Raw genomic sequence first — 57,671 nt, forward strand, 5'->3', positions numbered from 1 at the left:
ATAAGGCGCATAGTCTATGAATCTAGTTGGTCGGATCGCGATGGTACTGCTGGTCGGCTACGGTCCTGGACTAGCTGCTGAAGACTGGGTTGGCGTGACATGCCAAGGAACCTACGAAAAGCATCTGCAGGGGATCTGCCGAGACGACTCCAGCATCTACTGGAGTTTCACGACACAGTTGGTCAAGACCGACCGCCGAGGCCAGGTGCTGACAATGGTATCGGTGGCTGATCATCACGGTGATTTATGCTACTTGGATGGAAAGGTGTATGTAGCCGTCAATCTCGGTAAATTCAACGACGCCAACGGCATGGCGAATTCGTGGGTGTATGTTTACGAAGCTGACTCGTTGCGCGAGATCGCCAGGCACGAAATACAGCAGGTTTATCATGGCGCGGGAGGCATCGCGTCTCGCGACGGCCACTTCTTTGTCGTGGGAGGTTTGCCCGCAGGAATCGAAGAGAATTATGTTTATGAATTCGACGCCAAGTTTCAATTCTTGAAACGGCACATCGTGCCCAGCGGTCAGACTCTGCTGGGGATTCAAACTGCCACTTGGGCAGAGAACCGTTGGTGGCTTGGCTGCTACGGTAATCCTAAGATTCTGTTGGTGGCAGATGCGGAGTTCAACCTGCTGGGACGCTACGAGTTCGACTGCTCTTTGGGGCTGGTGGGACTGGGAGACGGTCGCTTGCTGGCTGCCAGCGGCCAGTGTCGGCCAGCTAGAAATTGTACCGGGAGCCTAACGCTGGCCGTGCCCGACGAGCAATCTGGACTAAAGTATGTGACGGATTCGAATTAGGCGAATCCTACCGCTGGCCTTGCTTTTCACCAGCCAGGTGAACTCACTGGGGTTAGATAATGCCACCCCCGGTGGGCGTTGACTGCGGGGGTTATGCGATGACGGGTTTAAAACGCCGAGCAGTCCGCGCTGTTGACCACAGGCCGTCTTGAGAGCGCAAAGTATGATACCGGAATCCGCCAACGCCCGAGCTGAAAATTGGCGCGACCTAACAGCAATCCTTCGTCAACCTGAACTAGTTCATCTACCAGCAACCGAGTGGGATCGAAGAAGCGGTTGCCGCCGAGCGTATAGTCCAGCTCTAGTCCCTGGCGACAGACTATCGCAAAATTGCCCTGCGTGCGGCGCAGGCCAGTGCTGGGGTCATAGATCGGTTGCCAGCCTTGGCAGGTCAAACACTCCAGCGGTACTTGATGCACCAGCAGATTGGTTCCCTGGCCAACCAAACAGCCGCCATCTGGAACTGCTTGACCATCACCGGGACACATCTGAAATTCTTTGATGAACAGCGTCGATCCAATCAGCGTCAGCCCCAAGCCGCGATTGATACCCACCCATTGTCCCTGAATTGTATCTGGGGCCGGTGCTGGGCAATTCTCAATCAGTCGTTTCAATTCCGATTTCGGTAAACTGGCCAAGCGAACATTGTTCAGAGGACTGCCGGTCGCCGCTTGAGCAGCCAGTGGATCCTGGTTCCAGCGCACATAGGATTTGCGCACTTGCTGGCGACTGGCACGAGTTGAGACATCTTTTTGAAGAGAACTGCAGCCCGACAAGTGGCACGCCACCAGCGCCGACACGATGGCTAGCCGGCTTCGTACCGTCCACTTCCTGTCCACAGCGATGTTACCATTCATGTCCGCTTCCTCAACGTCAGCCCCTGAAATTGGTCGGACCTCCAGCCTGTCCGTCGCTACCAATTCCAGAGTCACAGTCGTCGATTCTACCATTCCCGCCAGATTGGAACGAAAAGTCGTTAGGGACGATGATATTAGAGAAGCGTATGAGGCTGATCAAAGCAATCAACTTCAACGCTAGCATTGTCACTCAGTGCGCAGGTAACATTTCAATCGTGTGGGAAGTCGGCTACGGTTGTAAGGCGAGCGGCAGTCGACAATATGCCGTAGTCACCGTCGCTGGACCGTAGCACAATCTCTGCCGCTCGCTTTATTACATCCGATTGCTGTAACGTATCTGAAACTGAATTCTGTGCCACGATTGAAATCGGCCAAGCCAGGCAACGACACGATGGCTCAACTACCATTGTCAACAAAGCGGTCATCATCCTGGTCCAAGCTACTGGATACTGTCGTGAACTGGATGAAGTGGCCGGCGGCAGTGTTGGCTGCTGTTGCCACACCACTGATGATTTGGGCACTTGTGCGGCTGGCTCAGAGAATCGCTGTAGGGCCAACGTTGAGCCTGATACCGTTTGGGGCCGGTATCGTAGCCATGGTGGTCGTTTGGCGTCGCTGGATGGGTGGCCGGTTAGGTAATTACTTGATCACACTTGAGCACGAGTTAACTCATGCTCTGTTCGCGTGGCTGACATTGCATCGCTTGACCGGATTTCGGGCCACACTGCGCAGGGGGGGGCAAGTTCAGTTCCAGGGGCATGGCAATTGGTTGATCACCGCAGCTCCATATTTTTTTCCGACAGCGGCCATCGCACTGTTTCTGCTGGCGTATCTCTTGCCGCTGTCTATTCTGCCCTGGCACAGTTTTCTGTTGGGCGTTGCCTTGGCATATCACGTGATCAGCACACGCTACGAGACGCATGGGGGCCAGACGGACTTGCAGTTGTTGGGTAGCAGCTTCTGCTGGATGTTTTTGCCCACAGCCAACATCGCGGTGGTTGGTCTGTTGATTTCCTTTGCCCACAGCGGCAGCCAAGGAGTTGCTGCCTGGTGGAGCAGCCTGTGCGAGCTGCTTCAATACCTTTGCTGAGCAATTTCGATTATTCTATAGGTTGACTAGTCGAGGCACTGTAGCCCAGTTCCACACGTTATTGATACGGAATCGCCGTGAGTCATCGCCTGCTCTGCGGATTTCTAATATGGGTCGCCGCTGCGCCGAATTCGTTCGGGCAGACTGCGGCAGCCCAATCCGATCCCGACTGGGTTGCGCATTATCAAGCGCAGGTGCAACCTCTGCTGAAGACCAAGTGCTTTGCTTGTCATAGTGGGCTAAAACAACAGGCCGGGTTACGACTGGATAGCCGAGCCTACATGCAGACAGGTGGCGATAGCGGCTCGGCTATCGAAGGCGCTGAAGCTAGTCTGCTCATGCAGCGGGTGACAGCGCAGGACGATACACGCATGCCGCCACCCACGGAGGGTTCAGCGCTGACCTCCGACGAAATCGCCAAATTAGCCGGTTGGCTGCGCGCTGGTGCAGTGGCACCTGCCGACGAAGTTCCGCTCATTCCCGAACAACATTGGGCGTTTCAACCAATCGACACGGACAGCGCGCTGGCCAAGGCAGCAGACGCGGGGGCCGTTGCCCAGCAGGCTGGACAGTCGACGCATCCAATCGACGCGTTGGTCAGCAAACAACGCCTCGCGCGAACGCTGCCAGCGGCTCGGCCGGTGGAACGCCATCGGCTGCTGCGCCGCCTATACTTGGACTTGATCGGGCTGTTGCCAACGCCAGAACAAGTGGCTGATGCCCGGCCCGTTGAAGAAATCGTCGATGAACTGCTGGCAACTCCTCTGTATGGTCAACGCTGGGGTCGGCACTGGATGGATATTTGGCGTTACACCGATTGGTATGGCCTGGGCGATCAATTGCGCAACAGTCAAAAGCATTTATGGCACTGGCGGGATTGGATCGTCGATTCGCTGAACGCCGACAAGGGCTACGACCGGATGATTTTGGAGATGCTGGCCGGCGACGAGTTGGCTCCAGAGGATCAGCAAGCCATTGCCGGCACCGGCTTTTTGGCGCGCAACTACTACTTGTTCAATCGAACGACTTGGCTAGACGATACGATCGAGCATACTGGCAAAGCCTTCCTGGGACTGACGCTCAACTGCTGCAAATGCCACGATCACAAATACGATCCACTGACGCAGCAAGATTACTATAACTTCCGTGCCATTTTCGAACCGCATCAAGTGCGACTGGATCCGCTGCCGGGCACCGCAGATTTGGAGCTGGATGGTTTGCCGCGAGTCTTTGACGATCATCTGGATGCCAAAACGTATCTGCATCGGCGCGGCGATCCGGCGCAGCCCGATTCAGAGACATCCATCCAGCCTCAAATTCCAGCGCACTTCGGGTCTGCTCAGCTGACCATTCGGTCCGTCGACCTGCCGCTGGCTGCCTATGCACCGGGAACTCGACAGGAGGTGCGCCATACGCACATGCTGGCTGCTCGGGCTCGCCGACAACAGGCCGAGCAACAAGTGGCACAGGCTCGGGCGGCGCTGGCTGAGCAAGCTAGCGATTCGCCTGAAGCAGTTCAGCAAGCCAGCGCAGTGACCATCGCCGCAGCCCGATTGGCGGTTTGCGATCAGGCGCTGATTTCCCTGCAAGCGACCATCGCCGCCGATGATGTGCGCTTTGGATTAATCGCAAGCGATTCAAATGCCCTTCGTCAAGCGGCTCGCGAACAGTTGCGGCTACAGTTAGCCGAAGCTCAGTTGCAATTGCTGGAAGCGGGCGACAAAGAGGATCAAAAGAAGGCTGCCAGCCACAAGATCGAGCAGCTTCAGCAGCAACTGGCCGATGAGCAATCGCTTGAGCAGCACTTCTTAAGTCTGAAAGTGTCGCGCAAGGCACTGGAGACTCCCGAACACACGGACCGCGATTATCCGGCGGACTATTCCCCAATCAGCACCGGTCGGAGGTTAGCACTAGCACGCTGGATAGCCTCTCCTGAAAACCCCTTAACGGCGCGTGTGGCGGTCAACCACATCTGGCTGCGACACTTCGGTCAACCGCTGGTCGAGAATGTGTTTGATTTTGGACTACGGACTCAGCCACCAGCCCAGCTTGAACTACTGGACTACTTGTCCGCCCAGTTCATGCAGTCCGGGTGGAGTGTGAAGAGCTTGCATCGCTTGCTGGTAACGTCGCAGCTGTATGCTTTAGGGGACGAGCATTACAGCCGCGACTCGGCGGCGCAAACTGCGGATTCGAGCAACATATATTGGTGGCGCGGCAATGTGCGGCGCATGGAGGCTCAAGTTGTTCGTGACAACCTATTGTACCTGGCTGGTCAGCTTGATACGTCGCTGGGTGGGCCACCGCAGCCGCTGGGACCGGACAGCCGCCGTCGCAGTTTGTATCTCAAGCATTCGCTGGATGATCGTGATCTATTCTTGTCTATGTTTGACGATGCCGACTTGCTGCAGTGTTATCGCCGTTCAGAAAGCATTGTTCCACAACAGGCCTTAGCACTAGCCAACAGTCGCTTATCGATGGAGATGTCGGTGCATATCGCCAAGCAGATCACCGATAGATTAGAAACGTCTGAAGTTCGTTTAGCGGATTCTAGTGAGTATGAGTTTGGTGATAACGCGCCGAACCATTGTCTGGCGACGGTAGCTGCGGACGCCAGCCAGCAGTTTGTGGATCGAGCGTTCTGGACGATACTTGGTCGGCCAGCCAGCAGTGGGGAAGCTCAGTTAGCTCTGCAATTCATCCAGGCATTCTGCCATCAGTCCGATGGCGAATCGTCGAGCGACGCTGTTCAACGGGCTCAGATCAGGCTGGTGCATAGCCTGTTGAATCACAACGACTTTATCGCCATTCGCTAGGTATTGCGATGAAACACAAGCTGCCAAACATCAATCGTCGGCAATTTTTGAGCCGATCAAGCGCGGGGTTCGGAGCCCTCAGTTGCGGTGCTCTAGCGCTCCAGTCGCTGCTGCGTCAGGAGTCGTTGGGTGCCGAGGCGGCTAACTGGATTCCACCCGACGGCAGGCCACATTTTGCTCCGCAAGCCAAGAGCGTGATTTGGCTGTTCATGCGTGGCGGCGTGAGCCACATGGAGAGTTTCGATCCCAAGCCGGCTCTGAATCAGTATGCGGGCCAGTCGATTACCGAAACACCGTTTGCCTATGTTCAGGAACCGGAGCGCAGGAAGAAAGTTCGGGTGGTCGTGGTGAACGATGCAAATGGACAACAACGTAATAAAATCTATCCGCTGCAAGTCGGCTATCGACGCTATGGACAAAGCGGCATCGAAGTCAGCGATTGGTTCCCAAACATAGGCGGGATGATCGATGACATCGCCGTCATCCGCTCGATGTGGACCACCGATGACAACCACGGAGCCCAAGTGCAGTTTCATTCGGGTCGGCACATGCTCGATCCGCGCGTGCCAACCTTAGGTGCCTGGGTAACCTGGGGACTAGGCACACTAAACGAGAATTTGCCGCAGTTCATCGCCATGGGCCCGCGATTCTTCGATCGGCGCGATGGGCATTATTTGGGACCGACCTATGATTCGATAGGCCTTAAAATTGACCCCCAGAATCCGCTGGATTTCGCACGACCAGAAATCGAAATTGGCCAGGATGAGCAACGACTTAGCTTTCAATTGGTGCATCAGCTCAATCAGCTGACCGCTCAACAGTACCCGAACGATCAGGCTTTGGCCGCGCGAATCAAGTCCTACGAGTTGGCCTTTCGGATGCAGACATCCGTGCCAGACATCATCCATTTTGATAATGAATCCGAAGAGACCAAACGCCTGTATGGATTTGATCAACCGGAAACCCGGCCATTTGGTGAACAGCTGCTAGCTGCGCGTCGGTTTGTCGAGCAAGGCGTGCGGTTTATTCAAATTCAACATGGTGACGGTGCTGCCGGAGCCTGGGATCAACATTCGGCGCTCAAATCCGAGCACGCGAAATTGGCCAAGCAAGTCGATCGACCCATCGCCGGATTACTTCAGGATCTCAAGCGCCGCGGCCTGCTAGATCAGACCATCGTACTGTTTGCCACCGAATTTGGTCGTACGCCGGGCTCACAAGGCGCTGATGGTCGCGATCATCATCCGTACGGATTCAGCGTCTGGATGGCTGGCGGTGGCATCCGAGGTGGTGTCGTGCATGGAGCCACCGATGAGATCGGTTTTCACGCCGTCGAACATCCACACTATGTGACCGATATTCACGCGACAATTCTGCAACAATTAGGGCTCCATCCACATCGCTTAGAAATACCCAGTCACAAACGACTCGAATCCGACTTTGGTCAGGTCATTGACCAGATCATCGTGTAATCGAAGGCCAGTTTATTCCACCTTGAATAACTTGGCGTCCAATTTGATTTCCCCCACATCGTTCAAGCCGGGTTTTAAGTCCAGCTCCCAACGATTGCCACGAGTCAGTTTGACAGTCTTGCCATCGACTTTGATTTCAGCAATCGCGCCGCTCGCTTCGTGCCACAATCGAAACACGGCTCCGCTGCCGACAGGCAAACTGCCGATCTCCAGGATGCCCTCCTCATTGGTAACGCCAACATACGGGTGCTGCTTGACAATCACGAACGCCTTCATCCAGGGATGAACGTTGCAGACGACGGGCATGGCTGTTGGCTCAATCAGATTGGGCTTGAGCACATAATCTTTGCTTTGGCCGGCAGGTACCAGGAAATTGGTCGCCGGATTGTTGAAAAACTGAAAATTTGCGTTGTGACCCGTGTTGTCGCTGTTCTTGACGCTGATCGTTTGTCCCGATCGAGCCACAATGACTTTGGGCTCAAACATGCATTTGACGTTGTCCAGCACGTGACTGGCTTCCGGGGCCTTGAGCATATCAGCAGGAACTTTGAGCTTGCTCTTTTCCTCATCGAAAATGACAGCAAAATTCTTCAGGGCCCCGCCAGGGCCGACGATCAATGCGTCGCTGACAATTGGATTCTCAGCGCAAAATGCGTCGTTAATGTTGTCCAGCTTTTTCGCGACAGGCACTTGGCCATCCACAACGATCTTCAGCCGCAGCGTGGCAGTATCCTGCCCCACGGCCCAGGGCCCAGAGGCTTGTAATAGGCAGCAGGCAATGCAGGCCGCCAGCAGTTTGGCAAGCGCACGATAGATCAGGGTGTTGGTCATCATTATTCTCCAAGCAGCGCGGCGGGTTACGGATGAAGCCCCTCATCGCGCATCGGTCAGACGGGGTAATGTAGGCGGTAAGTTATGGTGAGCGTCCGCCCATTATACACACTAGATTTCGAGACTCTAAGGCATGGAGTGGCAATTTCGGAAACATCCTCTAGCTCGACGCCACAGACACGCAGAAACCACGCTGCTATACTGGCGACTTTTCCTTCCAGAGATAGTCCATCTAGCCAAGTGGCCTGGTGAAATGCGTGATGATTGGCGGAAACGCTACCCGTTTGCCTCGCAGTATTTTGAGATTCCGCGCAGCGAGACCACCACGGACTGGGTAAGAATGCACTTTGTCCAGCAGGGGCAAGGCGAGCAGACAGTGCTGTGCGTGCACGGCAACCCTACATGGTCGTTCACGTTTCGCGAAGTCTTGAATCAAGTTAGCGATCAAGCGCGAGTGATTGCTGTGGACCATATAGGTTGCGGACTCAGTCACAAGCCGCAGAAATACAACTACTGTTTACAGCAGCATATCGGAAATTTGGCGCGGTTTATCGAAGAGCTTGATTTGCGGCGGATTACCCTGTTGGTTCACGATTGGGGGGGAGCCATCGGCATAGGGGCGGCGCTGAAAGTCCCTAGTCGGATCGAACGATTGGTGCTGCTGAATACCGGCATTTTTCCGCCCCCTTATGTTCCGTGGAGGATTGCCGTCTGTCGTACACCTTGGTTGGGCGAATTCGCCATGCGGAAGTTGAACGTTTTTGCGCGTGCTGCACTGACCATGACGCTCAACCGCCTGCCGCGATTGGCACCTGATGTGGCGGCTGGGCTGATCGCGCCCTATCAGGATTGGGATTCGCGGATTGCCGTCGCCCGATTTGTTCAGGATATCCCTCGCCACAAGAACCAGGCAACTTGGCAAGTGCTCTCGCGAATCGAAGAGAGTGTGAGCATGTTTGCCAGTTGCCCAACCAGAATTATTTGGGGTGTTCGGGATTGGTGCTTTCGATTGGAGTGCCTAGAGCGTTTGCAATCGCTGTTTCCTCAGGCCAAGGTGCACCGCTTGGAGGACGTTGGGCATTATGTAATGGAAGAGGCTCCGGCCGAGGTGATCGCTCAGCTCCGCGAATGTTTGTCCGAATGAACGATGTGCTGTATAGGTCAAGCATGAGTCCATTGGATCAAGCCTGGCCGGTTGGCCAAGCGGTGCGACTGGCCTGCGCTCTAGAGGCCACCGCGCCCAAAGTCGGCAATGTTCATCCTCAGGCCAGCTTCGCCGATATGCACTGGGGACATTTTATTGCCAGCACGCAGGCGATAGGGCCCACGTTTGATGCGGCCGGTCAATTGTCCGTTGGGCAAATGGTGCTGGGCGCAGCTTCAGTCACTCGGCAACGCGTTGGCTGCAATACCAATTTGGGCACTCTGTTGCTGTTAGCGCCGCTGGCCAGTGCCACAGCCCGGCTTCGTGACCAGCCAGCAGCGCTGACGCTCGATGCGCTTAGACAATCTGTCGCCAGTGTCTTAGAAGAGTTGACGCCTGCTGATAGTCGCGATGTTTACGCTGCCATTGCAGTGGCTCAGCCTGGAGGACTCGGCCAAGTTGACAGCCACGATGTGCAAGGACCGGCCCCCAGCGATTTGCGTTCAGCGATGCAGCAAGTTTCCGGCGTCGATGCCGTTGCCCGGCAATACGTTACCAACATGGAAGATATTTTCGAGCGACTGCTGCCTTGGCTAAGAGAAGAGTTGTCCCAGGCGTATGATCCATTGCAAGCAATTGTGCGACTGCAAATCCGCTGGCTGGCCTCTGAGCCGGATGGACTGATTGTTCGCAAGCTTGGCATGGACCATGCGCAGAGCATTCAGCAGCAGGCGGCGGCTGTCTGGCATATCATTCAATCGCTTCCTACGACCAGCGCCCAGCCGCTTAACCTGCATCCGGCGGTGTGCGAGCTGGACCGTGGTCTGCGAGCGGACGGCAATCGACGCAATCCGGGCACAACTGCCGATTTGATTGCTGCCACACTGTTTTGCCAATTGGTTTGCAGCCAGTGATTCCGCTATAATCGGCCACCGACAGTCCGTAGTGAACTCGTTTTGAATTGCGCTGCACGTGAGAAGTACGCTGTTTTTTATTCCGCATGAAGTCCTGGGCGTGCCGCTATTCGGATGGGGCTGGCTACTAGGGCTGGTGATAGTGGCCGCAATAACGTCGGCCATCGTGCAGCATCGCGCCGGACGAAGTAGCGGCGAGTTGCTCGCCGGACTGAGTGTATGGTTGTTGGCTGGCGCGGTGGTAGCCATGGTCTTGCCGTCGGTCGAGCAGCGCTGGCCGGACGGCACGCCCATCGGCCTGCCAATACGCGGCTACGGGACCATGTTACTGCTGGGAATGTTGGCTGGCTTGGCTATTACCAACATCCGGGGGCGGCGATTGGGCATCAGCCCCGACACGGTCCTGGGATTAGCGGTGTGGGCGGTGCTGGGCGGCATCATTGGAGCGCGCATATTCTTCGTCGTTCAAAAGCGAGAATCATTTACCGGCCACGGAACTCAATTGCTAGTCGAAATGCTGAAATTCACTGAAGGTGGATTGGTTATCTATGGCGGCATGATCGGCGGTTTATTGGCAATCCTCGTTTATTGCTATCGGCATGGATTGCCGCTGCTGCCAACCAGCGATCTGATTGTGCCCGGTTTCTTGATTGGATTAGCTTGCGGCAGAATTGGCTGTTTACTGCACGGTTGTTGCTTTGGTGGAATCTGCGAAGATAGACTACCAAGCATTCAATTCCCCGCAGGCAGTCTGCCCTATCAGGCACAACTGGACAGCGGTCAGCTCTTGGGCTTGCAGCTCCGCGATCACAAGCTGCCGGCAATTATTCAAGCGGTTCGGCCAGCCAGTCCAGCCCAGTCCGTTGGCATCCAACCGGGCGACGAGCTTCGCCGAATTGAGCTCAGGCCAATTCATGCGGACTTATCCAGCAAGGCCTCCGGCCCGCCCCTATCGGTCGATCTCGTGTTGGACAGTGGCCGTAGAACGATATCGCCTGACGACTTGCCAGATCGAAGCCTACCGGTTCACCCAGCACAGATTTACGCGGCCATCAACGCACTGTTGTTAAGCTGCTTGACATGGCTAATGCAGCCCTGGGTACGCCGCGATGGAATGGTGTTTTGCGGAGCAGTTATTTTGTACTCGCTTTCACGGCTCATGGAGGAATGGATTCGCAGCGATGAATCCGGGCAGTTCGGTTCGCAGTTGACCATCGCGCAGTGGATATCGATTGCCGGAGGCTGCGCTGCGATCATGGGCCTGATCTACCTGCTGCGGCAACCACCCAGGCGCGTTTGGGCGTGGTCCTAAACGAACTTGGCTGGCGCGGGCCGGGGCAATGCGGAAGAGATCTGGATGCTTCTGCCACTTCGCTCGCCAGTCGCTAGGCTGCTTTGGCGATAGGTAGTTCCAGCTTGCGAGAATCGACTATTACCAATGGTCCGCCACTGTGTTGGCTCGCGATGACCGTGGACTGGCTGTGCGCTAGGCGATTGAGCCACCCGCCAATGGGGCCTGTTGCGGGATGCTGCAAGTCGATGCCGCCGTCGATGAGAATCAAGTCAGAGGGTCCAAACTTGTGGGCTACCCGTGGGATCGCCATCTGCAATGTACCGGGAATTAGCGACGCCTTAAAACCCAACGCAGTCGCGCGCTGATGGGCCTGTTTGAGCGTCAAGTGAGGTCGATCAGCGGCCGAGGACTCGAATTCATCCACACCAATGTATCGCAACGGCTCCTGTGGACTGACTGGATTGACGAGCCGCGCTAACCTGGCCATCCGCGCGCCGTTGCCGACACCAATTTCCAGCACAGAGCCAACGGTGTGCTGGATGAGAAACCGAAACAACACTCGCTCTTCAACAGGTTTCGCCCATCGGCTCCAATAAATTCGCTGCCACCAGCTCTGCCGGCTCATGTTCGTTCGTACCTGAGTAAATGGACAACACTTTCCAATTCAACGTTGCGACCGTGACTAGTCACTGCTTTTATTCGGCAGTTCCAGCCGGTAGGTTCAGCGGTTACGCGGACGGAGCGCCAAATTGCCTGTCTTACGCCAGCGGCTGAAATGTAGCTATATTGTCAGCCGCCATTGGTGCGCTTTAGATAGGTCAAGCTAGCATTCGGCGCATTTGACAGCATGCGCTCAAGGATCGCTCTGAGCGCCCTCGGCGATGGCGAAGATTCGATTGCGATTAGCAATAAACAGCGTTTCATTGGCCACAACCGGGCTGGTGTAGATGGCACTTTCCATGTTGATTTCCGCCAAAGGCTCTGATTGCGGTTCTTTGCTCAATCGAAAGATGGCAACTTCGCCATCTTCATCGGTGATGTAGACTTTGTCATTGACGATCAGCGGCGAGGCCCAAGAGGCCGCCAGCAACTCGTAGGTCCAATATGCCTGTCCGGTCTTGGCATCGACGCAGTGAAACACTCCGCTAAAGTCAGCAATGAACAGCAGATCATCTTTAATCGCCGCAGTGCCACACGTGCGGTGCATGGTCTTTTCAAACACCTCCGGATCGCTGCCCATGTAATGCCACACGACCGCCGAGTTGGGATTGGGGCGTTCGAAATCGCCATCCTTGGCAACCAAGGCTTGCAAACGACGGTGGGGAATCGGCGTCTGTGGGTCTTTGCTGTTGAATACCAAACTTAGACTGACATCACCGCGTCGCGTCGGGTCGATGCACCACAGGTGGCCTTGTCCCTCGCCATGTTCGGGATCCTCGCCGACAGCCACGTACACCAATCCATCGTAGACCACCGGAGTACCGATCACGTGATTGCGGGTGGCTCGATTGAGCATGTACAACGAGTCCTTCGGATTGCAATCGAACTTCCACAACAACTTCGATTTGCCACCCTCGCCTTCGAGGGCAAAACTATAAACCCAGCCGTCTCCGGCACCAAAAATAGCTTGGTCGACTCCACCCAAATTGGCAAACGCTGGCGATGACCATTGCCCGTGCAGCACGTTCTCGCCCGGAGAATCGTCCGTCCATATGATCTCGCCAGTACTGCGTTTGCACACCAAGAAACTGGGTGCCGATGGTTGCGGTAACTCCTTGTGACCTTCGTCGACGCCATTACTGGTGCAGACCAGCAGATAGTCGCCATAGGCGGTGACCGAGCAACTGCACATATTGTGTTGCGAGACTCGCAGTTCTTTCATCATGTCAATTTTCCAGATGACGTCCGCTTCCGCTTTTTCATCTACCTGCGGTCGCTGGTCTGGTTTGATGGAAGTGATCTCGTCCTGCACCGGACCGTCGTTTTCCTCATCCCAAAAGCCTTCGGTATCCAAGCAGACAACTTCACCACGACTGGTCACGTACCACAGACGATCCCCGTCCACTAATGGTGCCGAGCAGATGCCTTGGTTGGGCCAGTCATGGACACGCCCGGTTGGCAGTTTTTCGCTAGAATGTTGCCAGAGGAATTTTCCATCGGCTTCGTTAAAGCACAGCAAGACTCCCAAATCCACTTTGTTAGGGTAACGCGGCAAATAGCCGGCACCATTGTTGGTACCAACATAGACCTTGCCGTTGGCCACAACCGGGTTGCCGTAGGTTTCAGAGCCCAGCGGCATCGACCAGCGGATGTTCTGGCCGGTCTCAATGTCCCATTGGGTAGGAATGCCAACCGAGGCGACCACATTATTTCGATAGGGCGTGCCGCCCCATTGTGGCCAGTCCTTGGGACCAACTCGCAGCTGTGCGATCATCTTGCTGTTCTCGGCCAGCACATCATAGAATTGGGCGCGTAATGTGGTAGCACTCAACAGGACGCTTACAGCCAGCATGCTGCGCAGGCCGAAGTATACAACGGTTGCAGAAGGAAATCGCATTCTCAAGTTACCTTTGATCAGATGTATTCGTTTAATTGATTGAGACAAAATGCGCCGTTGCTCGGCTGTACCTACGAATTCGGTTCAACGCGCACATTGTCGATGTAGAACTCGGCGTCACTGGCATTGCCAAACATCCCAGGGCTGCCCATGGTATTGGGAGTCGCATCGGTCGCCTCGATGGTCCATGCCTGCGGCTCGGGGTGTCCACGCTGCCACACCTTGCCGCGCAGCACAGCTTGACCAGATTCATTGGCCGCCTGGAATTTCATGCTGTACCAAGTGTTGGTAGACCACTCGAACGGAATCGTCTTGGCAAACCTCAACTCCAACCGCGATGTCCAGGATCGAATTTGCAGCTCCTGCTTGTTGGTCATGTCCAACGTATAGCGTTGAGCAATCAAGCCCATGCTAGGCCGCTTCTCATTCCGTTCAGTTGCATAAAAATCGGCCATGACAGTGTAGTTCGACAAATTGGTCCAACCCATCCATGACTGGCTGCGCGTGCCTTTGGGAATCGTCGTGATTTTGACCAAAGTCTGTTGACCATCAAACTCTTTGGGTTGATGACGATACGAAGCACCAATCCAAGTAGGCGGCACCTTTTGGTCGTCGAAGTCGAAACGCCACGGTAAAGGTGGAATCAGTCGCGCACGAGCTACGGAAGTCAGCTCACCGACTTTGGCGGTAATCGTCGCTACTTGATGAGCGGCCCCAGTGGGCGCTGAATAGGTTAAGCCCTTGATCGTCCCCGGGCCAGCGACTGAAAGCTGCGCAGGCACCACTTTGAGGAACTGGCCGCGACTATTGTAGCCGCGCACCTGCAAGTCGATCGACTTGCCTGGCTCCAACATTATCTCCACTGGTGACAACTGGATGTGGGCCAACTTCTGATCGTCGGCAGCATCTCGTTCTGGCTCGCCGGCGGGAATGGGATCGGCCGAAGGTTGATGGTCCTTGGCACCGATGCAGTATAGCGCCGTGGTCGTGGGAATATAGACTCGACCGTGTGAGGCGATGGGCGAACCGAAAATTTCTTCGCCATTGAGCCGCACCAATTGCAGCAACTCCAGGCCTTTTTCAGTCAACTTGTAGATGTGAACGCGGCCGGTATTCTCGGCGACATACAGCTTGCCATCAGCCAACAGCGGACTGCCAAAGATGATGCGGCCAACTTTGAGACTCTGCAAGACTTTGCCTTGCTTGGCATCCACGACTAGCAACGTGCCGCCATCTTCCACGATGTATAAACGACCATCCGCATAGACGGGAGAGCTGCGGCCTACCGCTTTGCCCGGCAATTTCCACAGCAGCTGCTCTTCGGCAATCTTGCCCTCAGTTCTGCCATCAAAGGCAAATATCGCGCCCAGCGTAGTCGTGTCGCTGGCATTCTGTTCCGCGTGGCTGCTATAGACGATGCCATCGACGACCAGCGGTGATGTGTTCAACCCACGCGTGGAGGCATCGTACGTCCACACCACCTTGCCAGTGCGCGGCTGAACGGCGTAGATGGAACCATCACCACCGCCAAATACCATGACTTGCTGTCCGTTCAAGACAGCGAATGAAGGGCTACTGTACGTCGTGTCTTCCGGTCTTAGGCGGGTGCTAAGCATCCAAACCGCTTGGCCGGAATTTTTGTCGAAGGCTACAAAGCGATGAGCAGGCACAGCGTATTCACCCCAACCGGTCATGACTCCGCTGATGATGACTAGGTCTTCGAACACCACCGGGAAATTGGTTCGACCACCATACGTGCTCAGCATCCCGTACTGTTCGCTCATCGAATGTTCCCACAGTACTTTACCGTCTTTTCCATCCAGGCACTGGAAATGACTACCTAAACCTAACACGTACACCTTGCCCGTCTGCGGATCGCCACACACGCTGGACCAGCCAACGCGCTCGGCCGGCGCATCGGATAGGAAAACGTTGTGAATGCTCTCCCAAATCAGTTCGCCGGTGGCGGCGTCGGCGCAGATCACTTTTTCGCCTTCCCGAGTCGTTTCCGGAAAGGCTCGACACACCGTAAATAACTTGCCGTGCATCACAATCGGCGTCGCCCGCGTGGCGTATTCTTCTTTGCGCCACAACAGATTTTCACCGGACGGTGACCAAGATTCTGGCAGATTCTTCTCGCGCGAAGTGCCGCTGTATTCCGGACCGCGCCAGTTGGGCCAATCCAGCGGGTCGACGGCCAAGGACCAGCCCATGCACATCAAGTAAACCGCCACCGAACAGGCATATTTCAGAACGCTGGCCACCGGTCGGCGATCGTCATGCCGCGATGGCCGGCCAGCGAAAGGGAAATGTGATAGGAGTGAAAGCTGGAACATGGAAGGGCTACCTGACTGCAGAGAAACGTCACAGAGCTAAGCCCCCCCATTCTAGTCCAAACTCCCAGTCTGAACCACAGGCAAATCCAATCTGGCAGTGGCCAGTAAGCTTCCGCGCCCATGTGCCGCAGGATAATCAAGCACTCGTGTCCAGCCGTGGTGGTATTGCTTCAAACCATAGAAGGAATGCATATTCAGAGCCTTTCCTAGCCAGCAGCCTAGCCACACGTCATGCCACTGTCAAAGTCTCAGACAAGGGCACAGGCGGTTAGCACAACATGCGGCAACTAGCGTGATAACCCACGGATGAATGCTGCCTGCACAGGGCATTTCGGGATGCCCTGCGGTGGAGCTACAATGAACAAATCGTCATAGCAACAAGATCACGCTTGAGGTCAATATCTGTCATGCACTACTTTCGAGCTTCCGCTTCGGACATCGAGCAATTTGCGAAGCAAGGGTACATCCTGGTCCGGCAGCTTTTCAGCGCGCCGGAAACCGAGTTGATAGTTGGTTATGCCAAACAGGATCGACAGTTGGTATCTCAAGCCACGGTTCGCAGCGACGCGCAGGGGGGGCAAACCAAGTTGACATTGAGTAACGATGTGGGCGATGATCTGTATGCTGCCGTCGTGCGCTGTGAGCGCGTGGTCGAAAACATGCAGCGGTTGCTGGGCGATGAGGTCTATCATTATCATCACAAAATGATGCTCAAGGAACCGCTGGTGGGAGGCGCTTGGGAGTGGCATCAGGATTACGGATACTGGTACGACTTCGGCTGCCTGTATCCCACGATGGCCAGTTGTTTCATCGCTGTGGATGCCTGTACGCCTGCTAACGGTTGTCTGCAAGTCATTCCTGGGTCCCACCTGCTGGGCAGAATGAACCACATGAAAGTCGGTGGCCAGACCGGTGCCGACCCCGAACGCGTCGAAGCTGTCTTACAGCGACTGCCAGTGGTCCATGTAGAAATGCAACCGGGCGATGGGCTCTTTTTTCACGGTAATCTGCTGCATCGTTCCGATCAAAATACCAGCCCGCAGCCCCGCTGGTCGCTGATCTGTTGTTACAACACGCGCAGCAACGATCCCTACAAGCCATCGCGACACCCCGCCTACAGTCCGCTCCAGCGCCTGAATGACCAAGATTTTATCTCCACCGCGCAAGCCTATTTGGCAGCGCGCTGACGCCGATGGCAAGCACCCTTGGTGTTGATCTACTCCGACTACGTTTTCTGTCTGCCGTATGATAGGCAATACCTTCCAGACCTTTGCCAGATACAACACTGCACGTCGTGGAATTTCTTAGGCACACCTCGGTGCACCAAGGCTTTGCGAATGCCGACTCGTGGGATTAGAATTCTACCGGAAGCTAAGCCAGACTTTGCGGGACGCTGACATGGCAAGGAATTCGCACTCGACTCGCGCCCATGGTGGTGTTGCTGGAATTGCTATTGCGCTGATGCACATACGACTCATGGAGCACGGAGCCACTCCATTGATAACCATGACGCTGAAACTCGCAATGTAATTCCATTGGTGGATTCTGTTTCATGAAAGCCTAACGCAACTCCCGGCTTAACGATCAATTAGCATTCACCAAAAGTGCGGAAGAACCGTTTTAACCTGCAAACTGACACGCTTCGTGATCGATCAGATCCGACGCGTTGGCCAAGACCCTGGCATTGTTCGCGACACGTTGGCCCAGAGTCGCGTCCAAACTTAGACGACCGTAGAACGACTCAAGAAAGAAAAGAACGCGTTGGAGCGGGCTATCCCTGGCCTCTACGAGCGATTGAACCAAGCGATCGCCGATGGAGCAAGTGAATCGGCATTTGCCTTCATTCAAGACGAGATTCGCGACAAAGAACAACGAGTATCCGAGGTCGTCGACGAGATGACTGGGGTATCGACTTTGTTGATTGACGAATCGGACGTCCGCGATGCACTCAGTCGGTTCCCAGAAGTTTGGGCCGCGTTGTCGCCCGTCGAGAGAGCCAAAGCCATATACCAAATCGTCGACTCAATTCAGTACGACGGTTACAGCAAGGAGCTTTCGATTTCCTACCACCCCATCGGAATCAAAACATTCAACCAAGAGCAACAAAGTAGAGAAGGAGCCGGCACATGCTGACCGCCACGCACAAACTGGATTTCAAGTCCGGTAAGCGAACCGCCAAGACCATAGTTGAAGCCGGATCTCAGCCGGAGCAGCCCACACCGGTTCGCTTACCTCGCATAACTAAGATGATGGCCCACGCCATCCGGCTTGATCACCTCTTAAGAACCGGCCAAGTTAAAGACCAGGCCGAACTAGCTCGCATCGGCCACTTTAGCCGCGCCAGGCTAACCCAGATCATCGATCAGAATTTGCTTGCACCACAAATCTAAGAACAGATTCTCACGGTTGACGAACACAAAGCGAAGTTGATTAAGGTTCCTGAACGAGAATTTCGGCGAATAGCGTCCGCGCCGAACTGGAATGAACAGCGAATACGATGGTTGAACATTCTTCATGGTGCTAGCTGATCTCAACTCAAATCACCAGTACTAAGTTCCTTCACTCTGCGATAGCATTCGAGTGATCACTAAAGCAGCCCCTATCTTCTATTAACGTTTCTACTTTTCTAGCTCGCTCTGAGCTCCTGCTGTAGCATTCTCGTGGCTGACGCGATCGAAATTCCCCTTCGTTGCCATATCCCAAAACTCGCGCCCAAACTCATCCCTGACAACCGCCGATCGCATGACGTCGGTCGCTCCATCGGCAATTCGAAGTCCGTTGAGATCCCGAAGACGGTCGCCAATGTCAACCAAATCGGAAAAACCTTCGCCTCCAAACGCTCTGGCTGCAGCGTCGACTGCTTTCAGAGCGATCTCTACGCCCTCAGCCTTTAGACCATTGATTAGCGGTTCGGCCTCGGAATACTTGCCTTCATCAAGAAGCTTTGCGGCGCGTATTGCCAATGAATGCGCCATTTTCAACTCAGTTGTGTGCTGACCCATTGGCTGTTGCAAATGGGTAAACCTACCAATTGGACCGCCGAACACGATACGTGCCTTCAAGCGTTCTGCCATCTGGGCCAAGGCGCCTTCAGCAGTCCCTATTGCTGTGGCTGTTTGCATGAGACGCCAGTAAAGAAAGTGCTTTGAGAAAACGTCGTAACCTTTTCCATCCACACCGACCAAAGAGCTTTCCGGTGCGAACACGTCCTTCATCGTGAGACCACCATACGAATTGCCCGTAAGACCATGAGCTCCAAAGGACTCAATGGTTAGTCCATTAGCTTCAATTGGCAAAACGAAGATATTGAGTTTCCCTCGCTTGTTTTCTGGACTCTTGGTTATCACGATTACGTCGGTAGCTTGTTCAAGTCGTGCATTGAATCTCTTTTCACCATTGAGAATGTACCCGCCATCGACCTTCCTTGAAGTCGATTCCATCGATGTGAAGTCTGACCCATAGTTGGGTTCGGTTATGGTGATCGCGAAATAGCGTTCGCCTCTCACAACACCTCGAAGCAAGTCAGCAGCTTGAGGTGATTTGGAGTTTGCAAGAATCCGACCATGTGCCCCACCAACCACATCGCGGAGATTGAGGTCATGGCGACCTGCATGTCGAAACACTTCCAGCATTTGTTCGACCGACCAACCATGGCCGCCAATGTCGCTAGGCAAATCAAGCGCAGGTAGACCGAAGTCGGCTGTTTGTTTCCGCCAGTCTCGTGGTGAACGAAGTAGTCCTTGCTTTTTCAGTTCTTGGGCAGTCTCGTCAATCCGCTGTAGAACATTCGCCATGGACAAAGGTCCAACAGCGGATTTGTTCCTCTCAACTCGTATCGTGAAAATGGTGTTTACTTCATTGATATATGGTCGCTGGAATTCAGCGGGGTATCGAAGGAAAAATCTGCCGCATCCTGGACGCCCAGCTTCGAGAGTAAATTGCTTTTCTTTGTTAGGGGAGGTTGGATCGACAACAAATATTTGGTTGCCATCCATCCGCTTCAGGAGCACGAAGTGTCGTCCAAGAAAGTTGCCGTTTGGCTCCGTTACGGAAAAGCTGAGTATCTTGATTTCATCACTTAGAGCCTTAAGGTCCGGCGTACCGTCACTGGCCCAGACGTTGGCATCGGCTGCGTAAGGTGAATTCGGTGCGGACTGAACGCGAATTGAGAGCTTTGCGTTCGACACGTATTTTTCATAGAACAAAAGCAAGTCGACAAACTGCTTGTTGCTAACTCTGCCGTCGAGCAGTTTGGGATGATTTCGAAAAGCTTCCAAAGCGACTTTGTGTGGATGGGGGTGCCTTTCGCCTCCTGTCATGCATCGGAACGCCTGCATCGCGATGACACCCGCTGCACTTGGACAAGCTCCGCCGCCGCTCGCTTCGATCAAAGAGTCGAGTTCATTCTGAACAACAACAAACACATCACCATGCTCTGCCTGCTTCGCTTGTAGTGAACTAAGAATCTCGTCGGAGCTTGAGATATACGCGGATGCGGAATTGGTCCGCTCTTGCCCATTAATTGTTACTGGCAAATTCCAGCAACAAAGCACCAAAGTAAACACAACCTGGATGCAATAGTATCTTCGACCTATCATCAAACGTCTCCTTTTCGTTGGGTGTAAAAGCAGAAACTGGCCGAGACACTTCAAATCAAGACTTCGCCGCAAAGCTGTACCATTCGCTTTCGAGCGCGATGGACTTTTGATTTGAGTTGGCCAACGCAAAGTTGCAATCGATCTGCAGCTTCGATGTAGCTTTCATCCGCGGCCAGCAAGCTAAAAATCTGCCGCTCAATCAAAGCGAGCAGCGGCAAACAAGTCTCCAAAGAGTCAGCGCAATCTACTTGGCGATGTTGGTTCGCTGGCGAGGTGGTTGGGACGGAATCGAATACAGACCTGAGTATTTGCTGCCGTTTGCGGTGCTTCTTAGTACGATTATCTCGAGGCGTGCCGAACTTCTGCCGGCTATCCCGTTCAAGAACGGAAGTTTTAAGAGTTTCGCTTAGTGCTTCTTCGAGACCCCAGTATCGACAATCGATTCGTCGCGATTTCGCGAGTAGGTCTTGAGTAGCTGCAAAATTAGCCCACGACGGCTCGAGTGGTTCAGAGACCATAATTGACTCCAATGATTGTGCCCACCGCTGTTGGCGAGCTGAAGTAAATAAATTGTGAGCCGTAAAAAAAACACGAGCCTAGCGAGGGACGCAAGACGCTGTGCTTGCGAACCTCGACTTGAGTTAATTTACGGAGTCACGGCCAACATTCTATGCAACTCCCATCCAAAAGGCAAATGCCAGGGGCCACTAGGAATTTGGAGGGCTATTTGCTTTGCAGTTGCACCGACAGGTTTTCGGACCATTGCCGGCGAAGCGTCTCAAATACGCGGGCATGTTCGCTGCTTGATGCCCCACCGATCATCTGGCTTTGAGTTCTACCAAGAGACAGAAGCATAGCCTGAATTCCGACCAAGGCTTCGCGGCATATTGCGGAAACATCGGCAGTTATCTCAAGTCCATCGTCACTCATTTCGGTTGCGGCATCTGTCGTGCTTGCTAGTTCGCTTAGCGGTTGCCAAACCTTTGTGAAGAACGGGTGCGCCGTGTTGACTGTTAAAATTACTTTGCCGAATTTGAAGTCGCAGTGGTAAAAAGGCCAGTATTCATCATGCGTTGTTCGCGTGAAATATTTGGACTGCTTAATGCGTTCGAATGCCTGTTCATCAGTTTCGTCTTCTCGCTTCAAGGATACAGCTAAACCACGAAGATTTTGCTCGAGGGCCTCTTGTTCCTCTGCTGGAATCTCGGGAAGGGGTTTTGCCTGGAATGCTTCAGCCTCATTCGCACGACGGTCGCCTTCAGTAATCTTCCCTGACCTCAGTGACGAGCGCTTTGCCTGCGCTTGTTGGATAGCGCTTCGCACACCAGAAACGGTTTCAAGGAACTCTGGATGCTTAAGAATTTCTTCGGCGACGTACTCCTTGAGTCGAGCACCTTGCTTGTTCGCAGCAACGCCGAATCCTTCGTCAGCCTCACCCGAGAAATTGACTTCAACACGAAGCCAATGACTGATGTGGTGCTTCTTAATCTTGAGCTTTGGCTCCCAGCCGATTTCGACCTCGCGGTCATTTCGCATAAACGAGACTGCGTAGTCATCGAATACGTGCAAATCATTCTTTAGGACCTTCCGAGGCAATGAACCCCAGTCGTCATAGGGAAGCGCAAAGACCTTCACATGTATTGTTGTAGTCGTTGTTGATCCCTCTGAAATTGGGACTTCAATCGGCCAGCTTCCGACCAGTTTACTTCTTGTCTCGGTGAGCCCTTCAATTCGAGTATGACGGGCGTTCTTCATCCAATAGGTTGGATCGAACGCCTGCACTAACCGATTATTAACGTAAAGTCGCAGCCCCTTATCGATGAATCGACGATAGATACGTCCCATTTCCTTTGTCGCGTGATCGACCAATGTTTGGGCTTTTTTGAATGTGAGGCGATCACACTCAGGCATGAATATTATTGTGCCTGAACTGCCCAAGGCTTCGGGCAATTCACTGTCGAATTCTGCAAGCAGATCTTGTGACGATTGTGGATTCTTCGGGAAGTCCATGGGGTGACACAGGATATCATTGATCTCGGAGGGCAGAACGTCATGCAGTGTCGGATCGGGCAATTCAATCAGATTGCTTTTGTTGCTGCCGATCTCATTGACATCCAGTGTCATGTTGTAGTAGCCATACTTTTCCTGCCAAGAATAGATTTCCAACACTGGACTCATACTGAGTGCGGCTGTCTTCATCCCCATGCCGAACCGACCGATGCCGGATCGGTTGTCATAGGTCATTGACCCGCCGAATGAACTCGCAACCTTCAATACGTGCGGAGCCATCCCATTACCATTATCCAGCACAAGACATGCGATCTTATACTCGCCACGCTTTCCGGCTTGATGGAAGTAGACCCTTACCTCTGTTGCGCCTGCCTGAATCGCGTTGTCTACATGCTCGCAAAGGGCGGATGTCGTGCTGTTGTAACCGACATCGCGTAGCGAATTGACTAGAGTCTGCCCGAGAAACAGAGGTACTTTCGAGCCATCTTTCAAGACACGCGTTAAAACCGTCTTACCGCCACGCGGTGCATTCTCGCCCCATTTCGGGCTGAAGTCTGAGCCTCGAGTAAATGAAGCCTCGGTGTCCGGTGAAACATCGTCGTTGGAATCAAAATCGTTCATTACATTTCCTTTTCGCTGTGGGGGTCGCTATTGACCCCAGGGATTCGAATGGGCCGCTTCAGGCCTCTAATAGTATTAGTGCCTGAGGCCGCAGAAAGTTGCATTCACCTCATCGCTTTTTTGAGATTTCTGGTGGATGAGCGAACAGACCAAGAGTTGCGAAACGCCCGCCGTTCACGGCTGCTACCCAATTGAAGTCGTCGGTGTCGTCCTATCTCCAGCGCTTCGTCAATTGTGCCAGACCGCAACTGGTTTGTTTCGCCGCGACAGACCGGAATACCCACTGTTAAACAGGACTTCTCTGTCAAACAGAGAATCTGAGAGTTGCAGACGAGTTTGTGCGGTGCGGTCGCTGAATTGCGATTTTGGGGCGAAGCGCGAGCACACTCTGAGTGGTAGCCGGCAGGGCACGATTTGCCAAAACCCTTGGAAAACAACCCCAAAAGCCGAGAGCTTTCACTCTCGGCTTTCTGTGTTAACTGGTTAACAGGCTCTTTCCGAGCCAAAAATTTCAGCTCCCCGAGCGCAACCCTCTTCGTAACAATACTCTCTGCGCTCGAAATTCGTAAAGCCTTGCAACGCAAGGACTTACGAAGTTCGAGACCCGTTTGGTCTGTTTCTTCACGAAGAGGTTCTAACTATGGGTTAACATCCTCTCCGGGTATGATAACGACGACTCACTTTCGCAACAATAGGAAAAAGCGGCTTGTTCGCCATTCGCCGTTCCATCATTCACCGCCTGTCTGCACCAGCCCGTTGACGAGCCGACCCGATCAATGCGACGAACTGCATTGCGTTTCTTTCCACAGTTGGGAAGCAAAGCTCGTTCGCAAGCAGCCCGATTCGCGTGCATGTTTCGGCTCCTACACTCTCGTCACCGGGGAGCCAACTGGCATGGATCGAGTGAAACGATGCTAATGAACTAACTGGCACTCGATAGATACTCGGTCGCCGGCTCGCTGCTCCCAAAACACGAAAACTGGCGATTCATTGCCGTCACCAACTGCGACGATTGGATCTCGAGCGTTTTCAGCAATAGTTGTCGAGTTGGGAGTTCCAAGCTTCGCCAGCCGAACTTGGCCATCGCGTTTGGTGAGCCAAACGACATAAGTCCCACTCGGGTTGCTTGCGATCCAAGGTTGTTCACCGTTTTCCAACATGGTATCCGACTTGGCTTTTCCAATGGACGTGAAGACAGTGTTGCCACGACGCCAAGCGGTAACAACTTCGCCATTCGGTGCGATCGCCAACATGCCGCCGTCCATTGGGCAAGCATTTAAGCTCCAATGTTGGATTCCAAGTCGTTCTCCGAGGCCGAATGTCTCGCCTTTATTGTTTGAAGAAACCAGATACATATCACGATTCCCCTTCAATGAGTTTCGAAACAAGACATGCACGGAATCGCCTTCGGTCGCTACCGATGGATGGCAGCACTCACAAATACTTCCATCGGGAGATTGGTAGACCAACTGATTCTTGCTCCAACTGGCCCCTTGATCGATCGATTTAGATGCGAAGAGCTGAGTCCGCTTCGCACGAAGGTCAAGCCAAACGCACCACAATGTTCCATCGTCACTGGCTGTCATTGCGTGCAGGCCCTCCCGCGCCGAGGCCTCAATGTCGTTGACCTTCACTGGGCCAAGCCAGCTCTTTCCGCCGTCCAGTGAGCGGTACGCCAAAACGTCTCCATCAGCACCTTTGCCCTGCGGACCTCCAATCGCAGTGATGACAAAAGCGTCGCCGGCATGAGCAATCCGAGGACCTCTTCGCATTCCAAGAGACATGTTAGGTACCTGAAAGGCGACGAGCGGTGAGGGCTTTTCATCAACTCCAGTTCTGCAGTAATAAACGTCAGCTCCAACGCCGAATGTGACATGGGCGACACCCCTCGAGTCAACACACGCTTGGGGTTGTTTCGGTGATCTCTCGCCGCTCCCCGAGATGATGGTGAATGGTTCGGAACCAGAGACGAACGCGGGAAGCAACATCAGAAGAGCTGTCAAAGCAGTCTTAAACATTCGGTGAACTCACTTGGTCTGACACGGGTAGCCCAGAGCCAAAAAGGTAAAAAAGTGCAGGAGTGACGATTTGGTCTAGAACGGTTGATGCAATCATGCCGCCAAACAACACAATGGAAAGCGGGTAAAGGATCTCCTTGCCAGGTTCGCCGTACCCGAACAACAAAGGAAGCAGTCCTACAAAGCTGGTCATGGCTGTCATCATTACGGGCGCGAGGCGTTCAAGGCTGCCGCGAATGATCATTTCCTTTCCAAATGGCATTCCATCAACTTCCATCAAGTGTTGATAATGCGAGATCATCATGATGCCGTTGCGACTAACAATGCCTATGAGCGTGATGAATCCAACCCAGTGCGCCAAAGATAAATGGGTCGCCTGAATCCAGATACCTGGCCAGAGATACCAAGCTTGGCCCACGAACTCAGAAGCTTCAGGTCTATTCACAATCAGGAGCGCAACAATCGCGCCTAGCGCTGCTAATGGCACGTTCACAATCACCTGGAGTGCAGAACGCTGCGAGCCAAGTGCTTTCATCAGCAGCAGGTAGACGCCGACGATACTCAGCAGTGCAAATCCCCATAATCTGTACGTGGCCTGCTGCTGTGCTTCGAATTGTCCACTGTAGTCGAGATAGTACTCACCTGGCAGCTCATGAAGAGATTGTTCAACCGGCTGGAGTGCTAGTTTGATATCGCGTACGACACTTGCCAAGTCGCGCCCCTGGACATTGCAGAAAACGGCAACTCGGCGTTGAACGTTTTCACGATTGAGTACATTGGGGCCGGTCGTATCCAAGATTTCGGCTACTTGCGAAAGTGCGACCTTAGCTCCGGAAGGCGTCTCAAGAATGGTTTCTTCTATGACGTTTGGATCTTTGCGCGCCTCCTCGTCATACCAGACCACTAAGCCGAAGTACTTATCCTCTTCGATAACCTGTGAAACAATTCTGCCTTTGAAAGCCGTCTCCAATACTTCCGCCACGTCACCCGGTGTAAGACCGTATCGTGAAGCCTCGTCACGCTTGACTCGCATCTGCAGTTGCGAAATCTCAATCTGTGGCTCAATCTGCAGGTCGACGACCCCGTCAATCTCTTGCATCCGAGCCTGAATATCGTATGCCGCGGTGCGAAGCTCACGCAGATCAGGACCAAATACCTTCACCGCGATCTGAGCGCGAATGCCGGACATCATGTGATCTAAACGATGGGAGATCGGCTGGCCGATGTTGACGGCCGCACCCGGAATGCTTGAAATCCGATCGCGCAGGTCCGCAATCACCGACTCCTGCGCTCGCCCCTGGTATTCAAAGCTCCAAAGATGCGCGATCGGAATCGCTCGCAGGACAGCATTGTGCCATCCCACTTTCTCGGTCTTATGTTGAGCGAATCGCACTTCGAATTCCGTGTTGTTCACACCTTCTGCATGCTCATCCAACTCGGCACGTCCGGTCCGGCGGGCAACCGAGAGAACCTCTGGCACTTCAAGCAGGATATCTTCAACGCGGCCAGCAATTCTCTGGCTCTCGCCTAGGGAAGTTCCTGGTTCAAGTCGTAGATTGATTGTCGCTGTTCCTTCATTGAATGGCGGCAAGAACTCACCGCCCATCCAAGGAAGGGTCATGCAACTGAGCAGCACTAATACGCTTACTCCAGCGAGGACTGTCCTTGGACGACTAAGCGTCCATCGCAGCAATCGTTCGTCCCAGTACTTCAACCATCGCATGATTAAAGGTTCGCGTCTGTCGGCTAAGAACGGCGCGCGAGGCAGCAATACACTGGCCAGTACAGGTGTAAAGGTTAAGGCGACCACCAACGAACATAGTAAGGCGACGATGTAGGCAATACCCAGCGGTGCGAACAACCGCCCCTCGATTCCGGACATCATGAACAGCGGCAACACAACCAACACGACGATGAGAGTTGCGTAGACGATCGAGTTGCGAATCTCGCTCGATGCTGAGAAGATAACATCCAAGGCAGGCTTCTGAGCTTCAGTTGGCAACTGCTTGTTTTCGCGAAGTCGACGATAAATGTTTTCAACGTCAACGATCGAATCGTCGACCAGGTCGCCGATGGCAACCGCGATCCCGCCAAGTGTCATCGTGTTTATGGTGATACCGAAAAGGTAAAAGACGATGACGGTTAGTAATATTGACAGCGGCATGGATGACAATGAGCTGATGCTTGTACGAAAGTTGCCCATCAAAAGAAACAGAATCACGATGACCCAGATAGCGCCGTCGCGTACTGCTTCACTGACGTTGTCAACCGCCGCTTCAATGAAGTGGCTCTGGCGAAAGATTTCGGATTCAAGCTTTACGTCCGCTGGCAACTCACGCTGAACCGAAGCCAGCACATCGATTATTCTTCGGTCAAGCTTAATCGTGTCCGCGTCGGGCTGCTTTTGCACGGTAAGCATTACCGCCATACCGCCTCTCAACTCGCGGTACGGCCTAGCATGTGGTTGTCCAGCGAGATCTCTATCGCTAGCTGCTTCGTGCTCGCCATCGTTCATCTGCGCATATTCCGCAGCTCGATCGACGGCGAAATTTGCATCTGGCTCAATCTTCACGACCGCAGAAGCGTCGCCGCGCTTTATCGGTCCGCCCAGTTTGACATCGGCCACATCGCCGATTCGTATGGGTACTTGCTCACGCCAAAGAATAGGAGTTGCGGCGACCTCCTCGAGAGTTAGCGACTGGCCTTGGATACGAAGTAGCGATTCTTTTTCGCCGCGATCCATCACACCACCACCCGCAAGCACATTGGCTTTTGCGGTGGCGTCCGTTAGCTGTGCAAGGGTTACATTGCGAGCCGCCAACCTCGAAGGGGAGGTGAGGACTTGATATTGCTTAAGAATTCCGCCCATTACGGAAACCTGCGATACGCCTTCAACGGCAAGGAGTCGATTGCGCACCGTGAACTCGCCCAGCGTGCGCAGCTCCATCGCTTTCGCGTCCGCCTCAAACTTCGAGCTCGGTTCAATATCGCTACGAAGCGCGAGCAACATGATTTCACCCATGATGGATGAAATAGGCGCGAGCGTCGGGTTGGTACCCGCCGGCAGTTTTGATTGAGCTAGCTGTAACTTCTCATTCACGATCTGTCGATCAATGAAGATGTCGGTTCCCCAGTCAAACTCAACCCAAATGATCGATAGACCAATGGCCGACGATGAGCGAACGCGTTTGACGCCGGTCGCTCCGTTTAAGAGTAATTCGATCGGTCGCGTCACGAGCACTTCGACTTCTTCCGGAGCCAGGCCCGGTGCTTCGGTCATAATCGTCACCGTGGGACGATTAAGGTCGGGAAACACATCGACGGGCATAGTCCGAAGCAAAGATGCTCCGACTAGCATTACGAGCAGTGAGGCAATCGCAACGATCGCCCGGTTGTGCAATGAGAAACGAATGATGCTGTCGAGCAAGGATGCTACCTCAATGATGCAAAGGCCGTCTGTAACTCACGACCACCAACGGTTACGACCAACTCACCCGCTTCGATACCGTCAACAATTTCCGTGTACGCACCGTCAGAGCGACCAATTTTTAGTCGGCGTCGATCGACGTATCCATCGTCCTTTTGAACAAAGCTGAAATAGTGCATCCCCTCGCGAAGGATGGCGGATGAGGGGATCGCAAGAGTCGATGTCGGACTTCCGATCGGCAAGACGACCGTGATCAATGCGCCTGAGCGAAGTTGCGGGACACTGGAGTTAGACTTTGGAGTAAGCCATATCCTCTGTGTGCGGGTCGACTCGTTTACGGTTGGACTGATTCGTGAAACGACGACTGGAAAGCTAATGTCAGGATCGGCAAGTATCGTGGCGATGCCATTCACTTCTCCATTTAGAGAATGGGTCTCGGGCGATCGTACATGCGCCTCAATCCATACGGACTCGAGATTGTGAATTTCGACAAGAGGCTGGCTCGCGGAAACGGTTTCGCCTAATGTGACTACGGACGAGGTAATGCGCCCTGCTATGTTGGAGCGAAGTGGAAGATAGTTGAGGATTCGCCGTTCTTTAACGATTGATTCTATTTCGCTTTCAAGTAATCCCAACGTAGAAAGCTGCCGCCTTAGGCTTTCGGCCCGCGCCTTTAACTGGTCCGCTTCCGAGCGCGTTTCCAATACGATGCGTAGTGAAACCGCATCGCCTTTGACGCCGTCAAGCCGATCAGCGCGACGAAGCGAGAGATCGGCGTCAAGCGACGTGCTGATCAGGTCGAGCTGGAGCTTGTGAAATTCAGGCGAAGCAATCTCCAATAATATTTCACCGGCCTCGACGTATCGTCCCGGATTTAGTTTGTGCGAATAGACCGTTCCGTCTAGTTGAGAGGAAAGTACGCTTCGGTTCTCGGGGGGCAACGTCACGGACGCTGTTAGCTGCGTAGTCGAAGCAACTTCGCGGTGACTCGCTGGCTCGGACCGTATCCCTAAACGTTGCTGGTCACTGCTATAGAGCTTTAGGACGCCAAGAAAGAACAAGCTCGACAACTCGTGACCTCCCTTTACTACCACTCGGTCACCAGGATAAATGTCGCCTTGGAGCACTTCGACCATCGGCTCGCTTTGCTTATGCGCTTCCAGAGTACGCTTACCTAACTGGATGGTTTTCTTCCGGTACTCTGCGGATGTCCGAGTCGATGCCTCTTCAACAAATACATAATTCTGCAGCCCGTCGCTGTATACTGCCCGCTGCGGAACGGTGAGTTTCTCATCTTGCTCTGACGTATAAATCGTGCCCCGACCAACAAGTCCAGGAATGATCGTTTGGTTTGCGAGTGTCATCCACGCTGAACTGACTTGAGTTTGGGAATCTAAACCAGCATCCATGCGATCGATAATGCCTTCTACCGAGATCGACGACGCAGGGAACTCGACCTTCACTCGGTTGCCTACTTTGGCCTTGAAAATATCCTTTTCCAAGAGTTGAAGCCGAACCCAAACTTCATCGGTATTAACAACTTCAAATAGGTGTTCCAACGCCTCCACGTACTTGCCCTCTGCCAGGTCCGAGTGAAGGATCTGGCCAGCGATAGGCGACCGAATGGGATAGTTCAACGAACCAGATGCGCTGTTTTGGAAGACATCGGAAGAAACGCCAAGAGTACGGGCGCGAATTCGGGCGACTTCCACTCGGTTCTGACTCTGCTCAACTGCGTTTTCGATTTCCAGCAATCGTTGCATCGGCACAGCGCCGGCCAACGCAGTTGGTCTTGTCATGTCAAGCAGACGCTGATTAAGGCTTACGTCATTAACTGCTTGCTGATAATCCAGTTTGAGCAGTTCCAATTCGCGGCTACTCAACTCGGCAATGATCTGGTCCTTTTTCACAAAGTCCCCAGGACGCGATAGTAGTTTGGCGATGCGACCAGAGATCTGCGCCGAGCCGAACGCCTTTGCTTGCCACGGTGTAACGGCCTCCGCATAGACCGTCAACGTGGAAGCAACGGTGCCTACCAGAAGTTCTTCCGCTTGAAGTCCAATGGCATTCCGCGCTTGCGCTGACAATGTCAGTTGACCATTCTGTGTATCAACTTGAACACCCTTGGTGGGAAGCGGTTGATGTCCCTCGTGGCCGCTAGCCGCCGACGTAGCCAGGGCAAGCATTAACACTGCGATGAATCGAGCTTGTGATGGAAGATTCATAACCTACTTCTTGATGAAACTATCTGGATCAGGCAGCGGGTCCGTTGACTCTTTTGCGGAAGCCAAAAATTCGTCGACGCACGGAGGGCAGCAGAACTCGTAAGGCTTACCATCGATAATCCACGTAAATTTGGAATTCGCTTTTGTTCCCGAGATAGGACACAGCATGTCGCCGACTTCTGGCTTCATGTCATGTTCCGACTTCATCCCTTTGAACTTTTGCGAAGCCGTCATATTGCCATTGGCTTCGATGTCCGCAACGGTGTACCGACCGCCCGGTGTCAAATACAACTCTCGTTCTGCTTCGTTAGCGACCTTAGCCGGCATGTCGGACGATTCATCATGGCTCTCCTGCCCAGAGACAAAACCCAGACGAAATCGCTCGCCATCGATTCGAATGTTTGGAATGGTTACATCCAGCTTGCGCCCCACCAGCTCCTGTGGCAGTTGCCCCATGAAAAGCGAAGTCTTCCCAGGGCTGTCGCCGTCCTGTGGAGATGCCTCAAACGAGATTGGTTTGGAATCCGCGTCCCCTTCGGCTTTGACAAACCCTTTCAACGTCTGGCTTTCCACGTCGATAACTCGACTCTCATCCTTGCCAAGCGTGTAAAGCCGAACAGCACCTGCTGAATCGATGACCGCTTCCACGTGATAACTGTCTCTCCCCAGCGAAATCATGATGCCGCCGTGAGCACCCGGGATATGACCATGTTCACTGTCAGCGTCGCCGGCAATTGAGTTCGTTGCAGATCTCTCATCGCTTGCAACGCCAGCCTTTTCACCCTCAACGCGTGGTGCAGTCTGATCTGCGGTCTCGTCCGATTGCGACGGATTACAGCCACTAAGGAAGACCAGAGTGGTCACCGCTAGGGGCAGAATAAACAAACAACACAAGTTCCATCTTTTCATTTCTAAACACCTTCAGTTGAAACAGTAGAATCGGACGGTTACTTCTTGAGCGACGCTTCGTAAAGGTCATCAAGCTTGGACAAGAACTTGGCTGGTTCGGCCTTCATCTTCTTTACACATGGCGGGCAACAGACGTATACAAAGTGCCCATCGACAATACCGTGCTTCGAATCGGCAGAGATTTCATTGTCCGTCATCACCAAGCAGTGTCCTTGGGCTTTGGCGAAGTTGGTTCGGATCTTTTCAATGTGCTTAACATCCGGCTTCGACTCGAGGCATGCTTCACAACAGACATAAAGCACCTCTCTGGTTTCTGAATTCGTCATCTTGACCGGCTCGGCATGGTCAGTGAGTGACTCGCCCGACACTGGACATATGGCTTGCACAGCAATTCGCAGACGCTCGCGACGTTGCTCAGACGTTTCGTCTTTTGCTGTTTGCGCATAACTTGATGCTGCCGCAGTGAAAACGAAAAGGAGAGCGAGAATACTGTTCTTGATCATGGTTTGGTCCTCTATGGAACAAGGGAGTTGGAAAGGGATAGCGAATTCATCGAAGTGGAACTTACAACTTCAGAGACGCTACCCAGTGATTCACTTCAGTCAGATCATCTGCGCCGACGATCGTCATTTGCCGATCTTGGTTTCTCCAGCTAACGGCTAGTTGCCCGGCTGACTCAATAATCTTGCAAGGCATGCCCGCGCACTGCGTCTCAATTGACGGGGAGTCGCCAAACCAGACAGGTTGCTCATCTCGGTGCTCAAAGACGATCAGTGATGTGCCGTCGCTTCGCTCACAAATGGTTGCCGAGCATTTGCAGCATGGCATGTTCAAAACGTGTGTTGACACACGAGTGAAACCTTCGGGAACACCTTTGAATAATGCCGGCTGATAGCCAAGATATTTCGTAGCTTCTTCGGTATTTAGTTCGCGGCCGTCGTACTTCTCGCTCAGTTTGGACAAGGCGAGCTGAGGTTCCGTTCTGGCTGAGCGGAATACCTCGGCAAAATCAACGGCCATTGCAGCATGATCGTGCAACGCATTAGCGGTGTCGTGATTGTCGGGCGCAGCATAGTGCAGTGCCGAAACCAGGATAAGAACACCAGCAGCCGCGGCCACAATAGAAGTGCCATAACGCTTGGCCCAAGCCCTCCAATGGGATTCTGTCGAAGCAAGTGTCACAACAGGCGTTTCGAGTTTGAGAGAAACTTGTTCCCATACTGCTTCCGTATCGACTATCCGCTCCGAACGTCGCATCAATACGCCCATCGAGCGGTATTCAGACATCAGCCCACGGCATGCATCGCATTGCTCAACATGCTCCTCCAGTTGGAGACATGCCGCGGCGTCGAGTTCTTCGTCGATGTACGCAGACAAGTGTTCTTCAACAATATCGCAATTCATTCTTATGCCTCCCAGCCCAAGTGGATCAGAGAAGTCCTTAATTCGTTTCTAGCCTTGTTTAGTCGTGAACCAACGGTACCTTCGGGTATGCCCAGAACGCTTGCGATCGCTGAGTATCCAAGCCCTTCGACTTCTTTCATGTGTAAAATCGCTCGCTGCTCACCCGTGATTTGTTGCATAGCCAACTCAAGCACCTCAATATCTTCGTCTGCTTGAATCTTTTCATTAACATCGAAAGACACTTCTCCAGCCTCCGCGACTTTTTGAATGCGCTGTTCTTCTCGTTTCATTTTTCGCAGGTACTGCAAGCTTTGATTCACAGCCATTCGGTGCGCCCATGTTTCGAGCGTCGATTCGAAACGAAACTGACTAAGCCTCGAAAACAAGTGTATGACGAAGTCCTGCATTACGTCGTCAGCATGACTATCGCCAACAATCTTTCGAATGACTCGATAGCACCTAGCTGCCAATAGTTCGTAAATGTGCTTTTGTGACTCTCGATGCCCGTTGCTGGCACGACTAATCCACAGCGTCAATTCTTCTTTAGTCAGCGGTGATGCACGATCCTCCGCTTTTCCATTCATCTCATTGGATGACTCTGTTGGTATCATTCTTCACTCCTTCCCGCCGAAAAGAGAAAACTGCCCGAAGCCTTCGGAAGCTTCGAGCAGGACTCAATCTCAGACCGTACTTGTCGATCTAGCGAGGGCAGCAAGGTTGATCTACCGCACAGCAGTAAGCATTTTTCATGCAGCAGGAAGGTTCGCTAACGGAGGCCTCAGACGCTGCATTCGTGCTTTGCTGACTTCCATTTACCGAGTAGGAAACTGCGGAAAGAGCGAGAGCGCCCAAAACAGCGAGTTTTGTCAACATGATTCACCTATTTTGTTTTTGTATAAGAAACTAAAAAGCCAGTGGTGTGTGCCTGACGTTAAGCACACAGCCAGTCAACGATCCCGAAGCTATCGGTTTGTCGGTCTTCTCATTTCTTCCAAACACAGGCGATCGACTGCCAGGAACAACCCTCGAAGGGAATTGGAACTTCATGTCTTTGAAACACAATCCGTTGCGCACGAGGGATGACGTCCCAAGTCGTTAGGGCAGTCGTGAAATACTGCACAGCAATGGACAGAGATCGAGGTTCGTGCTGAGCAGTAGCGCTAGAAATAGCTTTCGCGCATTGGCATTTGTTGTTCCCCGCAACGCTGGAACTTCGAAGTCCCTCGGAATTCACACTTCTCGCACCGGATGCTTGGGCAGCAGCACATTTGGGGCACTTTGGCGAAGGGAATGCGTTCGGCACCGCGTGATCAGCGCTGGCTGGCGTAGCCACTTGCGCAGTCGCCAGACTTGCAATGATCGTTCGCGAGAGGCAGCAACACGAAACTCCGCCAAAGATTTGACTGTACGCAACCGCGAACAGCAAAACGACATGGAGGGTAAGTGATGACATGACTCGTGCTTTTGCTTCAAATTTCGATGCTTACGTGCTTTGGATGGACCTCAAGCCGCGTTCCTTCACGGAATTTCCAGTTTTTTTCCGATTTTGGCTCCGCGAGTCGAAGTGCTGGTAGATTTCCCTGCGAACAGGCCCATTCTACCTGAAGAATCGTTGCCGTGCCGGCATCCAACCTAGCGATACGGCCACTTCACCTCTACGCCAATAAGGGACGCAAAAATGAACCAAGTACCACGTAAACAGGCCTTCCAGATCACTGGCATGACCTGCGGCCACTGTAAATCAGCGGTTGAGTCAGCCATCCGAGCCACCGAGGGCGTAACCGCTGCCCAGGTTGATTTGAAAGCAGGAAAAGCAGTTGTCGAGGGGCAATTCGTCGACAAATCAATCGTGGCTTCCGTCGAAGAAGCCGGCTATGAAGCAGTAGCCTCTCATTAGCAACCTCTAGCCAAGTGGTGGGCCTCTCAGACGAGGAGATGGATAATGATGAATGCTGAGCAGACGGTCGAGATTGGCGTCAAGGGCATGACCTGCGCTGCATGTGTCCGACGCGTCGAAAATGGACTGCGCAAGATCCCATCAGTGACCAGCGCTTCAGTCAACCTCGCGACGGAGCGTGCGGCGGTCGAGTTCGACCATTTCCCACAAGCTGGCGAACTCGAAACGATCCAACTTGCGATTACAAAGCTGGGTTATGAGCCCGTTGAGCTCTCCACGGTGCGAAACTCGGGTTCGATTGAGGACAACGATTTAGAAGCTCAGCGATTGTGGCATTTGTTCGTCGGAGCAGCGATCTTTGCACTACCGATCGTTGTGCTTGCGATGGCTCCCATGTTGTTCGACGGAGTCATGAGTTTGATGATGTCCTGGTTGTCGATGGAGCAGTGGAATTGGGTCATGTTCGGCTTGGCCATTCCTGTTCAATTCTGGTTTGGCGGACGCTTCCTTCGACTAGGCGCAAAGAGCCTCTTTTCAACATCTCCCGATATGAATTCGCTGATTCTTCTGGGGACGATGGCCGCTTTCCTCTACAGCACTGTTGTCACGGTTTTTCCCCAGTGGATTCCTCCGCAATCGCGTCATGTCTACTTTGAAGCGTCGGCAGTAGTGATCACGCTAATCTTGTTAGGCAAATTCCTTGAAACGAAGTCTAGGCATCAAGCGTCTGACGCAATGAAGGTACTTCTAAAACTGGTACCGAAAATGGCCACAGTTATACGCAACGGTGAAGCGGTAACCATTCCTGCGGAGGCTGTTGTCCTTAATGATGTTGTTGAAGTCCGTCCTGGATCTGCCATCGCAGTGGACGGTGTGGTCGTTAGTGGCTCTACCTATATCGATGAGAGCATGGTGACTGGTGAGAGCGTACCAGTGGCCAAGGAAACGGGGGACGAAGTGGTGGCAGGTACGATCAACGGCAGTGGAAGTATTCAGTTTCGAGCCACTGCCATCGGAGCCGACACGACTTTAGCGAAGATCGTGGCGTTCGTTGAATCTGCGCAGGCTTCGAAGCCGCGCATTCAAGGCATTGCTGATCGAGTCGTCGCGTACTTTGTACCCGTGGTGTTGTTGATCGCATTGCTTACTGCCCTCGCATGGCTTTTCGTAATGCCCGGCGGCTCAATCGATCAAGCACTCATCCATGCGGTCGCTGTACTCATTATTGCTTGCCCATGTGCAATGGGACTCGCGGTTCCTACGAGTGTGATGGTGGGTACGGGCAAGGCGGCGCAACAAGGGATTCTGTTTCGCTCGACGGATGCGATCGAGTCTTTGAGCCAAGTTGCATTGATCGCTTTTGATAAAACCGGAACGCTGACGGTTGGAAAACCGCACCTCTCGCTATTCCACGTATTGCCACCGTTCTCGAGTGACGACTTGCTGGCCCAACTGGCTCTCGTAGAACAGCGATCGGAGCACCCTTTGGCCACGGCTATTGTGGATGCCGCTGCCAAAGGGCCCAAGTCGCCTCTTACCGTAACCAGCTTCAACGCCATTGCAGGCGCGGGAGTTGAAGCCGAATTATCCAACGGTCACGCGATAATCATCGGCTCGGAAAAGATGATGCGAGAACGCCGCATCGATACATCGTCGTTAGATGCACAAGTGGCTGATGCAATGTCCGAGGGAAGCGGATACTTCTTTGCGGCGGTCAATGGTTCGCTCGCCGCGATCATGATCGTGTCAGATCCCATCAAACCGTCGACACCAAGTGCAGTGGAGCATCTAAAACAATCGGGCTACGAAGTGGCGCTCATCTCAGGGGACAATGAGCGAACCGCATTATCGATTGCAGATCGCTGCGGGATACCAGCAACGATGGTATATGCGGAAGTGCGTCCGAATGACAAGGCAGACGTGGTATACACGCTCAAGCGAGACGGACGACGTGTGGCTTTCGTGGGCGATGGCTTGAACGATGCTCCTGCGTTAACAATTGCTGATGTCGGCATCGCGATGGGCACAGGAACAGACCTTGCGATCGAGAGCGCAGATGTGATTGCGATGTCTGGCGACATTCAGAACATTCCGCGTGCGATAAGCTTGTCGAAGGCCGTGATGTTGAACATCAAGCAGAATCTGGGCTGGGCATTTGGCTACAACGTTTTGCTTATTCCCATTGCAACCGGCCTGCTTAAACCCATCACAGGTCTGAGTCTGTCACCGATAGCGGCAGGTCTGGCGATGAGTCTCTCTAGCTTCTTTGTCGTGACAAACGCATTGCGATTAAGGTCGTGGCGATGAATTTGGTTTCGGGCCGCGCCTGAAGCGCGGCCCGAAACAACAGACTCATTATTTCACTTCCCGGTTGTTGCTATGCAATCATTTTTGAGCTTGCTTGAGCATGTCGCGACATTCCTTCGCGCACTCTCGGCAGGATTTAGCACAAGCGGCCATATGTTCATCATCGGGAAATTTTTCACACGCAGCCGCACACTCTTCACAACACTTGGCGCAGCATTCGAGCATGGGCTTAGCTAAGGGGCTGTTGCGCGCGCACAGTGTCGCACATGTTTTGCAGCACTCGGCGCAGTCAGCGCACATTCTTGCAGTTGCTTGATGCTCCTTTTTCCCTTCGGAAAGCATTTTTAGGCAATGATCAAAACAGCTATCGCACTCGATCTGGCAAGCGGCACAGACTTCGGCGCATTTTTTCATTTTCGAATCCTCATGTTGGTCAGCAAATGCCGTGAGCGGAACAATCGCAGATAGGGCGAACGCGGCAACAAGTGAAAAGTGGGACATGACAAACCTCGCATTGAATGGACTTAACGCAGCATCGAAACGGTCGATACCTTTTTCCGCCGCTGCCGCAGCACTCATGCCGGAATACGGCGTTTCTTGGACATAGAGCAAGTATGCCAAAAAATCGAAAAAGCTGTGAAGGCAATTCGCTTGAGCTTCATCTAAGCACTCACTCAAGATTTAGCGAGCATTCTGCAAACGACTTGCGCAGTGGCGAATCTGATTGATCGCCAATCGAGCAAGTTGAGTGCACAGTGTTCGCAAATAATCCAAAGTTCGCTGAAGAAAGTGTCTGCCAAATGCATCCAAACTCAAGGTTGCGGAAGTGGTTTCATGCAACGCGAGGTCCAATAGTGAAATACGAGGTTGAAAAATGAAGTCAGTAGCTATGTTTTTGATGTTGGTTCTTTTTGCGGTTAGTCTTGCAATTGCGGCGAGTGTCGCAAGCAACCCGACCACTGATGTGTCACAATCATGCGTTTGCTCCAGTTGCTGTACCGACGGCGGCTGCTGCTGTGAAACCGGGATTTGCAGCTGCGCACAGTGCACATGCGAATGCTGCACAAGCGATTCCAATGCCTGTGAGGCCACTTGTTGCGGAGGCAAAGAATCTAGCTCAGCCGCGAGCACGCTCACACAGGGTGTCGAGAGTGGTACGTGCCCAATGTGCCCATCCGAGAAGGGACTGAAAAAGGTCGTCTCAGGTGCCAAGTAGATTGTCAACAATACTAACCCGTTTGTTAAACCGGCAGGTTGTCAAAGAGTGTTGGTTGTCTTTAACGACCAACACTCAATGCGAGGCTAGCTTCGCATTGGCCTGAAATGTTAATTAGGAAGCATTGAACAAAAATTTGTCTCGACGATCGGGGAGGAATCGTTATATCCACAAACGAAGAAGGAATTGAGCGCGTTGCCATGCGTTATGAGACATTGGTGATAACGGATGCAGCATTCACGCTCGCTCCGCGAAAAATCGATAGGCTTGTGTATTCACTACTTCGACGCGTAGGTATTGCCGACTTCAGCCTGCTCATGTGTTCCAACGTCGAACACTTAGCTGCATCCGGACAAAAGTTACCCGACGGGATTGAACTAATTGAACTATCGGTCGAGAGCTTCGATATTCTTTCACAGTGCAACCCGCTCCTCCAGTGCGAAGCTTTTCAATATCTCGATCGTAAAAGATTTCGTTGCTATGCATTAATGGCCAGCGAAGCGATTGTTGCATATGCCTGGGTTGGCACGGGCGATATTCCAGCCGCGCATAACTCCAGCGGACATGTATGGACAGGTCTTCCGTTATTTCTGGATCCTGAGACCGCTTATCTTTTCGCCGCATTCGTAAAACCTGAGCATCGTGGAAAGCGGTTATATCAAGTGCTCATTAGTCAGGCAGCAGAGATTCTTAGGGCGGACGGAGTCCTGCGAATTGCTTTAACGACTGACGCCAACAATGCACGAGCGATTCAGGCTGTAAAACGGATGGGATTCGAAGTTTGTGGAGTAACAACGTTTTGTGCGTTTGTTGGCTGGAGAAGAGCTTACTACTGCGTTTCGTCAAGCTTCGAGCCGAGTAAAGTTGGACAATACGTGGGTGACCCCCGCACTCGCTAGCAAACCGGCCTTCGTCAATCCGAGATCCCGACACGCATTCAACATTACTTCGACATTCATGCTCCGAATCAGTTTTATTTCTGAAGGTGAGTCGCGAGCGAAGCATCAAACTTGTATGTGTGGACCGAATGGCGGCTCACGACCTCACAGAAGTCGACATCTTTGTATTTACGATGTCGCAAGTCATGTTCTTGAAAGGAACTACGATGAGTATCGAAAGTTTTGGAAAATTTGCGGCTTCGATCGCACTGGTAGCGGGTCTCGCACTTGCCTTTCCGCAAGTGACACAAGCCCAATCACGGATCAATGACAAGGTATCGAGAAACAATGGGGCGGGCTTTTGGGCCAACCAGCGAACTTCTCGCAACATCCAACATGCCAGAGACTATTCAACTGGAATCCAGCGGTATGCAACTCAATCGCCGATGATTCAAACGCAGGTGACGCAAGCCGAATCCCAGATGCTTGGTCAGCAATTGCAGGCCATTCAGCGTGATTTGGTAATTGTTCGTGACGAACACGCAACTAACCCGAAGGTTGTCGCGCAAGTCAAGAAGATCGAAACGCAACTCGGCCAAGCGAACGCAGTCCAGAAGTCGCTTCATGAAGAATGCTGCAAATCATCACCAGATGGAAAAATGTGCGCAGAGATGTGCAGCAAGATCCAAGTATCGCTAGATGAAATGAAGAAGGAGCACGACAAGCTGCTAAAGGAGCTCGGTCACGAAGATGCCGCACACCATGCGGCAGGTGGACATGAGCCTCTCGATCATGAAACGCCGGCACCAAAGCCTGGGAAGTAAAGTTTTTATCGCCCGTGTTCACCTTGAACAATCGTTAGTAGGCAGTTCGCCTTTTGCGAGCTGCCTTTGGCGTATCATCGCTGGAATCTTTCTATTCAGTCGGTTCCTCTACGCTTCTTTTATTCGCGACTATGACTGACGAAGAGCGTGCACGATTGAAATTGTTGAAGCTTGGATTGCTGGAGGTAAACCAGAGATCACGCCAACACAAAGGGAAATTGCTGATCCGGAAAACGCCTGTGCTACGGACGGTCGGAAGGCAATAGTCGCTCCCTCAGCTCCGATCGCAAAACCACCGAGACTCAGCGCGAGCATCGCAAGCAACGTTCCGGTTACGCCTCCCACCAAGCATAAGAGTGTGCTTTCGGTGAGAACCAGACGCATGGTGGTTAGAGGACGCACGCCGATGGTCTGCAACACTGCGTATTCCTTGATGCGATCCTGGACACTCATGACCGTTGTAGTAGCCACAAGCGATAACACCAGACCGACACACGCGTAGCCGAGCCAGTGGGCAAACCCGATGAGGTCGACAAGATCCGAAAGTGTGCTCGCTTGAAACGCTCCTTTACGACGCGTTTTGGTTGCCACGGCACCAGCTCGCAACTTGGAGTCGATTTCACTTGCCACGCGATCGGGATCGGCATCGTCGGTCAATTGGACCTCGTGCTGAGTAACCAGTCCGGCTGCGTTGAGGCCGCGGGCATACTGCAGAAAAGCGAGACTCGTATAAATAAGGTTTTCTTCGGAAGGCACCGTCGACGAAAAAAGCCCTGCTATCCGCACCGAAATGTCACCGATCGAAAACTGGTCGCCGACTTTTAAGCCTCGACGATTCGCAACATTGCGCCCGACAATGGCTGCATCGCGTTGTGATTGAAACTGTTGCCAGCTACCGCTTACAAGCGTGAGTGGTCGCGACTTTTGGATCTGGATGGGGTCGGCACCGTTGAACACCACGATGTCCAAGCTTGCTCGACAGTTATTCGTCCACACTTGGATAGGCATGACATCGCGCACCCCATTAATCTCACGGATCTTCGTTGCATAATCCTCTGGCAAGCGGCTGGTGGTTGGGCAAAAGCGATTTTCCTGAAACACAATCAAGCTGCGATCCGCATCGGAACCCGTCGTCAGCCGATGAAGCCCTTCTTGAACAGAGCCAACGAAACAAAAGACGAACATCGCTACCGCTGCACCCGATACCGTCAGCAGCGTTCGAGTACGGTGTCGCCACAATGTTTTCAAGACATAACCAATCATCGAGCTGCTCCTTCTGCGCGTGCCAGAAACTTGCCCCGATCGAGGACTAATTGCTTGGTTGCAATGGCCGCGACGTTGCTATCGTGCGTGACCATCAACATCGTGATATTGAGTTCACGATTGAGTCTCTGCAGAAGTATCTGAACTTGGTCGCTGGTTTCTGCGTCCAGACTCCCAGTCGGTTCATCCGCCACGACAACTTTCGGATGAGCCACTATTGCACGAGCAATGCCCACGCGTTGTTCTTGTCCACCGGAAAGCTGGCGGGGATAGTGGTTTGCTCGATCGCTCAAGCCGACCGCCTCTAGAGCCAGTTCAACTCGTTGCCTTCGTTGCGCGGAGGATAACTTCAACAGCAGCGTTGGTAGTTCAACATTCTCATAAGCGGTCAACACAGGAATGAGATTGTGTGTCTGAAATATGTACCCAAGGTTGGCAGCTCTCCAATCAGCAAGCTGCGTGCGAGACAACTTGGTCACATCTGTCCCATCGACAGTAATTGTTCCCGCATCGGGCCGGTCAATTCCGCTCACCAAGTTAAGCAGCGTGCTTTTGCCGGTACCGCTGGGACCCATTAAGGAGATGAACTCGCCTTCCTCAATGTCCATGCTGATGTTGTCAAGTGGCGTGATGGTCTCTTCGCCCTTGCTAAAGCTCTTGCTTACACCACGAAGTTCTACGAGTGCCATCTATTTCATTCCTATAATTGGATCGTCGCTTGTTACATGCACCCTCGCACCATCTCGCAATCCATCTCTTCCTGAAGCGATCAACTTATCTGTAACTCGGAGACCTGATTTGATTGCGATGAGGTCATCGGCCGCTTTACCACCTAATTCCACCGTGCGTTTTCTCGCCGTTGAATTCTCATCAACTATCCATAGAAACGATTGTGAATCGCTGGCCTGCACGAAAGACTCTGGAACGAATATGCGCTCGGCCTCTCCCATTGAATCGGACGATACGTCGCTTTTCGGAGCCAGAAAAGCGGCTGTGACGAGCATCTCGGGGCTCACGGATAGTGGTGGGTTAAGCAACTCAACCTTGACCTCCAATGTATTTTTCTGAATGTTCGCCGAGCTGGTGATCTGCAGCACTTGACCGTGGATTACATCGGCAGAAGAGGCGGTCTCAATGTTGACTTGTTGGCCCGGTATGACCATCGGAACGTCCTCAAGTCGCACATCAACTCGCACCTGAAGTTTTTGTGGATCATACATTTCGACGACCGTACTTGAGCTTTGTCCAGCCGTAGTTTCGAGGCCCATGACTCGCGATCCAGGAGATGCGACCACTCTTAGAATGCGACCCTGCATCGGAGCGCGTACTGTGCTCCGCTCGAGGGCAAGTTCCGCTTGGCGTACTTGCAGCTTAGCTTCATTTCGATAAGCCTCCGCCGATTGAACCTTCGCTTCTGCTTCTTGCAGTTGCCGAGTTTCCTCTACCAGCAACTCCAATTGCCGTTCAAGAGCGTGAACGACTTCCTCGAGCGCACTGACCTCGCGTTCCAGATTAGGTTCGCGTTGTTTCAACTCTTGCAAGTTTGCTGTTGCCATCGCATGCTCGTTTTCGGCTTTCGCGATCGTGTTATCTGAGATCGCCCCCTTGGCTGATTGCTTTCCTGCCATACTTCCGAGCGTGTATTTAACGCTCGATTCGGCAGACTTGATAAGGAAGGGCAGTTTGGCTAACTCTGTTTTTGATTTCGTCAAATTGCTCATTGCATCGGCCAGTTGAATTCTCAAGTGCACGGGATTGTCGAAGCGAATGCGCGCTGCGGAAAGCTCCGCCTTCGCGCGATTAAGTTCACCCTCGCGGATTGCTAGAGCATTCTTCGCTTGCTCAAGTACCAATTCCGCATCGATGGAAACCAATCGTGCGATCGGCTCCCCTTTCTGCACTGTTTGCCCGCCTACGACCATTAGCTCCTCGATAACTCCGTGAGTCATCGCGGCTACGCTAATGGCGGTTGGACGAGGCTCGATCCAGCCTGGCGCTTGGAATAGCGTTGTACCTGCTTGCTGAAGCTCAGCTCGCTTTACAATCACCGGAACGACCGTCACTGAGCGGGCTGGCATGAAGCGAGAGCCCGCTGCAGCGAAAAGTAGCATCGCAAAGCCCAACAAAACGCCGACAGGTAATGCATACCGCGACAACCATCGCTTCTTGTGTTGAAGTGATGGCGCTTTGGTTGCGCTGATTGTCGGCGTACGATCTAGCGCCAGGCTACTAATATCTAGTTGTTCTTTTGCCATGATCATTTACCTGGCCGAACAAACACTTGGTTAGCGGCAATGGTAAGGTTGCCTTGTTCATCGCGTTTGGCTTTACCTTTGACAACCACCGTCGATAGTTCTTTGACCTTGAGTAGGTCGCGAGCACTTGACGCAACTGGTTTGCCTGTCTCGTCAACGAGTTTGATCGTGGCGATATTTTCCTTAACGGCTTCCGTCTGACAGCAATAGTCCCAAGGAGTTGGGCAACCTTCATCGTCCGCACAGTAAGGTACTTTCGGATCGACAATCGTGAATGCTGCCAGTCCTTCGACAAACGGCTTGCTTGATCCTCCAATTAGACCAACAAGGGTGACTTCTTGGCCGTCTTCGCTCTTTGCTCGCGCTTCACCTACGGGCATGGCTCCCGTGGGCTCGCTTTCAACAAGAAAAGACGAAGTGGATTGGCTGGTATTCGCAGTCGATGAGCTACTGACTTTCGACTGGCAGCCGATAGATCCAAGAGTTAAAACGACCAACGCAATACTTGAAAAAACTTTCATCTAAACGCTCCAAAACGAAACAAGGGTTTTCAAAACTAAACAGCTTTAAGGCTCGCTGCGACTTCTGCTCGCAGCGCTTTCAGTGCCGGTGGTAACGCACCAACGACACCCAATAGCAGTCCGACACTGCAACCAATTAAAATTGCTACACCGTCGATGCGTAACGTAAATGCACCCATAGTGAACCTCACGGCCAATCCATTCAGCAAGCTCAATGCGATTACCCCAGAAAACAGCGATCCAGCCGCGGATAGTAGCACACCTTCTTGGATCAGACTGATCAGGATGGCGCGTCGGCGATAACCCATCGCCTGCAACGTCGCAATCTCCCTGACACGGCCCGCGACCGCTCCGTACATCATGTTCAGTCCAGCGAATATCCCCGCACTGGACACCAGCACTACTACCAGCCACGCCAACAAACGAACGGGCTTATAATGTTGTTGTAACGTTGCGTAATACTCTGTTTCCGCTATCGCCCGAAGCTCGAGGTCTGTGCGTTCCTTGCAAAACAACTCAACTTCAGCGGGGGAACTGCCCGGCACAAAGAGCAACGCGACCAAACTAATGTCTTGCCGCTTTGATGCAGTTTGAAAATCTGACAACCTGCACCAAATCTCAGATTCATATGCAGCACCCCCGGCGGCGAATCTTCCACTGACGTTCCACGAACGTCCCTCGAATTCAATACTCTTTCCGATGGCGATTTCATCTTCGCTGCTTCCTAGCTTTGCGGCCGCCAATCGCCCTACCATCACCTCGCCGTCACCTGGCCAAGTACCATCGATCAACTGAACTGTTCGTCGAACCAGTGGCGCGGCGAGAGTTACCCCCCGCACCAATCCCAATCCGCCTTCATTGTTTTCGCTTTTAACTCGTGTGCCTGCGTATAACTCCGGCGACGCATGGTTGAGCCCAAATCGCTTGACCGTTCCATCTACACTGGCAGTCAATAAGGATGGTGTCCGGGCGGGGATTGATGAATTCTCAATGTTCTCCTCCGAGTTCACCGAGTAAACCAATACGACGTTTTCGTCGCCGCTTGCGGTCAACGACTGTTCAAGTCCACGAATGAACCCAACCACAACAAACACCAACATAACGACAGTGGCCAGTGCCATCATCGTTAATGCAGTGCGCACGGGTCGCCTGGCCAGATTGCGAACACTGTATTCCCAGGGAAGCAGCATGAAGGGGGTCTTACTTAGGCTGGATCATCACGCTGCGAAAAGTTTTACGCAGCACCGAATCTCAACAAGTGAATCTGAATCGTTGTCCTACCGAACAACACTTAGAAGAAACGCAAAGGCGTTGGCTGGCTCAGATCTGCCAAGATTGAAGCGCTACACGCGCATCGCTACCCGTGAATGCACCCGTCACGACGATTCTCGAATGCCCATCAGCGAAAAACGAACTGACGGGGCTTCGTAATTCGATGTGTATCCGATGAAACCAGCATATCCCATCGGAAGATTGCGGCAGCTCAACCGGACTGGCGACAATCGCCCCCTCGCAAATGCAATTCTTGCACTCACAATCGCTATCATGCGGCTCGGGGGCAGCAGGGATCTCTGTTTCTACGCAGTCAGAGCAACATTCGCACGTCGCGCACGCGCTTTCGACGCTGGAAGCTGGGAGCGGTTGGCAACCCAAACAACTGAGCGGACAGGTCAACAAGTTGACGATTAGGAGTAGTGCTACTAGAGGGGATCTCATTCCTTTAAGAATAGCTCTTGGACGCCCTCGAGGCAATGTCAGCCACCGAACCGCACGGGTTTTTGGCTTTTTGATGCCCCAGGAGCAACGTAAATAGATATTGGCGGGTGACCGACCGCCAATGAATCACTGCTTCATTCGGGGGATTCGGACTTTTCGTTAAAGGTGCCCCAATCGTTGAGTCGATACCAAAGAGGAAGTCCCAGATCGGTTTTCGTTTCCACAGCTTCTGCCCTGGATTGCCCAATGCTTCGCACTCCGTTAACACGATTCGCTCAATGCGCCGTGTTTGTGGCTGCGAGCATATCCGCCTTGATCCCTCCCTCGTCGCTGGCTTGTACGCACTGCCTGCTGCAGGATGTGATTGAAATCGCCGGTTACCACTCTGATTGCGAACATGATCAAGAAGAGCATTCGTGCGAAGCTCCTTGCTCCGAATCGCATGACTCCGACTCTCCGGGCCATCATCCGGACGACGATCACCATTCGCACCGCGATTGTCCGTGCTGCATCGGTGGTTTTGAAAACGCATTATTGCTTTCTGGTTCAGTTAATCGACTAGCCGATATTGCGACGGTCACTCCAGCGTGGTCAGGGTTTGAGTATCAGCAGCGTTCGATGAAGCAATTTCAGCACCTTTATCCCGACAAGTCGACTCGGTCTACCTCTTTGCCAAACGTGCTGCGCATTTGAACCGAGCTTGACGTTAACCATCGCCAATTCTTTTTTGTTCGGATCACTACTGGCACTCGATATCTTTACTCGAGAAAGCCCTTTGCTACTCAGTGCGCTTGCTTCGGAGGGAGCTCCATGAAAATGAACATTGCACAATGGATCGTCTGCTCAGCCGCTTGTATGGCGGTTGGCTGCAGTGGACTGGAGCGACACATCCGTCCAAGCGAGCAAGCAACGGTCTATGCATCCCCAAGTTTGCAAAGCGACGCTGTTAGCCAAAGCAAGACTGGCATCAATACACCGTTGGACGAAGACTACGCATTGCGAACTCAACCGGTTTCGCAAGCCGCGTATGCTCATCAGTCGTCTCAAGCTGCCGGTGTAGTCGAACCCGCGTCCGTTGACGTTGTCATGGTCGATCCAGTGGCCTCGCCTGAAGCCATGGCAGACGGCGCGACGCTCGAAGAACTTCTGTCGCTTGCGTTCGCTAACAATCCCGCCATTAAAGAACTGGCCGCGACGACTCAGATCGCAGCAGGTTATCGCACACAAGTTGGTCTGTACGCCAATCCGATGCTAGGCTACCAGGGCCAACAGTTGGCTGGCGCTGGGACAGATCAGCACCTACTATTCGTTCAACAGCAGATCATTACCGGCGATAAGCGTGCACTGAATCGTGCTGTACTTAATGAGGCCGTACGAGCTCAAGTGCAAGAACTAGAAGCGCAGAAGTTTCGAGTTGCGACAGACATCAAGATCGCCTATTACGACAGCCTTCGAATTCAAGAACAACTCGCATCGATCGATCAGTTTTTTGAATTGCTGAAGCAAGGGGTGAATGCGGCTGAGAAACGTATGCAAGCAGGCGAAGGCTCCAGGATCGACCTTTTACAGACTCAGGTTCAAATCAAGCAACTGGAACTTGATCGCAGACAGCTCTCGGCCTCGCTGTCGGCCCGACTGCGGGAGATCGTTGCTCTAGCTGGCATGCCGAACATGCAGCTACAGGCGGTCGCGGGAGAACTGCCAAAGCTTCCAGCGAGCCAAGACTGGAAAGCAATTGAAGACGAACTTGTTGCCACTAGTCCCGAGTACGCTGCCGCACAAGCTCGAATTCATCAAGCCAGTGCAGCGATCCGACGTCAAGAATCTCAGCCCTTACCAAATCTAAGCGTCCAGTTCGGAGCAGGCGTCGATAACAGCACCGACTCGGGCATGATGAATGTGCAGGTTGGTGCGCCAATTCCAGTTTTCAACAAGAACCAAGGCAACATCGCTGCGGCTCGCGCTGAGTACTGTCGAGCGGTGCAAGAAGCACAGCGCATCGACAACGCGATTCGTGCGCGGCTCGCGATTGCTTCTGGGGACTACGCTCGAGCAGCCGAGGCCGTCGACATGTACTTAAGCGAACTTTTGCCCGCTGCCCAAGAAACATTGGATCTAGCCGAGGGCGCGTACCGAGCCGGTGAACAGGATTTCATCCAGCTACTGGTTACGCGACGAACGTACTTTGACACGAACCTTGCCTACATCGCAGCTCGTGCCCAACTGGCCACGGCGCAGGCACAAATCGATGGTTATCTGCTGACCGGGGCGCTCAATGCTGTCATTAATAACAGCGGAGACGACTCGCTTCGGGGACTAACCCTTGACCAGGAATAAGCGTCTCTGATTCGATCGCAGCTCAGAATGAACTAGTTACCTAACCGTCGTTGCGGTATCATTAAAAGGTCCGCGTGCCATGAACTTCAATCCCGTAATTCGTAAAAGTTGGCTCGTAATGTTCTTTGCCATTCGCCTTTTGACACTGGTTGCCTTCACCGCTCACGCGGTGCTCGGTTGCTGTTTGTCTCATGGCAGCTGCATGCAAGAACAAGCCGCCATCTTAACGGGGCATGGCTGCGACCACGATGGACATGCGTGCGATTCACATGGACACGATGATGAACACGCATCGAACGGTCACGAGATAGCCACAGCGTCGATTGCCGAGAATGGCGTTGATACTTGCCCGTTGGAAGGACACGGCCACTCCAATCATTGTGATGACGGCCAGTGCGTATTTGGAATCGCCGAAGCTCCGACTAGTTTTTCAGACCTCCAGTCCATCGCCAATCCAGTTTGGATCAATGCGTCCGTTGACTTTTGGCAAGTTGCATCCCGCGCTGCTGACTTCGTTGGCAGTTGGCTGGATGGTCCGCCAAAGGCACCTCTTAATCGCGCCGTACACCAAGTGTGGCTAATTTGATAGGGCATTCGCACGTCCGAGCAACAACTCTTGTTTTTGCTGGTCGTTTCTTCAGCCCACAAACGTAGTTGAATTCCTGCTTCGCAAGAGCAATCAGCTGTTTGCTGCGCGTAACTCTGCGTTACTCGTAGCCCAGGTTCTTGCATTGCTGGACTGAAACAACTGCCTGCCGCAGATCAATGTGCATGCTCATCTCCACGCACATTCTAGATCGAGTGGCCGCGCGCTATCACCTTCGAAATGGATTTTCAATTGTCGAGTTTACTATGAAAAAGCTCTCACTTCAGGCGATGTTCAGCAACCCATGGATTAGATGGGGCGTTGGATTGTCATTGGTTGCCGTCGCTGTATTTTTCTATCCCAAGTGGTGGCCAGCCTTAAACGGCTGGATCGACGGAACGGTTGCTGCTCGCAAGGAATCCATGCGCGAGGCAGGCGAAGGGGATGCCCATTCAGACGAAGAGCACGACCATGCTCATGAAGAAGATGGACACGACCACGCAGGACATGACGAGAGCAGCTCGCTCGAGCTGACTCCCCAATCGCTTAAGAACCTTGGCCTAACGCCTGAGTACCTTCGGCCAATTGAGCTTTCAAACTTCTATCGTACCGTCACCGTTCCAGCGATCGTTGTCGCGAAGCCGGGCCGAACCGACATCAAGGTCTCTTCGCCCATGATCGGCATTGTGCAACATGTACACGCCGTGAGCGGCGAGGCAGTCGTACCGGGGGATATGCTTTTTGAAGTTCGTCTGACGTATGAAGATCTCGTCGACACGCAGACGCAGTTGCTTAAGAACTTGGCTGACGTTGCTGTGGAAGAACGCGAGATCACGCGGCTTGAAGAAGTGACTCGCTCCGGTGCAGTCGCCAGTAAGATCTTGCTGGAACGGCAGTACGCTCTTCAAAAACTGCAAAGCTCAATTGCCGCCCAACGAGCTGCACTGAAACTGCATGGGCTGAGCGACGAGCAAATCGACACGATTGTTCGCGAACAACGCTTGCTGCGCGATCTCACCATTGTCGCTCCGGAAATCGACAATCATTCACATGATGAAAATAATCTGCGATTGAGCGATCGCCGATTTCGAGCAGCCTCCTTTCAGCCTCAGAATCAACCGCCGGCAGTTCACGAGCCAGAGCCGTTGATCTTGGAACGATTGAGCGCTTCAAAGGGGCAAGGTGTACAAGCCGGCGAGATGCTCTGCACGCTTTCCGACTATTCGTCTCTCTACATCGAGGGCAAGGCGTTTGAACAGGATGCCCCAGCGATCGCCGAAGTTGCGGCTAAGGGCTGGCCAATCGAGGCGATCATTCCAGGAGTGTCGGGCCAAGAAACCTTAGCCGACCTTAAGTTAGCATTCGTTGCGAACGCCGTTGATGCGCAGTCGCGAACGCTGTCTTTCTTCGTCAATTTGCCAAACAGAATTCTTCGCGATGAAACCACAAACGAGGGACAAAGATTTGTCACTTGGAAGTATCGCGTAGGTCAGCGGCTTGAAGTTCGCGTCCCCGTTGAGGCTTGGGAAAAGCAGATTGTTCTTCCAGTGGATGCGGCTGTGAAAGACGGAGCGGATTGGTTTGTGTTTCAACAGAATGGGGATCACTTTGATCGTGTCGCCGTACATGTGAAGTATCGAGACCAGAAATATGTTGTGATCGAGAGTGACGGAGCAATCTTTCCAGGCGACGTGGTTGCACTGCGTTCTGCGCATCAGATGCAGATGGCCATCAAAAACAAGTCCGGTGCAGGTGCAGACCCGCACGCAGGCCATAACCACTAAGCACGGAGCACTCTCGAATGTTAAATGCATTAATCAAGTTCGCGCTCCATCAGCGCTTGCTAGTCATTGCCATCGCACTTGGATTGATCGGAATCGGCACCTGGCAGATTTTCCAGATGCCTATCGATGTATTCCCTGATCTAAATCGTCCTCGTGTCGTGATCATGACCGAAGCGCCAGGAATGGCCCCGGAAGAAGTCGAAACGTTGATCACGTTTCCCATCGAAACCACGATCAACGGTGCCAACGGCGTGGAAGCAGTCCGAAGCTCCTCTGGCGTAGGCATTTCCGTCATCTACGTCGAATTCGCCTATGGCACAGACGTTTATACAGACCGGCAGATCGTGGCTGAACGAATGCAGTTGGTACAAGATCGCTTGCCCGCGGGCATACAGCCACAACTCGCACCGATCTCGTCCATCATGGGACAGATCCTGATGCTGGGAATGTGGACAGACAATCCGGATGTCACCCCCATGGAATTGCGAACGGAAGCAGATTGGGTCGTCCGCCAACGCCTGCTTACGATTCCAGGAGTTTCGCAGGTTTTTACCATGGGCGGCGAGCGCAAGCAGTTTCAAGTTCGTGTTAATCCCGATGCAATGACGCGTTACGGTGTCACGCTCGAACAAGTCGAAACTGCGGTTAGCAAGAGCAACGAAAACGGGACCGGAGGATATCTTGACCAACAAGGCCCCAGTGAATTTCTGGTTCGCAGCCTTGGACGAATTCAATCTGTCGGCGACCTGCAGGATATACCTATCACGATCCGCGATGGCCGGCCGGTGCTACTGTCGCAAGTCGCTGAGATTCATGAGGGCGCGCAAGTCAAACGCGGTGACAGTTCGGCGTTCGTACGAAAAGCTGAAGGCGAATCGGCGTTCTCCGGTGGTCCAGCTGTCGTTCTAACTGTTAACAAGCAGCCCGGCGCGGATACGAGAGCCGTTACCGATTCCATCATGGAGGCTCTTGCGGAGCTAAAACCATCGCTCTCACCGGGAGTCCGGATTGAAGCGACGTACTCGCAAAAGTCATTCATTGATCGTGCGATTAAAAATGTCGAAGAAGCACTTCGAGATGGTGTGATCCTCGTGGTCATCATCCTGTTCTTGTTCTTGATGAATGTACGCACGACCTTTATCACGCTGACTGCAATACCACTATCGCTGGTGATGACGGCATTGATTTTTGCTGTGTTTGGGCTCTCCATCAATACGATGACGCTCGGCGGCATTGCTGTGGCGATGGGCGAGTTGGTTGACGATGCGATTGTTGATGTCGAGAACATTTTTCGACGGTTGAAAGAGAATCGTTCGGCCGCGAACCCACTTCATCCACTGTTAGTCGTCTACCGAGCGAGTGCAGAGGTTCGTCGATCGATCGTCTTCAGCACGATGATCGTTATTCTCGTGTTCCTGCCTCTGTTTGCACTTGGTGGCATGGAAGGCAAACTGTTTGCTCCGCTGGGCGTGGCATACATCGTATCGATCCTGGCATCCTTGTTGGTGTCGCTGACGGTGACTCCGGTGCTGTCCTATTGGCTACTGGGGAGCATCAGCAGCAAGGGCCACGAGAAGGATGGTTTTGTACTGCGAGGTGTGAAGTGGATTGGAGAACGTGTCATCCGTTTCAGTCTTGCGTTCCCGTGGCTTAATTTAGGCGTAACTGTTGCGATCGTCGTCTTGGCCGGTCTATTCTTATCGCGGCTGGAGCGAGACTTCTTGCCTCCGTTCAATGAAGGCACTGTTCAGCTAAACGTTGTGTTGCCACCCGGTACCTCGCTGGCTGCATCGGCAGGGATTAATCGCACGGTTGAGTCGGCTTTGATGGAGATACCCGACGTTCAACGATTCGTGAGACGCACTGGTCGCGCGGAATTGGACGAACATGCCGAAGGGGTCAATATGAGCGAGTACTTGATTGAGCTCGACCCGAATTCGTCACAATCTCGTGAGCAGCAACTGCAGAACATCCGTAGCTCGATGGATCAAATCCCAGGCATCGTCACCGCCACGGAGCAGCCAATTGCTCACTTGATCTCTCACATGCTCTCGGGCGTTAAGGCCCAGGTTGGCGTGAAGCTCTATGGCGATGATCTCGATCTGCTGCGGCAAAAGGCGGAGCAAATCAAAGCTGAGATGGCAATTGTGCCTGGCGTGACCGACTTGATGATTGAACCTCAAGTCATCATTCCTCAATTGCGAGTCGAGATGGATCGAGGGCAACTCAAACAACTTGGTTTGCAAGTCAACGACGTAAATGAGTACGTCCAAACTGCGATGAATGGCAAAGTTACCTCAGAGATTCTCGACGGCATGCGCACTTTCGATCTCACCGTTCGCATGCAAGATAACTATCGCGAGGATATCAACGCACTCAAGCGACTGCCAATTCAGTTGCCTGAGGGTGGCACAGTACCGCTTGGTAATGTCGCTCGTATTTACGAGTCTGGCGGCCCCAACACGGTGAATCGCGAGAATGTGCGTCGGCGTGTCGTCATTCAATGCAACGTTGCAGACCGTGGCGTCGTCGATGTAGTGCAAGACATTAAGAAGGCGATCGCGCCGATCATCGAGACCTTACCCGCTGGTTATTACCCAACCTATGAAGGTCAATTTCAAAGCCAACAATCCGCGAGCCGTGTCATTGGAATCCTGTTTGCGATCTCTCTCGTCGGTGTGTTCTTCGTCCTATACACGCTGTTTCGCACCGTGAACTTGGCACTGCAAGTCATGGCTGCATTGCCGATGGCCTTCATCGGCTCGGTGGCTGCTTTGGTGCTTACCGGTCAAACAGTGACGATCGCATCGATGGTTGGCTTCATTTCGCTGGCTGGTATTGCGTCGCGAAACGGCGTGCTTCTGCTCCAGCACTACATCCATCTCGTGGAGTTCGAAGGCGAAAGCTTTACCAAGGAGATGATTGTCCGTGCGGGCCTTGAACGACTTGCACCGGTGCTGATGACTGCACTGACCGCCGGTATCGCGCTTATACCGCTGGTGCTCGCGGCCGGCGAACCGGGGAAAGAGATACTTTACCCCGTGGCAACAGTGATTCTCGGAGGCGTTGTCAGTTCGACAATGCTCGATTTCTTCGTCCACCCCGCTTTGTTCTGGCTATTCGGCATTCGGTCCGCCGAGCGAGCCGTGAAGGCTGCACACACGCAAATCGAACTCAATGACGAGGTCGTTGCTCGAGCAGCTTAGTGTTCCCCTTTTGAAAAGAGCCTTGGTGTTCAGGGCTCGTACGTTGTCGTGATTCCTTAAACGGAGTGTAAAGAGATGAAACGATTATTTTCAGTTTGCGTTGCAGGTATTGTTTCGCTGGGCTGTCTAAGTTCAACGCCCGTCTGGTCGCAACAAACCGATGCTCATGCTGGCCACAATCACGGCGATCATGCCGACCATGCGCATGGTGGCGAGACGTTGGCTTTCGTGCTTCCCGAGTGGAAAACCATGCACTTTGAAGACGCTGCCAAAGCCCAGCAGCACCTCGATATGGTGACAAAGCTTGGATGTGAAGTTAAGCAGGGTAAGCACGCCGGACATATCGATCTTTCCTACCGATGTCCTAATTGGAAGTCCATGGAAGTTAAGACTCATGCGCTCGCTGAACAATGGCTGGGTTGGCTCAAGGGAAGCGGCTTTGATGTTTCTCACGGTCACGTCGACGCGTCATACGCCGAAGGCAAGGAGTCGGTAGAGTTCCGATTGGTTAAATGGAAGTCGGTACACGGCAATGGCGGCGAACAAGAAAAACAATTTGTTGACACGCTCACACGACTAGGGGTCGAAGTTGCCGCTGAAAAACATGGAAACCACAGCGATATCCGCTATCGCAGCCCCGTCTGGCGCGACGTTCACGTTGCCGACCATGCCGCTGCTGAACAGCTCATGGCATGGCTCAAAAAGAGCGGCTTCGAAGTCGCAGCGCACAAGCACTAGACCACGCCAACCTCCTCTCAAAATTCAAACAACTTTCTCAATAAGGATCATTGAACCATGAAGTATTTCTATTTCTGCACACTGGCAGCAGTAGTGCTTGCAGCGGGTTGCAACAACGACTCAGCACAAACTAGCGAATCCGATGCACCTCTGGTGATGGACTCCGCTCCACCGGCCACCGTTGACTCACACGCCCATCCAACCGAAGGTCCACACCACGGGACGCTAATCGAATTGGGTAACGAAGAGTATCACGCTGAACTCGTACACGATGAGACGACCGTCACCATCTACATTCTTGACGCTGCCGCTACGAAAGCGATCCCAATCGACGCAACTGACATAGCCATAAACCTTGTCCACGAAGGAAAGGCTGAGCAGTTCAAACTTATTGCTACTCCAGATGCCGATGACCCGGCAGGTAAATCGTCACGGTTCTTGTTGCAAAGCACCGAGTTGGTTGAAGAGCTGGAACATGAGCATGCCGCAGCAAAGCTCAGCGTCGTGATCGGCGGGAAGGCCTACCGCGGTGAGATTCATCACGACCACGCCGGGCACGATCATGCGCATTAAACGTGATAAACAGCGAGCGGCGGGCCATTGTCAACTTGGTGCGTTCCTTGCACTGCTTCATCGCGCCTAGCACACCCGCCGCCTCTTTGAAAGAATCGGAGGAACCATGGAGAAACTAAAGCTTGAAATTCGTTTGCTTTTTGGCAGTGAGATCGATTCGGCGGATGCCTGCATCGAACGCATGATCTCATTGCTGAAAACCAAGAGCGGCATTGAATCAGCGCATCTCTCTGTCTCTCCGACCGGCCAACCTGGCACCGTCTGCATTCACTTCGATCCAGCGGTTGTTTCAGCTTCGGAGGTGCGTGATGCGGCATTAAAGAGCGGTGCGTCGTTGGATGCAACCTATGGGCACCTTCTACGGACAGGGCTGGCAATGCACGCCCGTCGTGCAAGTGCGATCGAAGCCAACCTGGGGCGAGTCAGAGGCGTACTTGAAGCGGTTGTCTCCCCGGATGGCACAATCCGAGTTGAGTTCGACCGACGGCAAAACGACGAAGCGACGATAGATCAATTGCTCCGTAGCTGGACCAAAGACACGGAAGAGTTGAAGCAAGACTCACACTCTCACGGTGCCAATACCACAGACCACAGGTCGCATGACGAAACGGGACACGACCATGCACATGGTGGCGTGTTTGGAGAAAAGACAGAACTTATCTTTGCGATTCTTTGTGGCATACTGCTGCTACTTGGCTGGTTAATTGAATCCTTCACTAATCTCAATCAATGGATACCACTTGGGCTTTACATTTCCGCTTACGCTTTTGGTGGCTACTACACCGTCGCACAGGCATTCGCGAAGATACGTGCGGGCAAGTTTGAAATTGATTTTCTGATGATCGTCGCTGCAGCGGGCGCGGCCGTACTGGGGGCATGGGCAGAAGGCGCATTGCTACTGTTTCTCTTTAGCATCGGTCACGCTTTGGAAGGCTACGCGATGGGCAGAGCCAAGCGGGCAATTGAGGCGTTGTCCGAACTCGCTCCCAAAACGGCGCGAGTTAGACGCAATGGTACCGAACAAGAGATCGCAGTCGATGAGTTGGTTGTCGGTGATGTTGTCATCATCAGGCCGGACGAGAGTGTTCCAGCAGACGGGTTTGTGATTGCTGGCGAATCAAGTATCAACCAAGCCCCAATCACCGGCGAAAGTGTACCTGTCGACAAGCGGCCCGTTGATGATATTGATGCTGCAGCGTCCGATTCCGAATCACTTCCCCAGGAACATCGTGCGTTCGCTGGCACGACCAACCAATCCGGATCGCTCGCAGTTCAAGTGACGAAGCTCACGTCGGAGAATACTTTAGCGCGAGTCTTGACGATGGTGAGCGAAGCGGAAACGCGGATATCACCAACACAGAAGTTCACGAAGCAATTTGAGCGATACTTCGTTCCAACGGTCATCGCAGGTGTGGTATTGTTGTTGTTGTTTGCGCCACTGGTCCTCGATGAGAAATTCAGCCAATCGTTTTACCGAGCTATGGCAGTCCTCGTTGCTTCCAGTCCCTGTGCGTTGGCAATTGCCACGCCCAGCGCAGTACTCAGTGGAGTTGCCCGAGCTGCTCGTGGTGGAATTCTTGTTAAAGGTGGTGGACCACTGGAAAGCCTCGGTGGTCTTGATGCAATCGCATTTGACAAAACCGGCACACTGACCGAGGGTGAGCCCAAAGTCACAGACGTTCGCACTGCCGAAGGTGTCGATGAGTCGGAGCTTTTGCGAATCGTGCTCGCAGTCGAAGACCTCAGTAAGCATCCGCTTGCCAAAGCAGTCGTTCGCGATGGCAAGAGAAGACTAGGTGAAAGAGGGGCTGGAAGTGCAGAAGAGATACCAGCCGCGACCGATTTGAAGAGTATCACAGGGCGAGGTATCCAAGCTACCGTCGGTGGTGAAGTCGTTCACATCGGAAAGGATGATTTGTTTAATGAAGTCAATGGCCCGAAGGTACCTGACAGTGTTCACGAAATCGTCGAATCGTTGGAAGAAAACGGACGCACGACGATGATTGTTCGCCGCGGTGATCGTTATCTCGGCGTGGTCGGTTTGATGGATACGCCGCGAGAAGCATCGAAGCGAACGATCGCCCGGCTTCGAGAACTAGGCATCAAGCGAATGATTATGATTTCCGGAGATAACCAGAAGGTCGCCAGCGCTGTCGCGAAAGAAGTCGGACTCGATGAAGCCCGAGGCGACTTGATGCCCGACGATAAAGTCAACGAAATTAAGAAGCTGCAAAGCGAAGGAGGT

43 protein-coding genes (2 of these 43 running past the window's edge) are annotated in these 57,671 nt (G+C 53.1%); 22 read left to right on the forward strand and 21 right to left on the reverse strand.

Annotated elements, in window-relative coordinates:
* A protein-coding gene (locus tag KF752_05570) for a hypothetical protein (GenBank protein ID MBX3421007.1) crosses the window boundary here: on the reverse strand, positions 1–11 show its start. The gene continues 211 nt to the left of window position 1, outside the view; 11 of the gene's 222 nt are visible here — the first part of the coding sequence; it begins with the start codon at positions 9–11; the stop codon falls past the left edge of the window.
* Positions 12–94: 83 nt separating this feature from the next.
* Here KF752_05570 and KF752_05575 point away from each other — a divergent pair, with 83 nt between their 5' ends.
* Positions 95–802, forward strand: a complete 708-nt coding sequence (locus tag KF752_05575; protein ID MBX3421008.1) for a hypothetical protein — start codon at positions 95–97, stop codon at positions 800–802.
* 107 nt (positions 803–909) lie between these two features.
* Here KF752_05575 and KF752_05580 read toward each other — a convergent pair whose 3' ends face one another.
* Complete coding sequence (locus tag KF752_05580; GenBank protein MBX3421009.1) at positions 910–1,659, reverse strand: hypothetical protein; 750 nt, start codon at positions 1,657–1,659, stop codon at positions 910–912.
* A gap of 454 nt (positions 1,660–2,113) precedes the next feature.
* On the opposite strand from KF752_05580, the gene KF752_05585 reads away from it, so the two are divergent.
* From KF752_05585 to KF752_05595, 3 genes are all read left to right on the forward strand, one after another.
* Entirely contained in the window at positions 2,114–2,749 is a 636-nt protein-coding gene (locus KF752_05585) for a M50 family metallopeptidase (protein MBX3421010.1), read from the forward strand.
* 77 nt (positions 2,750–2,826) lie between these two features.
* Positions 2,827–5,565 (forward strand): PSD1 domain-containing protein, encoded by a 2,739-nt coding sequence (locus KF752_05590; GenBank protein ID MBX3421011.1) that lies wholly within the window; start codon positions 2,827–2,829, stop codon positions 5,563–5,565.
* Between the two features lie 8 nt (positions 5,566–5,573).
* Positions 5,574–7,037 carry a DUF1501 domain-containing protein gene (locus tag KF752_05595; protein ID MBX3421012.1) on the forward strand — a complete coding sequence of 488 codons (1,464 nt, stop codon included), beginning with the start codon at positions 5,574–5,576 and terminating at the stop codon, positions 7,035–7,037.
* A gap of 12 nt (positions 7,038–7,049) precedes the next feature.
* Here the strand turns inward: KF752_05595 and KF752_05600 are convergent, their stop codons facing one another.
* Positions 7,050–7,871 (reverse strand): methylamine utilization protein, encoded by an 822-nt coding sequence (locus tag KF752_05600; protein ID MBX3421013.1) that lies wholly within the window; start codon positions 7,869–7,871, stop codon positions 7,050–7,052.
* A 250-nt stretch (positions 7,872–8,121) separates the two neighbouring features.
* Between KF752_05600 and KF752_05605 the strand changes: the two genes are divergently transcribed.
* From KF752_05605 to KF752_05615, 3 genes are read left to right on the forward strand one after another with little or no spacing between them, the layout of a single operon-like run.
* Positions 8,122–9,012: an alpha/beta fold hydrolase gene (locus KF752_05605; protein MBX3421014.1), complete on the forward strand. Its 891-nt coding sequence runs from the start codon at positions 8,122–8,124 to the stop codon at positions 9,010–9,012.
* 23 nt (positions 9,013–9,035) lie between these two features.
* Positions 9,036–9,926, forward strand: coding sequence for a triphosphoribosyl-dephospho-CoA synthase (locus KF752_05610; GenBank protein MBX3421015.1), 891 nt, complete (start codon positions 9,036–9,038; stop codon positions 9,924–9,926).
* A gap of 58 nt (positions 9,927–9,984) precedes the next feature.
* Positions 9,985–11,238 carry a prolipoprotein diacylglyceryl transferase gene (locus tag KF752_05615; protein ID MBX3421016.1) on the forward strand — a complete coding sequence of 418 codons (1,254 nt, stop codon included), beginning with the start codon at positions 9,985–9,987 and terminating at the stop codon, positions 11,236–11,238.
* A gap of 73 nt (positions 11,239–11,311) precedes the next feature.
* On the opposite strand, the gene KF752_05620 is transcribed toward KF752_05615, so the two are convergent.
* From KF752_05620 to KF752_05630, 3 genes are all read right to left on the reverse strand, one after another.
* Positions 11,312–11,845 (reverse strand): hypothetical protein, encoded by a 534-nt coding sequence (locus tag KF752_05620; GenBank protein MBX3421017.1) that lies wholly within the window; start codon positions 11,843–11,845, stop codon positions 11,312–11,314.
* 228 nt (positions 11,846–12,073) lie between these two features.
* On the reverse strand, positions 12,074–13,777 hold the full coding sequence (locus KF752_05625; protein ID MBX3421018.1) for a PQQ-binding-like beta-propeller repeat protein: 1,704 nt from the start codon (positions 13,775–13,777) through the stop codon (positions 12,074–12,076).
* Positions 13,778–13,848: 71 nt separating this feature from the next.
* The gene (locus KF752_05630) at positions 13,849–15,996 is read right to left on the reverse strand and encodes a PQQ-binding-like beta-propeller repeat protein (GenBank protein ID MBX3421019.1); all 2,148 of its coding nucleotides are present in this window, start codon (positions 15,994–15,996) and stop codon (positions 13,849–13,851) included.
* A 524-nt stretch (positions 15,997–16,520) separates the two neighbouring features.
* Between KF752_05630 and KF752_05635 the strand changes: the two genes are divergently transcribed.
* The 3 genes from KF752_05635 (at position 16,521) to KF752_05645 (ending at position 18,503) form a co-directional block, all read left to right on the forward strand.
* The gene (locus KF752_05635; GenBank protein ID MBX3421020.1) at positions 16,521–17,300 is read left to right on the forward strand and encodes a phytanoyl-CoA dioxygenase family protein; all 780 of its coding nucleotides are present in this window, start codon (positions 16,521–16,523) and stop codon (positions 17,298–17,300) included.
* A gap of 574 nt (positions 17,301–17,874) precedes the next feature.
* Positions 17,875–18,246, forward strand: a complete 372-nt coding sequence (locus tag KF752_05640; protein ID MBX3421021.1) for a hypothetical protein — start codon at positions 17,875–17,877, stop codon at positions 18,244–18,246.
* Positions 18,240–18,503, forward strand: coding sequence for a hypothetical protein (locus tag KF752_05645; protein MBX3421022.1), 264 nt, complete (start codon positions 18,240–18,242; stop codon positions 18,501–18,503). The genes KF752_05640 and KF752_05645 overlap by 7 nt, the downstream gene beginning before the upstream one ends.
* A 228-nt stretch (positions 18,504–18,731) precedes the next feature.
* On the opposite strand, the gene KF752_05650 is transcribed toward KF752_05645, so the two are convergent.
* The 9 genes from KF752_05650 to KF752_05690 all read right to left on the reverse strand — a co-directional run bounded on the left by KF752_05650 (position 18,732) and on the right by KF752_05690 (position 33,936).
* Positions 18,732–20,711 (reverse strand): acyl-CoA dehydrogenase, encoded by a 1,980-nt coding sequence (locus tag KF752_05650; GenBank protein MBX3421023.1) that lies wholly within the window; start codon positions 20,709–20,711, stop codon positions 18,732–18,734.
* Between the two features lie 723 nt (positions 20,712–21,434).
* A complete protein-coding gene (locus tag KF752_05655) occupies positions 21,435–23,342 on the reverse strand; it encodes an ATP-binding protein (protein MBX3421024.1) in 1,908 nt (635 codons plus the stop codon).
* Positions 23,343–24,256: 914 nt separating this feature from the next.
* Positions 24,257–25,126: an exo-alpha-sialidase gene (locus tag KF752_05660; GenBank protein MBX3421025.1), complete on the reverse strand. Its 870-nt coding sequence runs from the start codon at positions 25,124–25,126 to the stop codon at positions 24,257–24,259.
* 226 nt (positions 25,127–25,352) lie between these two features.
* Complete coding sequence (locus tag KF752_05665) at positions 25,353–28,787, reverse strand: efflux RND transporter permease subunit (protein MBX3421026.1); 3,435 nt, start codon at positions 28,785–28,787, stop codon at positions 25,353–25,355.
* A gap of 5 nt (positions 28,788–28,792) precedes the next feature.
* Positions 28,793–31,012: an efflux RND transporter periplasmic adaptor subunit gene (locus KF752_05670; GenBank protein ID MBX3421027.1), complete on the reverse strand. Its 2,220-nt coding sequence runs from the start codon at positions 31,010–31,012 to the stop codon at positions 28,793–28,795.
* Between the two features lie 3 nt (positions 31,013–31,015).
* Positions 31,016–31,921, reverse strand: coding sequence for a hypothetical protein (locus KF752_05675; protein ID MBX3421028.1), 906 nt, complete (start codon positions 31,919–31,921; stop codon positions 31,016–31,018).
* A 38-nt stretch (positions 31,922–31,959) separates the two neighbouring features.
* Positions 31,960–32,424, reverse strand: a complete 465-nt coding sequence (locus KF752_05680) for a hypothetical protein (GenBank protein MBX3421029.1) — start codon at positions 32,422–32,424, stop codon at positions 31,960–31,962.
* Between the two features lie 61 nt (positions 32,425–32,485).
* A complete protein-coding gene (locus KF752_05685; protein ID MBX3421030.1) occupies positions 32,486–33,325 on the reverse strand; it encodes a zf-HC2 domain-containing protein in 840 nt (279 codons plus the stop codon).
* A 2-nt stretch (positions 33,326–33,327) separates the two neighbouring features.
* Positions 33,328–33,936 carry an RNA polymerase sigma factor gene (locus KF752_05690; GenBank protein MBX3421031.1) on the reverse strand — a complete coding sequence of 203 codons (609 nt, stop codon included), beginning with the start codon at positions 33,934–33,936 and terminating at the stop codon, positions 33,328–33,330.
* A 1,067-nt stretch (positions 33,937–35,003) separates the two neighbouring features.
* Between KF752_05690 and KF752_05695 the strand changes: the two genes are divergently transcribed.
* The gene (locus tag KF752_05695) at positions 35,004–35,222 is read left to right on the forward strand and encodes a heavy-metal-associated domain-containing protein (GenBank protein ID MBX3421032.1); all 219 of its coding nucleotides are present in this window, start codon (positions 35,004–35,006) and stop codon (positions 35,220–35,222) included.
* Between the two features lie 45 nt (positions 35,223–35,267).
* The gene (locus KF752_05700) at positions 35,268–37,529 is read left to right on the forward strand and encodes a copper-translocating P-type ATPase (GenBank protein ID MBX3421033.1); all 2,262 of its coding nucleotides are present in this window, start codon (positions 35,268–35,270) and stop codon (positions 37,527–37,529) included.
* 78 nt (positions 37,530–37,607) lie between these two features.
* On the opposite strand, the gene KF752_05705 is transcribed toward KF752_05700, so the two are convergent.
* A complete protein-coding gene (locus tag KF752_05705; GenBank protein MBX3421034.1) occupies positions 37,608–38,207 on the reverse strand; it encodes a hypothetical protein in 600 nt (199 codons plus the stop codon).
* A gap of 738 nt (positions 38,208–38,945) precedes the next feature.
* Here KF752_05705 and KF752_05710 point away from each other — a divergent pair.
* Together KF752_05710 and KF752_05715 are read left to right on the forward strand one after the other, a co-directional pair.
* Positions 38,946–39,644: a GNAT family N-acetyltransferase gene (locus KF752_05710; GenBank protein MBX3421035.1), complete on the forward strand. Its 699-nt coding sequence runs from the start codon at positions 38,946–38,948 to the stop codon at positions 39,642–39,644.
* Between the two features lie 206 nt (positions 39,645–39,850).
* Complete coding sequence (locus KF752_05715) at positions 39,851–40,447, forward strand: hypothetical protein (GenBank protein MBX3421036.1); 597 nt, start codon at positions 39,851–39,853, stop codon at positions 40,445–40,447.
* Between the two features lie 129 nt (positions 40,448–40,576).
* Here the strand turns inward: KF752_05715 and KF752_05720 are convergent, their stop codons facing one another.
* The 5 genes from KF752_05720 to KF752_05740 are packed head-to-tail and all read right to left on the reverse strand — an operon-like array spanning position 40,577 to position 45,676.
* Positions 40,577–41,710, reverse strand: coding sequence for an ABC transporter permease (locus tag KF752_05720; protein MBX3421037.1), 1,134 nt, complete (start codon positions 41,708–41,710; stop codon positions 40,577–40,579).
* A complete protein-coding gene (locus KF752_05725; protein MBX3421038.1) occupies positions 41,707–42,399 on the reverse strand; it encodes an ABC transporter ATP-binding protein in 693 nt (230 codons plus the stop codon). The genes KF752_05720 and KF752_05725 overlap by 4 nt, the downstream gene beginning before the upstream one ends.
* Entirely contained in the window at positions 42,400–43,965 is a 1,566-nt protein-coding gene (locus KF752_05730; protein ID MBX3421039.1) for an efflux RND transporter periplasmic adaptor subunit, read from the reverse strand. It lies immediately after the preceding gene.
* 2 nt (positions 43,966–43,967) lie between these two features.
* Entirely contained in the window at positions 43,968–44,486 is a 519-nt protein-coding gene (locus tag KF752_05735) for a hypothetical protein (GenBank protein MBX3421040.1), read from the reverse strand.
* 35 nt (positions 44,487–44,521) lie between these two features.
* On the reverse strand, positions 44,522–45,676 hold the full coding sequence (locus KF752_05740; GenBank protein MBX3421041.1) for an ABC transporter permease: 1,155 nt from the start codon (positions 45,674–45,676) through the stop codon (positions 44,522–44,524).
* A 772-nt stretch (positions 45,677–46,448) separates the two neighbouring features.
* On the opposite strand from KF752_05740, the gene KF752_05745 reads away from it, so the two are divergent.
* The 8 genes from KF752_05745 to KF752_05780 all read left to right on the forward strand — a co-directional run.
* Complete coding sequence (locus KF752_05745) at positions 46,449–46,895, forward strand: hypothetical protein (GenBank protein MBX3421042.1); 447 nt, start codon at positions 46,449–46,451, stop codon at positions 46,893–46,895.
* A gap of 117 nt (positions 46,896–47,012) precedes the next feature.
* The gene (locus KF752_05750) at positions 47,013–48,539 is read left to right on the forward strand and encodes a TolC family protein (GenBank protein ID MBX3421043.1); all 1,527 of its coding nucleotides are present in this window, start codon (positions 47,013–47,015) and stop codon (positions 48,537–48,539) included.
* Between the two features lie 79 nt (positions 48,540–48,618).
* On the forward strand, positions 48,619–49,125 hold the full coding sequence (locus tag KF752_05755) for a hypothetical protein (protein MBX3421044.1): 507 nt from the start codon (positions 48,619–48,621) through the stop codon (positions 49,123–49,125).
* Positions 49,126–49,391: 266 nt separating this feature from the next.
* Complete coding sequence (locus KF752_05760; GenBank protein ID MBX3421045.1) at positions 49,392–50,909, forward strand: efflux RND transporter periplasmic adaptor subunit; 1,518 nt, start codon at positions 49,392–49,394, stop codon at positions 50,907–50,909.
* Between the two features lie 17 nt (positions 50,910–50,926).
* The gene (locus tag KF752_05765; GenBank protein MBX3421046.1) at positions 50,927–54,115 is read left to right on the forward strand and encodes an efflux RND transporter permease subunit; all 3,189 of its coding nucleotides are present in this window, start codon (positions 50,927–50,929) and stop codon (positions 54,113–54,115) included.
* Between the two features lie 75 nt (positions 54,116–54,190).
* Positions 54,191–54,853: a hypothetical protein gene (locus KF752_05770; GenBank protein MBX3421047.1), complete on the forward strand. Its 663-nt coding sequence runs from the start codon at positions 54,191–54,193 to the stop codon at positions 54,851–54,853.
* 57 nt (positions 54,854–54,910) lie between these two features.
* Positions 54,911–55,426, forward strand: coding sequence for a hypothetical protein (locus KF752_05775; protein MBX3421048.1), 516 nt, complete (start codon positions 54,911–54,913; stop codon positions 55,424–55,426).
* Positions 55,427–55,532: 106 nt separating this feature from the next.
* A protein-coding gene (locus tag KF752_05780) for a heavy metal translocating P-type ATPase (protein ID MBX3421049.1) crosses the window boundary here: on the forward strand, positions 55,533–57,671 show its 5' portion. 336 nt of this gene lie beyond the right edge of the window; 2,139 of the gene's 2,475 nt are visible here — the first part of the coding sequence; it begins with the start codon at positions 55,533–55,535; its stop codon lies off the right edge, out of view.

This window comes from Pirellulaceae bacterium, assembly GCA_019636385.1.
Lineage (GTDB): Bacteria > Planctomycetota > Planctomycetia > Pirellulales > Pirellulaceae > Aureliella.

Coding starts and splice junctions, on each gene's coding strand:
- KF752_05580 (MBX3421009.1), bottom strand. CDS start 1,659: ATGAATGGTAACATCGCTGTGGACAGGAAGTGGACGGTACGAAGCCGG.
- KF752_05595 (MBX3421012.1), top strand. CDS start 5,574: ATGAAACACAAGCTGCCAAACATCAATCGTCGGCAATTTTTGAGCCGA.
- KF752_05600 (MBX3421013.1), bottom strand. CDS start 7,871: ATGATGACCAACACCCTGATCTATCGTGCGCTTGCCAAACTGCTGGCG.
- KF752_05605 (MBX3421014.1), top strand. CDS start 8,122: ATGCGTGATGATTGGCGGAAACGCTACCCGTTTGCCTCGCAGTATTTT.
- KF752_05610 (MBX3421015.1), top strand. CDS start 9,036: ATGAGTCCATTGGATCAAGCCTGGCCGGTTGGCCAAGCGGTGCGACTG.
- KF752_05620 (MBX3421017.1), bottom strand. CDS start 11,845: ATGAGCCGGCAGAGCTGGTGGCAGCGAATTTATTGGAGCCGATGGGCG.
- KF752_05625 (MBX3421018.1), bottom strand. CDS start 13,777: ATGCGATTTCCTTCTGCAACCGTTGTATACTTCGGCCTGCGCAGCATG.
- KF752_05630 (MBX3421019.1), bottom strand. CDS start 15,996: ATGTGCATGGGCTGGTCCTTGGCCGTCGACCCGCTGGATTGGCCCAAC.
- KF752_05635 (MBX3421020.1), top strand. CDS start 16,521: ATGCACTACTTTCGAGCTTCCGCTTCGGACATCGAGCAATTTGCGAAG.
- KF752_05645 (MBX3421022.1), top strand. CDS start 18,240: ATGCTGACCGCCACGCACAAACTGGATTTCAAGTCCGGTAAGCGAACC.
- KF752_05650 (MBX3421023.1), bottom strand. CDS start 20,711: ATGATAGGTCGAAGATACTATTGCATCCAGGTTGTGTTTACTTTGGTG.
- KF752_05655 (MBX3421024.1), bottom strand. CDS start 23,342: ATGAACGATTTTGATTCCAACGACGATGTTTCACCGGACACCGAGGCT.
- KF752_05660 (MBX3421025.1), bottom strand. CDS start 25,126: ATGTCTCTTGGAATGCGAAGAGGTCCTCGGATTGCTCATGCCGGCGAC.
- KF752_05670 (MBX3421027.1), bottom strand. CDS start 31,012: ATGAATCTTCCATCACAAGCTCGATTCATCGCAGTGTTAATGCTTGCC.
- KF752_05675 (MBX3421028.1), bottom strand. CDS start 31,921: ATGAAAAGATGGAACTTGTGTTGTTTGTTTATTCTGCCCCTAGCGGTG.
- KF752_05680 (MBX3421029.1), bottom strand. CDS start 32,424: ATGATCAAGAACAGTATTCTCGCTCTCCTTTTCGTTTTCACTGCGGCA.
- KF752_05685 (MBX3421030.1), bottom strand. CDS start 33,325: ATGAATTGCGATATTGTTGAAGAACACTTGTCTGCGTACATCGACGAA.
- KF752_05690 (MBX3421031.1), bottom strand. CDS start 33,936: ATGATACCAACAGAGTCATCCAATGAGATGAATGGAAAAGCGGAGGAT.
- KF752_05695 (MBX3421032.1), top strand. CDS start 35,004: ATGAACCAAGTACCACGTAAACAGGCCTTCCAGATCACTGGCATGACC.
- KF752_05700 (MBX3421033.1), top strand. CDS start 35,268: ATGATGAATGCTGAGCAGACGGTCGAGATTGGCGTCAAGGGCATGACC.
- KF752_05710 (MBX3421035.1), top strand. CDS start 38,946: ATGCGTTATGAGACATTGGTGATAACGGATGCAGCATTCACGCTCGCT.
- KF752_05715 (MBX3421036.1), top strand. CDS start 39,851: ATGAGTATCGAAAGTTTTGGAAAATTTGCGGCTTCGATCGCACTGGTA.
- KF752_05720 (MBX3421037.1), bottom strand. CDS start 41,710: ATGATTGGTTATGTCTTGAAAACATTGTGGCGACACCGTACTCGAACG.
- KF752_05725 (MBX3421038.1), bottom strand. CDS start 42,399: ATGGCACTCGTAGAACTTCGTGGTGTAAGCAAGAGCTTTAGCAAGGGC.
- KF752_05730 (MBX3421039.1), bottom strand. CDS start 43,965: ATGGCAAAAGAACAACTAGATATTAGTAGCCTGGCGCTAGATCGTACG.
- KF752_05735 (MBX3421040.1), bottom strand. CDS start 44,486: ATGAAAGTTTTTTCAAGTATTGCGTTGGTCGTTTTAACTCTTGGATCT.
- KF752_05740 (MBX3421041.1), bottom strand. CDS start 45,676: ATGCTGCTTCCCTGGGAATACAGTGTTCGCAATCTGGCCAGGCGACCC.
- KF752_05745 (MBX3421042.1), top strand. CDS start 46,449: ATGCTTCGCACTCCGTTAACACGATTCGCTCAATGCGCCGTGTTTGTG.
- KF752_05750 (MBX3421043.1), top strand. CDS start 47,013: ATGAAAATGAACATTGCACAATGGATCGTCTGCTCAGCCGCTTGTATG.
- KF752_05755 (MBX3421044.1), top strand. CDS start 48,619: ATGAACTTCAATCCCGTAATTCGTAAAAGTTGGCTCGTAATGTTCTTT.
- KF752_05760 (MBX3421045.1), top strand. CDS start 49,392: ATGAAAAAGCTCTCACTTCAGGCGATGTTCAGCAACCCATGGATTAGA.
- KF752_05765 (MBX3421046.1), top strand. CDS start 50,927: ATGTTAAATGCATTAATCAAGTTCGCGCTCCATCAGCGCTTGCTAGTC.
- KF752_05770 (MBX3421047.1), top strand. CDS start 54,191: ATGAAACGATTATTTTCAGTTTGCGTTGCAGGTATTGTTTCGCTGGGC.
- KF752_05775 (MBX3421048.1), top strand. CDS start 54,911: ATGAAGTATTTCTATTTCTGCACACTGGCAGCAGTAGTGCTTGCAGCG.